This window comes from Trinickia sp. (assembly GCF_035492435.1).
GTDB lineage: Bacteria > Pseudomonadota > Gammaproteobacteria > Burkholderiales > Burkholderiaceae > Trinickia.
This window is the reverse complement of record NZ_DATJJF010000107.1, coordinates 1-57,470: the sequence shown is the minus strand read 5'-3', so window position 1 is coordinate 57,470 and position 57,470 is coordinate 1. Positions and strand designations below refer to the sequence as shown.

General features: G+C 60.2%; 50 protein-coding genes and 2 pseudogenes (1 of these 52 running past the window's edge). 29 read left to right on the top strand and 23 right to left on the bottom strand.

All coding sequences use genetic code 11. The features are described 5' to 3' along the window. Both VL598_RS08220 and VL598_RS08215 read right to left on the bottom strand, forming a co-directional pair. A protein-coding gene (locus tag VL598_RS08220) for an efflux transporter outer membrane subunit (RefSeq protein ID WP_325326209.1) crosses the window boundary here: on the bottom strand, nucleotides 1-859 show its 5' portion. 683 nt of this gene lie to the left of the window's left edge; the window shows 859 of its 1,542 coding nt (coding positions 1-859); it begins with the start codon at nucleotides 857-859; its stop codon lies off the left edge, out of view. Nucleotides 860-1,042: 183 nt separating this feature from the next. Then, the gene (locus tag VL598_RS08215; protein ID WP_325326208.1) at nucleotides 1,043-1,333 is read right to left on the bottom strand and encodes a hypothetical protein; all 291 of its coding nucleotides are present in this window, start codon (nucleotides 1,331-1,333) and stop codon (nucleotides 1,043-1,045) included. A gap of 508 nt (nucleotides 1,334-1,841) precedes the next feature. On the opposite strand from VL598_RS08215, the gene hpf reads away from it, so the two are divergent. Next, nucleotides 1,842-2,192, top strand: a complete 351-nt coding sequence (hpf, locus tag VL598_RS08210; RefSeq protein WP_325326207.1) for a ribosome hibernation-promoting factor, HPF/YfiA family — start codon at nucleotides 1,842-1,844, stop codon at nucleotides 2,190-2,192. Nucleotides 2,193-2,279: 87 nt separating this feature from the next. Here the strand turns inward: hpf and VL598_RS08205 are convergent, their stop codons facing one another. Continuing rightward, nucleotides 2,280-3,455 carry a GGDEF domain-containing protein gene (locus VL598_RS08205; protein WP_325326206.1) on the bottom strand — a complete coding sequence of 392 codons (1,176 nt, stop codon included), beginning with the start codon at nucleotides 3,453-3,455 and terminating at the stop codon, nucleotides 2,280-2,282. A 456-nt stretch (nucleotides 3,456-3,911) separates the two neighbouring features. After that, nucleotides 3,912-4,478, bottom strand: a complete 567-nt coding sequence (locus tag VL598_RS08200; RefSeq protein ID WP_325326205.1) for a TetR/AcrR family transcriptional regulator — start codon at nucleotides 4,476-4,478, stop codon at nucleotides 3,912-3,914. Between the two features lie 218 nt (nucleotides 4,479-4,696). On the opposite strand from VL598_RS08200, the gene VL598_RS08195 reads away from it, so the two are divergent. From VL598_RS08195 to VL598_RS08175, 5 genes are all read left to right on the top strand, one after another. Continuing rightward, nucleotides 4,697-5,932 (top strand): Tm-1-like ATP-binding domain-containing protein, encoded by a 1,236-nt coding sequence (locus tag VL598_RS08195; protein WP_325326204.1) that lies wholly within the window; start codon nucleotides 4,697-4,699, stop codon nucleotides 5,930-5,932. Continuing rightward, on the top strand, nucleotides 5,919-6,749 hold the full coding sequence (locus tag VL598_RS08190) for a phosphoenolpyruvate hydrolase family protein (protein WP_325326203.1): 831 nt from the start codon (nucleotides 5,919-5,921) through the stop codon (nucleotides 6,747-6,749). Before VL598_RS08195 ends, VL598_RS08190 begins: the two co-directional genes overlap by 14 nt. Before the next feature lie 42 nt (nucleotides 6,750-6,791). After that, the gene (locus tag VL598_RS08185) at nucleotides 6,792-7,238 is read left to right on the top strand and encodes an SRPBCC family protein (RefSeq protein WP_325326202.1); all 447 of its coding nucleotides are present in this window, start codon (nucleotides 6,792-6,794) and stop codon (nucleotides 7,236-7,238) included. A 267-nt stretch (nucleotides 7,239-7,505) separates the two neighbouring features. Then, the gene (locus VL598_RS08180) at nucleotides 7,506-8,651 is read left to right on the top strand and encodes an L-dopachrome tautomerase-related protein (RefSeq protein WP_325326201.1); all 1,146 of its coding nucleotides are present in this window, start codon (nucleotides 7,506-7,508) and stop codon (nucleotides 8,649-8,651) included. A gap of 86 nt (nucleotides 8,652-8,737) precedes the next feature. After that, entirely contained in the window at nucleotides 8,738-9,208 is a 471-nt protein-coding gene (locus VL598_RS08175; RefSeq protein WP_325326200.1) for a hypothetical protein, read from the top strand. Between the two features lie 143 nt (nucleotides 9,209-9,351). Here VL598_RS08175 and VL598_RS08170 read toward each other — a convergent pair whose 3' ends face one another. The 3 genes from VL598_RS08170 to VL598_RS08160 all read right to left on the bottom strand — a co-directional run bounded on the left by VL598_RS08170 (nucleotide 9,352) and on the right by VL598_RS08160 (nucleotide 11,395). Continuing rightward, complete coding sequence (locus VL598_RS08170) at nucleotides 9,352-9,537, bottom strand: hypothetical protein (protein ID WP_325326224.1); 186 nt, start codon at nucleotides 9,535-9,537, stop codon at nucleotides 9,352-9,354. A gap of 211 nt (nucleotides 9,538-9,748) precedes the next feature. Next, the gene (locus VL598_RS08165) at nucleotides 9,749-11,011 is read right to left on the bottom strand and encodes an NYN domain-containing protein (RefSeq protein WP_325326199.1); all 1,263 of its coding nucleotides are present in this window, start codon (nucleotides 11,009-11,011) and stop codon (nucleotides 9,749-9,751) included. Between the two features lie 87 nt (nucleotides 11,012-11,098). Then, a complete protein-coding gene (locus VL598_RS08160) occupies nucleotides 11,099-11,395 on the bottom strand; it encodes an acylphosphatase (protein ID WP_325326198.1) in 297 nt (98 codons plus the stop codon). A 211-nt stretch (nucleotides 11,396-11,606) separates the two neighbouring features. Here VL598_RS08160 and hpnA point away from each other — a divergent pair, with 211 nt between their 5' ends. Beyond that, nucleotides 11,607-12,617 (top strand): hopanoid-associated sugar epimerase, encoded by a 1,011-nt coding sequence (hpnA, locus tag VL598_RS08155; protein WP_325326197.1) that lies wholly within the window; start codon nucleotides 11,607-11,609, stop codon nucleotides 12,615-12,617. 134 nt (nucleotides 12,618-12,751) lie between these two features. Then, on the top strand, nucleotides 12,752-13,249 hold the full coding sequence (locus tag VL598_RS08150; RefSeq protein WP_325326196.1) for a hypothetical protein: 498 nt from the start codon (nucleotides 12,752-12,754) through the stop codon (nucleotides 13,247-13,249). A 99-nt stretch (nucleotides 13,250-13,348) separates the two neighbouring features. Here the strand turns inward: VL598_RS08150 and VL598_RS08145 are convergent, their stop codons facing one another. Continuing rightward, on the bottom strand, nucleotides 13,349-14,518 hold the full coding sequence (locus VL598_RS08145) for a glycosyltransferase (RefSeq protein WP_325326195.1): 1,170 nt from the start codon (nucleotides 14,516-14,518) through the stop codon (nucleotides 13,349-13,351). Between the two features lie 461 nt (nucleotides 14,519-14,979). Here VL598_RS08145 and ispH point away from each other — a divergent pair, with 461 nt between their 5' ends. The 4 genes from ispH to VL598_RS08125 all read left to right on the top strand — a co-directional run bounded on the left by ispH (nucleotide 14,980) and on the right by VL598_RS08125 (nucleotide 19,248). Further along, nucleotides 14,980-15,924: a 4-hydroxy-3-methylbut-2-enyl diphosphate reductase gene (gene ispH / locus VL598_RS08140; RefSeq protein ID WP_325326194.1), complete on the top strand. Its 945-nt coding sequence runs from the start codon at nucleotides 14,980-14,982 to the stop codon at nucleotides 15,922-15,924. 10 nt (nucleotides 15,925-15,934) lie between these two features. Next, nucleotides 15,935-17,086 (top strand): adenosyl-hopene transferase HpnH, encoded by a 1,152-nt coding sequence (gene hpnH, locus VL598_RS08135; RefSeq protein WP_325326193.1) that lies wholly within the window; start codon nucleotides 15,935-15,937, stop codon nucleotides 17,084-17,086. Nucleotides 17,087-17,176: 90 nt separating this feature from the next. Continuing rightward, nucleotides 17,177-18,610 (top strand): cache domain-containing protein, encoded by a 1,434-nt coding sequence (locus VL598_RS08130; RefSeq protein WP_325326192.1) that lies wholly within the window; start codon nucleotides 17,177-17,179, stop codon nucleotides 18,608-18,610. Continuing rightward, nucleotides 18,607-19,248 carry a response regulator transcription factor gene (locus VL598_RS08125; RefSeq protein ID WP_325326191.1) on the top strand — a complete coding sequence of 214 codons (642 nt, stop codon included), beginning with the start codon at nucleotides 18,607-18,609 and terminating at the stop codon, nucleotides 19,246-19,248. The genes VL598_RS08130 and VL598_RS08125 overlap by 4 nt, the downstream gene beginning before the upstream one ends. Nucleotides 19,249-19,269: 21 nt before the next feature. Here VL598_RS08125 and VL598_RS08120 read toward each other — a convergent pair whose 3' ends face one another. Next, nucleotides 19,270-19,869 carry an ABC transporter substrate-binding protein gene (locus VL598_RS08120; protein WP_325326190.1) on the bottom strand — a complete coding sequence of 200 codons (600 nt, stop codon included), beginning with the start codon at nucleotides 19,867-19,869 and terminating at the stop codon, nucleotides 19,270-19,272. Between the two features lie 426 nt (nucleotides 19,870-20,295). On the opposite strand from VL598_RS08120, the gene VL598_RS08115 reads away from it, so the two are divergent. Next, nucleotides 20,296-22,932, top strand: a complete 2,637-nt coding sequence (locus tag VL598_RS08115) for an MMPL family transporter (protein WP_325326189.1) — start codon at nucleotides 20,296-20,298, stop codon at nucleotides 22,930-22,932. A gap of 1 nt (nucleotide 22,933) precedes the next feature. Next, nucleotides 22,934-23,851: a VacJ family lipoprotein gene (locus VL598_RS08110; RefSeq protein ID WP_325326188.1), complete on the top strand. Its 918-nt coding sequence runs from the start codon at nucleotides 22,934-22,936 to the stop codon at nucleotides 23,849-23,851. A gap of 86 nt (nucleotides 23,852-23,937) precedes the next feature. Here VL598_RS08110 and VL598_RS08105 read toward each other — a convergent pair whose 3' ends face one another. The 6 genes from VL598_RS08105 to VL598_RS08080 form a co-directional block, all read right to left on the bottom strand. Further along, complete coding sequence (locus VL598_RS08105) at nucleotides 23,938-24,654, bottom strand: phosphorylase (protein ID WP_325326187.1); 717 nt, start codon at nucleotides 24,652-24,654, stop codon at nucleotides 23,938-23,940. A 2-nt stretch (nucleotides 24,655-24,656) separates the two neighbouring features. Beyond that, nucleotides 24,657-26,651 (bottom strand): squalene--hopene cyclase, encoded by a 1,995-nt coding sequence (gene shc, locus VL598_RS08100; protein ID WP_325326186.1) that lies wholly within the window; start codon nucleotides 26,649-26,651, stop codon nucleotides 24,657-24,659. Nucleotides 26,652-26,781: 130 nt separating this feature from the next. Beyond that, nucleotides 26,782-27,630, bottom strand: a complete 849-nt coding sequence (gene hpnD, locus VL598_RS08095) for a presqualene diphosphate synthase HpnD (RefSeq protein ID WP_325326223.1) — start codon at nucleotides 27,628-27,630, stop codon at nucleotides 26,782-26,784. A 242-nt stretch (nucleotides 27,631-27,872) separates the two neighbouring features. Next, nucleotides 27,873-28,814: a diguanylate cyclase gene (locus VL598_RS08090; protein ID WP_325326185.1), complete on the bottom strand. Its 942-nt coding sequence runs from the start codon at nucleotides 28,812-28,814 to the stop codon at nucleotides 27,873-27,875. After that, on the bottom strand, nucleotides 28,811-29,434 hold the full coding sequence (locus VL598_RS08085) for a chemotaxis protein CheC (RefSeq protein WP_325326184.1): 624 nt from the start codon (nucleotides 29,432-29,434) through the stop codon (nucleotides 28,811-28,813). Before VL598_RS08085 ends, VL598_RS08090 begins: the two co-directional genes overlap by 4 nt. Next, nucleotides 29,427-29,795, bottom strand: coding sequence for a response regulator (locus VL598_RS08080; RefSeq protein WP_325326183.1), 369 nt, complete (start codon nucleotides 29,793-29,795; stop codon nucleotides 29,427-29,429). The genes VL598_RS08085 and VL598_RS08080 overlap by 8 nt, the downstream gene beginning before the upstream one ends. A 519-nt stretch (nucleotides 29,796-30,314) precedes the next feature. Here VL598_RS08080 and VL598_RS08075 point away from each other — a divergent pair. Together VL598_RS08075 and VL598_RS08070 are read left to right on the top strand one after the other, a co-directional pair. Beyond that, nucleotides 30,315-32,558 carry a hybrid sensor histidine kinase/response regulator gene (locus VL598_RS08075; RefSeq protein ID WP_325326182.1) on the top strand — a complete coding sequence of 748 codons (2,244 nt, stop codon included), beginning with the start codon at nucleotides 30,315-30,317 and terminating at the stop codon, nucleotides 32,556-32,558. A gap of 61 nt (nucleotides 32,559-32,619) precedes the next feature. Continuing rightward, entirely contained in the window at nucleotides 32,620-33,312 is a 693-nt protein-coding gene (locus VL598_RS08070; RefSeq protein ID WP_325326181.1) for a hypothetical protein, read from the top strand. Nucleotides 33,313-33,345: 33 nt separating this feature from the next. Here the strand turns inward: VL598_RS08070 and VL598_RS08065 are convergent, their stop codons facing one another. Both VL598_RS08065 and arsC read right to left on the bottom strand, forming a co-directional pair. Continuing rightward, entirely contained in the window at nucleotides 33,346-33,903 is a 558-nt protein-coding gene (locus VL598_RS08065; RefSeq protein ID WP_325326180.1) for an NADPH-dependent FMN reductase, read from the bottom strand. A 445-nt stretch (nucleotides 33,904-34,348) separates the two neighbouring features. Further along, the gene (arsC, locus tag VL598_RS08060; protein WP_325326179.1) at nucleotides 34,349-34,708 is read right to left on the bottom strand and encodes an arsenate reductase (glutaredoxin); all 360 of its coding nucleotides are present in this window, start codon (nucleotides 34,706-34,708) and stop codon (nucleotides 34,349-34,351) included. Between the two features lie 1,417 nt (nucleotides 34,709-36,125). Here arsC and parA point away from each other — a divergent pair. From parA to VL598_RS08050, 3 genes and pseudogenes are all read left to right on the top strand, one after another. Continuing rightward, on the top strand, nucleotides 36,126-36,788 hold the full coding sequence (gene parA, locus VL598_RS08055) for a ParA family partition ATPase (protein ID WP_325326178.1): 663 nt from the start codon (nucleotides 36,126-36,128) through the stop codon (nucleotides 36,786-36,788). 23 nt (nucleotides 36,789-36,811) lie between these two features. After that, a pseudogene (locus VL598_RS17005) lies at nucleotides 36,812-36,923 on the top strand (chromosome partitioning protein ParB); the annotation flags it as partial. Nucleotides 36,924-37,000: 77 nt separating this feature from the next. After that, a pseudogene (locus VL598_RS08050) lies at nucleotides 37,001-37,879 on the top strand (ParB/RepB/Spo0J family partition protein); the annotation flags it as partial. Nucleotides 37,880-37,980: 101 nt separating this feature from the next. Here the strand turns inward: VL598_RS08050 and VL598_RS08045 are convergent. Continuing rightward, nucleotides 37,981-39,333, bottom strand: coding sequence for a replication initiation protein (locus tag VL598_RS08045; protein ID WP_325326176.1), 1,353 nt, complete (start codon nucleotides 39,331-39,333; stop codon nucleotides 37,981-37,983). A 1,778-nt stretch (nucleotides 39,334-41,111) separates the two neighbouring features. Between VL598_RS08045 and VL598_RS08040 the strand changes: the two genes are divergently transcribed. Continuing rightward, on the top strand, nucleotides 41,112-42,311 hold the full coding sequence (locus VL598_RS08040) for a DNA-binding protein (RefSeq protein WP_325326175.1): 1,200 nt from the start codon (nucleotides 41,112-41,114) through the stop codon (nucleotides 42,309-42,311). A gap of 196 nt (nucleotides 42,312-42,507) precedes the next feature. On the opposite strand, the gene VL598_RS08035 is transcribed toward VL598_RS08040, so the two are convergent. After that, complete coding sequence (locus VL598_RS08035; protein ID WP_325326174.1) at nucleotides 42,508-43,122, bottom strand: XRE family transcriptional regulator; 615 nt, start codon at nucleotides 43,120-43,122, stop codon at nucleotides 42,508-42,510. A gap of 171 nt (nucleotides 43,123-43,293) precedes the next feature. Between VL598_RS08035 and VL598_RS08030 the strand changes: the two genes are divergently transcribed. Then, entirely contained in the window at nucleotides 43,294-44,493 is a 1,200-nt protein-coding gene (locus VL598_RS08030) for a glycine C-acetyltransferase (RefSeq protein ID WP_325326173.1), read from the top strand. A 16-nt stretch (nucleotides 44,494-44,509) separates the two neighbouring features. Beyond that, nucleotides 44,510-45,541, top strand: a complete 1,032-nt coding sequence (gene tdh, locus VL598_RS08025) for an L-threonine 3-dehydrogenase (RefSeq protein ID WP_325326172.1) — start codon at nucleotides 44,510-44,512, stop codon at nucleotides 45,539-45,541. A gap of 34 nt (nucleotides 45,542-45,575) precedes the next feature. On the opposite strand, the gene VL598_RS08020 is transcribed toward tdh, so the two are convergent. Then, nucleotides 45,576-46,247: a YceI family protein gene (locus tag VL598_RS08020; RefSeq protein ID WP_414718680.1), complete on the bottom strand. Its 672-nt coding sequence runs from the start codon at nucleotides 46,245-46,247 to the stop codon at nucleotides 45,576-45,578. Nucleotides 46,248-46,407: 160 nt separating this feature from the next. On the opposite strand from VL598_RS08020, the gene VL598_RS08015 reads away from it, so the two are divergent. From VL598_RS08015 to epsC, 7 genes are all read left to right on the top strand, one after another. Next, nucleotides 46,408-47,064: a TetR/AcrR family transcriptional regulator gene (locus VL598_RS08015; protein ID WP_325326171.1), complete on the top strand. Its 657-nt coding sequence runs from the start codon at nucleotides 46,408-46,410 to the stop codon at nucleotides 47,062-47,064. Between the two features lie 54 nt (nucleotides 47,065-47,118). Next, entirely contained in the window at nucleotides 47,119-47,607 is a 489-nt protein-coding gene (locus tag VL598_RS08010; RefSeq protein WP_325326170.1) for a nuclear transport factor 2 family protein, read from the top strand. A gap of 174 nt (nucleotides 47,608-47,781) precedes the next feature. After that, entirely contained in the window at nucleotides 47,782-48,321 is a 540-nt protein-coding gene (locus VL598_RS08005; protein ID WP_414718679.1) for a hypothetical protein, read from the top strand. Nucleotides 48,322-49,895: 1,574 nt separating this feature from the next. Next, nucleotides 49,896-50,141: an H-NS family nucleoid-associated regulatory protein gene (locus VL598_RS08000; protein WP_325326169.1), complete on the top strand. Its 246-nt coding sequence runs from the start codon at nucleotides 49,896-49,898 to the stop codon at nucleotides 50,139-50,141. A 991-nt stretch (nucleotides 50,142-51,132) separates the two neighbouring features. Continuing rightward, on the top strand, nucleotides 51,133-52,416 hold the full coding sequence (locus VL598_RS07995) for an Nramp family divalent metal transporter (protein WP_325326168.1): 1,284 nt from the start codon (nucleotides 51,133-51,135) through the stop codon (nucleotides 52,414-52,416). 481 nt (nucleotides 52,417-52,897) lie between these two features. After that, complete coding sequence (locus VL598_RS07990; RefSeq protein WP_325326167.1) at nucleotides 52,898-53,131, top strand: hypothetical protein; 234 nt, start codon at nucleotides 52,898-52,900, stop codon at nucleotides 53,129-53,131. A 193-nt stretch (nucleotides 53,132-53,324) separates the two neighbouring features. Continuing rightward, nucleotides 53,325-54,284: a serine O-acetyltransferase EpsC gene (epsC, locus tag VL598_RS07985; RefSeq protein WP_325326166.1), complete on the top strand. Its 960-nt coding sequence runs from the start codon at nucleotides 53,325-53,327 to the stop codon at nucleotides 54,282-54,284. A gap of 52 nt (nucleotides 54,285-54,336) precedes the next feature. Here epsC and folE read toward each other — a convergent pair whose 3' ends face one another. The 3 genes from folE to VL598_RS07970 form a co-directional block, all read right to left on the bottom strand. Continuing rightward, nucleotides 54,337-55,026 carry a GTP cyclohydrolase I FolE gene (folE, locus tag VL598_RS07980; protein ID WP_325326165.1) on the bottom strand — a complete coding sequence of 230 codons (690 nt, stop codon included), beginning with the start codon at nucleotides 55,024-55,026 and terminating at the stop codon, nucleotides 54,337-54,339. A gap of 593 nt (nucleotides 55,027-55,619) precedes the next feature. After that, nucleotides 55,620-55,868, bottom strand: coding sequence for a hypothetical protein (locus tag VL598_RS07975; protein ID WP_325326164.1), 249 nt, complete (start codon nucleotides 55,866-55,868; stop codon nucleotides 55,620-55,622). 270 nt (nucleotides 55,869-56,138) lie between these two features. Further along, nucleotides 56,139-57,470 (bottom strand): MFS transporter (locus tag VL598_RS07970; protein WP_325326163.1); only part of this gene is annotated, 1,332 nt, incomplete at its 5' end.

Genomic DNA, 57,470 nt, shown 5'->3' with positions numbered 1-57,470 from the left:
AAACAGCCAGCTGACTGCGCGCCATCGCCTGCTGCTGATTCAATGGCGGCAATGTGGCCTGGAGCGACGCAAGGTTGGACTCCGCTTGCAGCACGTCAGCGCGCGCCGCCCCACCGAGCTCGAACTGCTTTTGGGTGAGTTCGACCTGCCGCCGAGCCGATTCAATCAGATCGTTCGTTGCATCGATTTGCGCATGCAGCGAGGCTTCGAGCAGCGCGGTAGTAACAACGTTCGCCGCCAGTGTTTGACAAGTCGCCTCGAGTTCTTCGCGCTGAAAATCGCGCGCCGCCTCCTGCGCCTCAATGCCACGGCGCACGCCGCCAAAAACATCGAAGTTGTACGACAGATTGACGGACGCGTTGAAAAGCGTGAAGAGGAACGTTCCAAATTGGGGAAACCCCTGGCTCGCTCCGCTGATTTTTTGTCGCGACACGCCCGCGGTGCCGTCCAACGACGGAAAAAGTGCACCGCGCTGCGCGATAACCTGCTGCTGCGCGGCGCGCAACGCCGCTTGTGCCGACGCGATCGTCGGACTATTGCCGAGGGCTTCCTCGACAAGTCCATCGAGCTCGCGCGAACCGTATGCGGTCCACCAGCGCGATTCGAGTACCGCATCCGAGCGGAACTGTTGAGCTTCGCCGCCGGTAACGGGGGTCGCCTGAGTCTGCTGCGGCAGCGGCGCAACGGTTAAGGCATGCGCAACGGGCGGCGCGGGCTGCTCGAAGTCCGGCCCCACGGCGCAGGCCGCGAGAACAACGGCGCAGCCCGACGCGAGCCATGTCCGACACGACCGGTTCCGCTGGATGAATTCGCTCGAAAACCGGGATACCACTCGACACTTTTTGTCGTTGTGATCCATGTTCGTCTCGACAGCTATCCATTCCTTTTGTGCCTTCTTTTACGCCGGGGTGAAGACGGCTACCGTGGCGCTGCGATGCGGCAACGAGTATAGCGCCGGCACAGCAGCGCTGGGCTGCCCTTGCATGTATCGATCATGCAAGGGCGTCGACACGATATGAATTTATCTCGACACCGCTCGCACTCAGGCGTCACCGCCCTCTTGGGCGAGCGCTTTCCCTAGCAACTCATCCAATAGGCCCGTCATACCCTCGGGATGTGTCGCGGCGCGTTCCTTCAGCACCCTCACCAACTCGCCGTCGAGCTTGCAGGCAAACGGCACGAGTCCTTTTGCCTGATCCAGCTTGCGCTGCTCGCGCCGGTTGGCTGGCCCCTCGGTTATGCCCTTGCCGAAGCGTTCGGAGTGCGTCTGCTTCATCGAGTGCGTCAACTTGAGTGCCTTGTTCTTTTCCAAGTCGGTTTTCTTCATTGCCATGAGACAGTGTCCTACAGTCGAAATCGGTGAGGAACGCATTGTACGCAGTGCACGCGTGCTTTTCGCATTAGGCGTGGCGGCCGTCAAAGTGTTCGTTTCTCGATCCTCGTACCTCGGGCCATTCTGTGCGGATTGGTTCCGACCCGAATCCCGACACCCAACTCGAAAGCGCGCTTTCTCTATGCGTTCAAGCATCCAAAGGTATGGATGCGCTATGCCCACGGAGGACTGCATCGACCGTTCGTAGCATGGTTTCGTCGATGGCCTCCGTCTATCTTGATTTACATGGTCCTTTCGACTTTGCCCGAACGTCGGTCCCAATGGTTCCCGACAGCCCGACCGCCGCGCACGGATATCGCCGCGAAGGCACAGAGGGTGGAAGCTGTTTCGCCGCGCGCAGCGTAGCGACAAGAGTCGGCAAGAGGCCTCGAGCGGCTGACCGCACGTGGCACAGCTTTGCACGCGGGTGGGTTGCCTGTGGGATGGTTCCTTTTCATTGCAGGAAGTCATGCACCTCAAAATCAGTGGACGCGATCTCGAGCTCACTTCGGGACTGCGTAAATACACGGTCGCGAAACTCGAGCGGGTCTTGCGACGTTTCGATAACGTCACCGAAGTGAAGGTTTTGCTGTCGGTCGACGACTATAGGCAGACCATTCAGTGCGCCGAGGTCTACGTTCAAATGAACGGCCGAGGCGTCTTCGCCGAAAGCTCTAATGAGGACCTTTACGTTGCAATCGATTCGCTGGCCGAGAAGCTCGAAAGGCAGGCTGTACCGCACGATACTCGTGCGCAAGCCTCTCATCGCGACGCTGTCACATTTCGTTCGATGAGTATGGCCTTGTTCGCAAAATTTTAGGATTGCTAAGAAACTGGCTTGGGGGCTTTGGCACAACGCGCGGCTCGGGGAAACAACGCCGCTATTGCTTTGCTCGGATCGCCATCATCAGGCGACTGTGGCGAGTACCGTCGTCTGCGCCAACTCAAGCCGATTACCGCCAAGCGACTTCGCGCTGTATAACGCCTGGTCGGCCGCTGCCAACAGATCGGCAAGCGCGAGCGCTTCGCTTCCTGACTGCGCCAAGCCGATGCTGACGGTGGCACGTATCTCTACGCCGCTCACCCTGTGAGAGACCGTCTCAGCGAAACGTCTAGCGACGGCCTCGCCCAACTCTCTGGCGCGCAGGCTGTCATGGTCATGCAGCAAGGCAGCAAACTCTTCGCCGCCGATGCGAGCAAGAATCGCCGCCGGTCCCACCACGCTTTGGACAATTTTCCCAAAGGATTTAAGGACCTCGTCCCCCGTCTCGTGACCGTATCGATCATTGATCGCCTTGAACTGATCGAGGTCGAAGGCAAGAATTGAAACCGGCCGAGGTACGCCGCCATCGTGGATGACGCGTGCGCCCTCTTCAAAAAACCACCTGCGATTGCCAAGACCGGTCAAAAAATCGGTTTGCGATTCAAGCAAGAGCTGACCATGGGCTTCGTCGCGAATGATTCTCAAGAGAGCCATCGGCAAAACGACGGAATACAAGACACCCTCGTACATCGTGATTTTGCCAACTGCCGACAGCATGCTTGGCCCATACAATGTCACCAACGCAGGCAAAACAGCTGTTCTAAAGACATAAAAGATCGCATGACCGCCCGACACTATCGCAGCGATATACCGCGATTGCACCCACTTCATTCCGTCGATACGAACTAGCTCCCGAGCCGTCATGCCGCAAGCCACCACAATTGGAATCGAACTCACATAGCTCCAAACGGCTTCTTGCCACCGCGCGCCGCCAACCGCCCACGTGAGCGCCATGACGAGAAGCATGCCCACCGAACCGGCTCGGTATTGCCGGCCGCTCAAAGATGCGACACCGTGCAGGATTAACAGGTAGCCGGTGATAAAGAGGAGATTACCTATGGCCGCCCCGATCGCACCCGGCAGATCACGACGCAATAGTGCCGCCACACAGCCCACTGCAAGCGTGGCGTATCCCGCCGCGAGTATCGTCAATTCTCTCCTGCGCCCAGGATAGATTCGACGCTCCCACAACGTCATTCCGCAACTAACAAACAGGGTGCCTACCGCAAGAAGATAAAGAGTAAACAGATCGACATGCATTGCTGACGTGGCCGGTTTACGCTGGTTTACGCCGGCGCATCGCGGCGGCTGTCCCATTTTACGCAGAAAATTACGACGGCATGACGATTGCCACGCTTCGTTGGAACATGCATTTGGTGGAGACTTACGCTTAAGGCCGGTCTAATCAATCGGCACGTCAACATAATGGCACAGGAAAAAAATCGAGGTGATAGGATGTTTTAATTTCCATAATTGGGTGTTGCCCCCCGCCGCCTTGACGTTGTCGACTGGAAAACGCTGATGTAATCGTGCTTGCACTGATCGTCTACTATCTTGTGCTCTACAAGTTTGGTCCACTGCCGGCACGGTGCGAATAGATTTTCGCCCCGCAAAGTCCGCTGCTTTTCCATGAGGAGACGAGGATCGATTTCCCATTCGCGTGTTAAACCCTTTACAGGCGAACAACCTCCGGCTGGACGCACGCGTCGAGCGAATCTAACCGTCGGTGCGCGCGTGTTGCAGTATCGCCTGTGCAGTCCAGCGCACGGTCCGCAGAATTTCTTCGAATTCGAGGTGCCAGATGTCCTTCAGTACGAGAAAGACTTCGGTGCCGTAAATCAGTGACAGCGCTTGCAATAGGCGCTGGAAACGCGCCTCGCCGAGCTCTTCGCGCAATGGACCGGCTGCGGAACTGAGCAGCTCGATGCGATGTCCGCGCACCAGGTGTTCGTCGTTGCCGCTTTGGGCCGCACGAGCCTGCGCACCTTGCTGCAGCGATACCAGTATCGCCGCACGCAGTTGCACCTCGTACTGCTCCATGCGGGGAAAAGCATGGAGCAGCAGTTCGTCGACACGGCTGACTGCATCTTTCGATTCGGAATTCCATTCGAGGATCGGCCCGAGGCTCTCATCGACAACGGCTGCAACAAGCGCGCTTTGAGTCGGGAAGTAACGATATGCAGTGGCGCGCGATACTTCTGCGGCCTCGGCAAGCTCGGCCACCGACGGCGTCAGGCCGCGCGCCATCATTTCCATCGCCTTGGCAAGCAGCATGCGCCGCATACGAGCCCGTGGTCCTCGCTGGGCCACGCCGGGATTTTCGTTCGCGACCGGACGTATCGACTGGACGGCGGCGCGTCGGGCTCTAGTCAATTGTTTACCCTGAATTTTCGACAAAAAGAGACGTGAGTCTCATCCTAATCCTATAGACTCTTCTTGTATCTTATGTCTTCGGGCTGAGAATTGCGACCATCAACAAGCCACTGTCGGACGCAAACAATATGACGCGCGATAAACAGATCTACTTGATCGGTACGTTTGACACCAAGGCCGCAGAGGCGCTTTATCTGCGCGATCAGATACGGCTCGCCGGTGCGCCGGTTATCACTGTGGATGTCTCGACAACCCCGGTTGGCGAAAGTGCGGACATTCCCGCGCGTGTTGTCGCCGAGGCGCATGCGGGTGGCCCCGCTGCCGTGTTCACGGGAGACCGGGGCACCGCGATAACGGCGATGATCGAGGCCTTCAAGCGCTTTCTGGCGAACCGCGACGATGTCGGCGCTGTGATCGGCCTTGGCGGCTCTGGCGGTACCGCACTCATTACCCCGGCGATGCGATCGCTGCCCGTAGGTCTGCCAAAGCTCATGGTGTCGACCATGGCGTCCGGCGACGTGTCTGCCTACGTCGGCCCGACCGACATCACGATGATGCATTCCGTCACCGACATCGCAGGGCTGAACCGTATCTCTCGCCGGGTGTTAGCGAACGCGGCCGGCGCGATTGTCGGCGCATTTCACCTGTCGCAGCGCTACGAAGAACCACCCGAATCGCGCGCGGCGGTGGGCCTCACTATGTTCGGCGTTACAACGGCGTGTATCCGCGACGCGTGTACAAACCTCGAGCCGGACTACGATTGCCTCGTGTTTCACGCTACGGGCGTAGGCGGCGCATCGATGGAGAAGCTCCTCGACGCCGGACTCTTGATCGGCCTGCTTGATCTCACGACGACTGAAGTCTGCGATCACTTGCTCGGCGGCATCCTGGCTTGTACCGATGACCGCTTTGGCGCTGTCTCACGAACGCGAGCGCCTTACGTCGGATCCTGTGGGGCGCTCGACATGGTGAACTTCGGTGCGCCCGACACGCTCCCGTCACAGTATCGCGGCCGCACGTTGTACGCGCATAACCCGCAGGTCACGCTCATGCGCACGAGCGCGGACGAAAATTCACGCATCGGCGCCTGGATAGGCGAGCGGCTGAACCGATGCCAAGGCGAAGTGCGCTTCCTTTTGCCGGAGGGCGGCGTGTCGGCATTGGATGCGCCGGGTCAGCCCTTTCACGATCCCGACGCCGACGCTGCACTGTTCGAGGCACTCGAACGCACCGTCTTGCAGAACGCGCATCGCCAGTTGTTGCGCGTGCCCTATCACATCAACGACCCACAGTTCGCCGCGCTGGCTGCCCGGCACTTCCGCGAACTGACCCAACTCGAGGATCGAAACCTTGCCACGTTTTGAACGAAAAGAACTACTGCAGAAATTCCAGTCGATGGTATCCGCTCGGCAGCCGATCGTAGGCGGTGGCGCCGGAACCGGCTTATCCGCCAAATGCGAGGAAGCGGGGGGAATAGACCTGATCGTGATATATAACTCGGGCCGCTATCGGATGGCGGGGCGCGGGTCGCTGGCCGGCCTGCTGGCTTATGGCAACGCGAACGAGATCGTGATGGATATGGCCCGCGAGGTACTGCCGGTGGTCCGCAATACGCCCGTGCTGGCAGGCGTGAACGGGACCGATCCATTTTGCAACTTTGACGCTTTTCTCGACGATGTACGGCGTGTGGGCTTTTCCGGCGTGCAGAACTTCCCCACGGTGGGCCTGATCGACGGGGTCTTTCGCGCCAATCTGGAAGAGACCGGCATGGGCTACGCGCTGGAGGTGGAGATGATCCGGCTCGCGCATGCCAAGGGACTGCTGACCACGCCCTATGTATTTGACCCGGATCAAGCGATCGCGATGGCGAAGGCCGGCGCCGATATCCTCGTTGCTCACATGGGACTGACGACAGGGGGCACGGTCGGCGCTGAAACAGCGATGACACTGGATGACTGCGTCAGCGCGATCGATCGTATCGCCGAAGCCGCGCTTCAGGTTCGCGACGACATGATCATCCTGTGCCATGGCGGCCCTATCGCGACCCCGCAGGACGCGCAGTACGTACTGCGCGCCTGTAAGGTCTGCCATGGCTTCTACGGTGCCAGTTCCATGGAGCGCCTGCCTACCGAAGTCGCACTGACAGCGCAGACGCAGGCGTTCAAGCAGTTGAGCTTTTAAAACCGGTTTTTGTCCGGCCTAACCACTTTTGCGAGGTCAACCGTGCCTAACACCATTTATATCAGTGACGTCATCAATGCTCCCATCGACGCCGTGTGGTCGATCATGCGCGACTTCAACGGAATGCCTGCCTATCACCCGGGGATCATCGGTAGCGAGATGGAAGCCGGCGCACGAGGCGACACCGTCGGCGGCGTGCGGCGCCTGGCCCTCGGGCCCGATGCGTACGTGCGCGAGCAGTTGCTGATGCTCGACGACTTTAATCATGCATTCACCTACAAGATCATCGAAGGCACGTTACCGGTACGTCACTATGTGGCCGGCGTGCGGCTGTCGCGTGTGACGGCCGGCGAGCGCACCTTCGCCGAATGGTGGGCGGATTTCGAAGTGACCGGCGGCGCCGACCGCACGCACTGGATCGAACATATCGGCAACAATGTGTTCGGCGCCGGCTTTGCCGGCGTCGCGGCCAAGCTAAGCGCGGCGTAACTGCCGCCCTGCTCGTCATTGCGGCGCTCAAGGGAGCCGACCCAAGCCGTGCTTTTTCGGCGCGGCTTTTCAACGACTTTCGAGCGGCGGCGCGAGGACAACATGGGGCATGGGTGCGCTATTTAGTGGGCGCCTGTATCGCCCCAAATGGGCGACACCAACATGCTGCTTTTCGAGGGCTTTGGGGCCTGTGGCCGCCGCTAAACCCCACATTGCCTACCGATTTGCAGTCTCAACCAGGAAGCTATCTAACAACGGAGACACGAAGTGAAAATATCGAAGCTTTCAAGAATCGCTCTGCTCTGTGCTGTCGTTGGCGCCAGTATCTCGCCGGTTTTATCGGCCCAGTCGCAAAGCGACTACGGCCCCCCTCTTGAAACCGTCAAGACATTCGACACGTTCAAGCTCGTTGGCATTGGTGTGTCTCATGAAGGCCGCGTCTTCGCCAGCGCACCCGCAGCCCAGTCCGGGGACAGGCTCGTCGAAGTCAATGCGCAAACCGGCGCCACCACCCCGTATCCCGATCAGGCCTGGAACACTCCCGGCACGGATACAGAGCATGAGTGGGCGGTCCCGCAAGCGATGTGGGTAGATAAAGCTGATCATCTGTGGGTGCTCGATTCCGGGCGCGTGGTGCTGGCGGGCGCGGGTTCGGGCGCCAAGCCCAAACTGGTTGAATTCGACCTCAGCAACAATAAGGTAATCCGCACCTATGGCTTCGACGGCATCGTTGCCCCTACTGACTCCCTCAACGATCTGCGCATTGACCTCGGTCATGGGTACGCGTACCTGACCAACGTCGGCAATCGCGGTAGCCTCGTCGTGCTGAACCTTAAGACCGGCCAATCGCAGCAGGTTCTGGTCGGCGAGCGCTCGACCTTTGCCGATCCCCACGAGCATCTGATGATCGGTGATCAACCTGCGCAAACAAACGATGGTAAGCAGGTCGCGATCCACGCCGACGGCATCGCGCTCTCTCCGGATGCCAAATGGCTCTATTACCGGCCGCTAACCGATCACAACTACTGGCGCGTGCCGACCAGCGCCTTGATCGACGCAAAGCTGTCCCCCGCTCAACTGTCGCGCCAAGTGCAGTATCTCGGCTCGGCCGAACTGACCGGCGGTTTGATCATGGACCAACATGGGACGCTCTACGGCGGCGATCTCGAACACAGCACCGTCGTTGCGCTCGACATCAATCCTGCAACACACAAGGTTAAATCGCACCTCTTCGTACGCGCTCCCGGGCGACTTTCGTGGGCGGATGGCTTCGCTATCAGCCAAGGTTATCTCTACATCGCAGATTCGCACCTCTGGGAGGTGGCATTCAAGAATCATCTGCCGCGTTCAGGACCGTTCACCATATTCAGGGTAAAGCTGCCCGCAAGCTCTGGTCTTAATGGGCTTGGCTGAAGGGAGAGCCGACGTCAACCGCTGCTCGTGTAATCCGTTAGGGATCTTTCGCATGCTGTTTCAATTGCCTACGAGAAGATCCCTACATGGCTCACAAAGTATTTCTTTTTTCTCTTCTCGCATGCCTGAGTGCGCCGGGTTGGGCGGCCGATCTGCCCAACCCGTCATTGACACCGGGCGCCGTCAACGGCGCAGTAACGCAAGCGAATATCGAGCAGACCATCTGCGTTCGAGGCTATACCAAAGGCATTCGCCCTCCAGCCCACTACACCAATCGGCTCAAGAAGGAGCAACTAGCCGAGTACGGCTACCCCGACGTAAATCCCAAGCATTACGAAGAAGATCATTTGATTCCGTTGGAAATCGGCGGTAATCCCACCGATCCTCGCAACCTATGGCCAGAGCCGCGACTGTCGCAGTACAGCGCGAAAGTAAAGGATGCGTTGGAAAACCGGCTTCATCGGCTGGTTTGCAGCGGTCAAGTCCCTCTTCTGCAAGCGCAAGAAGAAATTGCGACCAATTGGATAACGGCCTACAAGAAATACGTCAATCGATAGGCCCTTACCTTCCAGGCGTGGCCTGGCCGCCAACCCGTCATCGATCGAAACACGAAAGGCATCGTGGCGCGCGAGGGGTCTTCCAACGAAATAGCAACCCGGCTCCTCGCTTCAGGCATCACCGGGAGTCGTTCTCATCAGTCTCAGTTGAACGGACGGCCGGCAATTTGCTCGTAGACGATCGTGCCGTCGTCGGCATCGAACCGCTCGACATAGTTGCGCGCACCACACATCGCGCAACGGAATAGCAATCCTTGGCCTTCGTCCTTGATGACAACGTCGGCCAGTTCCCATTGCGTGCCGCAGCTTTGATTTCTACAAGTAAACACGGTCATGTTCTCACTCCATGGTGTTTCGCACCCTCGCTGACACAAGCGAAGCTGATGCGTTGCGCGAGCCACCCCACGTGTCGCACGAATCATGGACGCGATGTGGCGGTTCGCTGGTTATTGCGTCACTGCAGCAGGCCAGAGAAAACATCTCGCGCGAGCAAGCGCGAAATGTCATGGCCATGTAGCAGCGCTTTGCACGCGCATTACCTCATCGTCCGGAGCCTTCAGCCGCAGTCTTGCTTGAGCGGCGAGCCCGCGGTGCCGATTTGCGCGGCACCTTCGCGGCCTTGGTGCTGGCCGCCGAATCTGCCGATGGTTCGGCCACGGGCGACACCTCTTCGGGCCGCGGCTGTGTAATGAGCGCGTCGACTTTTTTCGCGGCGGTTTTGCGTCCGCGGCGAGGCGCCGACGCCTTCTCAATCGGTGCTTCGATTGCCGTCTCGCGTTCGGTCCCCGATTCAACGACGACGGGCACAGGCGCTTCCAACGCCACCACCTCCGCAACCCCGCTCGGCTGCGGGGAGACCTGCTTGCGCGCGTTGCGGCTCGTGCGGCGGCCTCGATTGCCGGTGGATTCTGCGGTGGGTCCTGTATCTTTGCTGACTGAGGCTTGTGATTCCGCTTGCTTAACCGACTCCGCGGTTGAGGCTTGGACGGCGCGGTAGACAAACGCGCCGGATTTGTCGTCGCGGCCCACTTCCAGCAGACCACGCGATTGGGCTTCGTCAAGCACGTTACCGAACGCGCGAAAGCCGAAGTAAGACTCGTTGAAGTCGGGCTTGCGCCGCTTGATTGCGCTTTTCAGCACCGACGCCCATATCTTTCCGCTTTCGCCACGCTCGGCGGCAAGTGCCTCGAACGTTTCGACGGCGATCGCAACGGCTCGCGTCCTGCGTGCTTCAAGCTCTTCTTTCGGCTGCTTGTCTTCATCGGCCGAACGCTTCGGACTGACGTTCGCGTCACGCGACTCGCGTTTTGCGATCGTGCGCTGCTGCTCGCGTACGAGGTCATCGTAGAAAATGAATTCGTCGCAGTTGGCAACCAAAAGATCGGACGTCGACTTTTTCACGCCCACGCCGATGACTTTCTTCGCGTTTTCGCGCAGCTTCGAAACCAGGGGTGAAAAATCGGAGTCCCCGCTGATAATGACGAAAGTATCGACGTGCGATTTCGTGTAGCAGAGGTCGAGCGCGTCGACGACGAGCCGGATATCCGCCGAGTTCTTGCCCGACTGGCGCACGTGCGGGATCTCGATCAGTTCGAAACTCGCCTCGTGCATCGCCGACTTGAAACCTTTGTACCGGTCCCAGTCGCAATAGGCTTTCTTGACAACAATACTGCCCTTCAGCAGGAGCCGTTCGAGAACCGGCTTGATGTCGAACTTCTCGAACTTCGCATCGCGAACGCCGAGCGCGACGTTTTCAAAGTCGCAAAAGAGCGCCATGCTGACGCTATCTTGAGGTGAGGCCATACATTCTCCAGCCGATGTGGCGCAACGTGTTGTGTATTTGAAAGCGCACAGAATCCAGATGCCCCCGCGAGCTGCGGTCAGCCAAGCTCAATGCTGCTCGAAACGGGCGAAGCGCTTCTCGATAGCGCGTTCCTCGCTAGCGCAATCGGTGACGCGTGCAGCGGGCGGCCCTCGGCGCATCCACTCGAGCATCCGGTCGACCTGATTGGCCGCACCTTGCAGCATGGCTTCGACCGAACCGTCAGGCAGGTTCGCGACCCAACCCGTTACGCCTAGCTCATGCGCGCGTCGCACCGTTGCGTGGCGGAACCCGACGCCTTGCACCATGCCGCGTACTTGCACGTAGTACGTCTCGATCCTCGTATTCAAATCAGGGTCCGTCATTGCTCTTCTCCCGCCCAACGCATTTTCGCCAAGCCGGCATTGTAGTCGTCCTTCGCTCAAGGGCGAGACGACATGCCAACAGTGCGTATGAAGAAAAAGCCGCAGCGCCGGCTATCGTTTCCCTGGCGTTTTCCACCGGGCGTTTAGAATCGCGTCACTCGATGCGGCACAGTGCGCCGCATCGCTTTGCAACGGATAAGGAAACCCACTGATGACCGCCACATCACGCGATCTCGTGCTCGTTACGGGCGCATCGGGATTCGTCGGCTCGGCCGTCGCGCGTATAGCGCTCGAACGCGGCTTCGCCGTGCGCGTACTCGTTCGAGCGACGAGCCCGCGCAAGAACGTCGAATCGCTCGACGCGCAAGTCGTCGTCGGCGACATGCGCGACGAAGCATCGATGCGCAACGCTTTGCGCGGCGTACGCTATCTCTTTCACGTCGCGGCCGACTATCGCTTGTGGGCCCCCAACCCAGACGAAATTGAGCGCGCCAATCTCGAAGGCGCCGAGGCAACGATGCGCGCCGCCCTTGCCGAGGGTGTGGAGCGCATTGTCTACACGAGCAGCGTCGCCACGCTGAAGGTAACGAGCGAGGGACGGGTCGCCGACGAAACGATGCCGCTTGCGCCCGGCGAGGCCATCGGCGTTTACAAGCGCAGCAAAGTGCTTGCCGAGCGCGCCGTGGAACGCATGATCGCGCAGGACCGCCTGCCGGCCGTCATCGTCAATCCTTCGACACCGATCGGCCCGCGCGATGTGCGCCCGACGCCGACGGGCCGCATCATCGTCGAAGCGGCGCTCGGCAAGATTCCGGCATTTGTCGATACGGGACTGAACCTCGTGCATGTGGACGATGTGGCCATGGGGCACTTGCTCGCGCTGGAACGCGGACGCATCGGCGAGCGTTACATTCTTGGAGGCGAAAACCTGCCACTGCAACAAATGCTTGCCGACATTGCCGCGCGCACTGGCCGCAAGCCGCCGACGATCAGCCTTCCGCGCTGGCCGCTTTACCCGATCGCTTTCGGCGCCGAGTGCGTCGCCAAAATAACGAAACGCGAACCGTTCGTCACCGTCGACGGGCTGAAAATGGCGAAGAACAAGATGTATTTCAGCTCCGCCAAGGCCGAGCGCGAGTTAGGCTACCGCGCCCGCCCGTACCGGGAAGGTTTGCATGACGCGCTCGACTGGTTCCAAGAGGCTGGTTATTTGAAGGCGTAAATCGACGTTGGACCGAACGTGGAGCGCAACGCGATGAAGGGTCCCGTGCCAATTTGTTACAACCTCGATCGGCACGGCAGCGAGATAAATCCCGCGCACCGGTAAAATCGCGGAATCTTCAGGAAAGAACGCGCATGAACCTTCAAGAACAAATCGGGGCACTCGAAGCCAGCATCGACGAGCTCAATGAGCTTAACCAGCTCGCGCAGACCGCTCTTGCCACGACAGTTGAACGAGAGCCGGCTGAACCCGACGCAGCCCCTGATTCGGCCCCTGCCGCGGTTGAGACGCCTGAACCGCACGACGAAACCCCCACGCTGCGCGTGGGCCGTCCCTCCCAAAACGAGCTGACGTTTTCCATCGGCTCGCAGACCGTCACGCTGCACCCACAGCAGCTCGGCCAGCTGATCGAGGAGCTTGCCCATGCGCGCGCGTCCATGTTGCCGGAACCGCCAACCACGATCACGCCCGGCTGGCGCTTTGCGTCCACGAAAAACCCCGTGATGGCTGTGCAAAAGCAGGGCAATGGCGACCGGCTGCTCCTCGTCCGCCATACCGGGCACGGCTGGGTGCCTTTCACGTTTTCGCCAGACATGGTCATCCAGCTTTACATGATGTTGTCGCAGGCATAACAGCGGCTCGCGCTTGATCTTGCGCCACCGCCACCCGTTGCGCTTGGGGTTGCGCTCGGTTGCTTGATGGCGCCACATCAAGCGCCATCAAGCCGATTTTCAGCGATCCTGCACAGGTGCCTGCACACGCGCCTTCCATTGGCCGCCTTTGCCGCGCCAATACCGGATGGCTGACGCCCACGTGGCGCCGACATAAAAAAGCGCAACGAGCGGCAATACGGGGGCCCAATAAAGCGAGCGGCCGTAATAGCGAAGCATCGGTGCGTAGGCACAGCACATTGCAGCCCAGGCAAGCCAGGCCGGCCAGCCTGGCGCTCCGAGGGCGAGCGCGACGACGGGCGGCACGAGGTAGATGACGGTCATACCAGCGAGCGTGCCTGCCAGCAGCAACGGCGAATAGTGCAGCTGCGTAAAGGCGGTGCGCGCGATCATGTTCCAAATCTCGCTCGCGCTGTCATAGGGACGCAGCGAAACGCTACGCTCGGCGACATCGAGGCGAATCCGATGACCGCCCACTCCGCGGTGTTTGATGCGTGCGGCCAAGCTGCAGTCGTCAATGAGCGCCGCGCGGATCGATTCGATGCCGCCTGCTTCCTCGAGCGCCGAACGCGCAACTAGCATGCATCCGCCAGCCGCAGCAGCCGTCTTGTTGCGCGGATTGTTCACCCAGGCGAACGGATACAGCTTGGCGAAGAAGAACACAAAGGCCGGGATCAGCGCTTTCTCCCAAAACGAGTCGCAGCGCAGACGCACCATCAACGAAACCAGATCGCGTTGCTCTTCGCTAGCGCGCGCAACAAGCTGGGTGACGGCATCAGCGGGATGCCCGATATCGGCGTCGGTGAGGAGCAGGTACTCCGCACTGAGACCGAGCGTTGACACTGCGGCGATTCCCTGCGATTGCGCCCACACCTTGCCCGACCAGCCCGCAGGCAGCGGCTTGGCGGAGATGACGCTGAGGCGCTCGGCGCAACCGAGAGCGAGCGCCGCGCTCCGAGCGGCATCGGCCGTGCCATCGGTACTGTGGTCGTCCACCAGTATCACGTGAAAATCGCCGCGGTAATCCTGCGAAAGCAGTGAGCTGAGCGCCTCGCCGATCACGTCGGCTTCGTTGCGCGCAGGCACGACCGCAACGACGGCCGGCCACTGCCGCGGCTCGACGGCAACGGGCGCTGCCGGCCGCGTACGCCAGAAGCCGCCGCGTGCCACGAGAAGAACGCACCAGATCGCCAGCGAAATCAGCGACAACCAGAAAAGCACCGCCGTCATGTCCGCTCCTGCGCCGCGTGGTGACTCATCGCCTGCCGGCAGTCGGGTGTGCCATGCGACAAGGGCCGCGGCATCGACGATGCGATTGCCACGCAAAATGGATCGGAGCGGTCGTTGCGCATCTCGCGCGCTCGGTAATGAGACGGGGGCATCGGCAAAGGAAATGAAAGGGTTGCGGCGAAACCGCTTAGTTTACTGGGTCGGCGACGATTACGCCGCGCTGTCTCGCGCGCAGCGCTCGGCGGCGCGCGCCCGCTCTGTAGGCAAGAGCGCAACACTGAACACAGCATTTGCTGCGTGCGCAAAGCGCTTGCGTCCCGATCGCGTTAGAATGCGCGTCTGGATTCAGATTTACCAGCTTTCACGCCCGCTTTTAATAATAGTTATGGTTGGGTCAGGGCGATCAACGAGCCGTCTCTCGTCGGCTCCGATACCCCGATTCAGTCGGAGTTCGACAGAACATGCGAGTCATCCTTGCTCAACCCCGTGGTTTCTGTGCGGGGGTCGTCCGTGCGATCGAGATCGTCGATCGTGCGTTGCAGCGCCACGGCGCGCCCGTTTATGTGCGCCATGAGATTGTGCATAACCGGCACGTGGTCGAAAACCTGCGCAGCAAGGGTGCGCAATTCGTCGAAGAACTCGATGAAGTTCCGCACGGCGCCGTCACGGTGTTCAGCGCGCACGGCGTTGCGCAAAGCGTCGAGCACGACGCGCAGACACGCGGGCTCGATGTGCTCGATGCCACGTGCCCGCTTGTCACGAAGGTTCACGTCCAGGGACGTCAGTATGTGGCCGCTGGCCGCACGCTGATCCTGATCGGTCATGCAGGGCATCCCGAGGTGGAAGGCACGATTGGGCAGATTCCCGGCAAGGTGCTGCTCGTTCAGAGTGAAGCCGAAGTCGCCGCGCTCGATTTGCCCCTGGACACGCCGCTCGCCTACGTGACGCAAACCACCCTGTCGGTCGACGATACGCGCGGCATCATCGATGCGCTCGTGCGCCGCTTCACCGACATCGTCGGCCCCGATACCCGCGACATCTGCTATGCGACGCAAAACCGTCAGGCGGCGGTTCGCGAGCTCAGCGAGCACGTCGACGTTCTGCTGGTTGTCGGGGCAACAAACAGTTCCAACTCGAACCGACTGCGCGAGATCGGCGCCGAAAGTGGCGTCCCCAGCTATCTCGTTGCGGACGGCACCGAGGTCAAGTCCGAATGGTTCGCCAACGCGCAGACGGTTGGCATTACGGCGGGTGCATCGGCACCCGAGGAAATGGTCGAGCACGTAATCAGCGCACTGCGTGCGCTCGGCCCTGTCGAGGTGACAACGATGGCCGGACGCGAAGAGAAGGTCGAGTTCAAATTGCCGTCGAAGCTCGCCGAGCCCGCCGCTGCACGCCAAGTATAAGGAGGTCGCTTTGTCGATTCCGCTTTTGCAGAAATTCCGTGTCGGCGCGTATATCGCGCGACAACACCTGTTCGGTAATAAACGCTACCCGCTCGCGCTCATGCTCGAGCCGCTCTTCCGCTGCAATCTCGCATGCAACGGCTGCGGCAAAATCGATTACCCGGACCCGATCCTGAATCAGCGGCTTTCTGTCGAGGAATGCCTTGGCGCCGTCGATGAGTGCGGGGCGCCAGTCGTCTCCATCGCAGGCGGTGAGCCGCTCCTGCACCGAGACATGCCAGAAATTGTGCGCGGCATCATCGCGCGCAAGCGCTTCGTCTATCTCTGTACGAATGCGCTGTTGCTGGAAAAGAAGATGGACGACTACAAGCCGAGTCCGTATTTCGTCTGGTCCGTTCATCTGGATGGTGACAAGGCGGCGCACGATCACTCGGTGTCGCAAGAAGGCGTCTATGACAAGGCCGTGGCAGCGATTCGCGAAGCGAAGCGCCGCGGCTTCCGCGTCAACATCAACTGCACGCTCTTCAACGATGCAGAGCCCGCACGCGTGGCAGCTTTCTTCGATACACTCGGCCCGCTGGGTGTGGACGGCATCACCGTCTCGCCCGGCTATGCCTACGAGCGTGCGCCGGACCAACAACACTTCCTCAACCGCGACAAGACCAAGCAGCTCTTCCGCGAAATCTTCAAGCGCGGCAGCCGCGGCAAGAATTGGTCGTTCAGCCAATCGGGGCTCTTCCTCGATTTCCTCGCGGGCAATCAAACCTACCACTGCACGCCGTGGGGCAACCCCGCGCGGACGGTGTTTGGCTGGCAGCGTCCCTGCTATCTCGTCGGCGAAGGCTATGTGAAGACCTTCAAAGAGCTGATGGAGGAAACCGATTGGGACGCCTACGGTACGGGCAACTACGAAAAGTGCGCCGACTGCATGGTGCATAGCGGCTTCGAAGCAACGGCCGTGATGGATACGGTCGCGCATCCGCTCAAGGCGCTGCGCGTCAGCCTGAGCGGTCCGAAGGTCGAAGGCGCATTTGCGAAGGATATTCCGCTCGACAAGCAGCGCCCTGCCGAGTACGTGTTTTCACGACACGTCGAGATCAAGCTCGAGGAAATTCAGCGTACGTCCAGCACCAAGAAGGCGCAGCCGGCCGCAGCGCATTGACGCGCCGCGAGGTGAAAGCGGTCAGGAAAAGCGCGGCGAAGCATTCGCCGCGCTTTTTGTTTTGGGGTGTCTCACACCGGTCGGTCGACGATGAAAGTCAAGACGAAAATCTTTCTACTCTCGGTCGTGCCGTTCTTGATTGCCATCGCAGGCATCGGCATCGGTGTTCGCCTTCAGGCAACGGCGCTTGCCAAGGCACAGCATGGGACCGTCGAAGCGGCCTACGTGTCGAGCAAGGAGCTCGAACTCAAACACTACGTCGAGCTAGCGACGAGCGCCATCGCACCGCTTTATGAGGCAAGCGCGGATCGCACGCGCGACGATGCGGCGCTGCGCCGCCAAGCACTTGCCGTGCTGCAAAAGATGAATTTCGGCCGCGACGGCTACTTCTTTGTCTACGACATGCAGGGCAAGTCGCTCATGCACCCGCGCGAGCCCGAGCTGGTCGGCCGCAATCTGTGGTCGATGCGTGCTCCCGACGGTGCACTGCCGATTCAGGAGCTCATCGAGGCCGCCGCGAAGGGCGGTGGCTATGTCCGCTACCTCTGGCATCGGCCATCGACCAACCAGCTTGAAGCAAAGCTTAGCTACGTGGTGCCCTTGCCGCGCTGGGGCTGGATGCTTGGCACCGGCATCTATCTCGACGACGTCAATGCGGCGCTCGCCCACATCGACGACAGTGCATCAGCCCATATCGGCCGGACGATGACCTGGATCGGCGCCATGGCGCTGACCGGTTTCGTCGTCATTCTGGCATTCGCACTCGTCGTCAATGTCACCGAACATCGCAGCGCGGACGCGAAGCTCAAGCACCTAGCTCAGCAAGTCGTCGAATCGCAAGAAGAAGAACGCGCGAGGCTTTCGAGAGAGCTGCACGACGGAATCAGCCAAATCATGGTGTCGGTCAAGCTCCTACTCGAATCGGCGCTGGCGCGCCTGGAGGCAGCCGGTCAGCCGCATGCGCGCGTGCCCGAGGCGGAAGCCGCGCTGGCGACGGGACTCGCCCGTCTCTCCGATGCCTTGCGCGAGGTGCGTCGGATCTCGCATGCGCTGCGACCCGCAATGCTTGACGATTTGGGCCTTGCCGCTGCGCTCGAGCAGCTGAGCCGCGAGCTCGGCGAACAATCGGGCATCGACATCACGTTCACGCGTGCGGCACATGTGACGACGCGAACGCTTGCCGACGCCCTCAACACGGCGCTCTTCAGAATCGCCCAGGAAGCCCTGACAAACGTGGTACGTCACGCACACGCCACGCAGGCGACGCTCGATCTTCGGCTCTCCGAGGACGCCGTAACGCTTGTAATCGCCGATGACGGCCACGGCTTCGACATCGAGCGCGTACAGGCCGATGCGCGCCGCGGCATTGGTTTGCGCAACATGCGAGAGCGGCTTGATCCGCTCGGCGGAACGCTCTCGATTACTTCCGAACCGGGCCGCACCGTCGTGACCGCATACGTGCCGCTGCCACTGGCGGCAGGCGACTCCACCCACCGACTCGCACACGTTGCGAGCAGCTCATGAACACGATTGCAGCACGCCAAGCAAAGATCATTCTTGTCGACGATCATCCGCTTGTACGCGACGGCCTGCGGATGCGCCTCGAAGGCGTGCCTGGGTTTCAGGTCGCCGGCGAAGCAGGCAATGCCGGCGACGCGCTGGCGCTCGCCGAGGCGCTCAACCCCGATCTCGCGCTCATGGACGTCGGCATGAACGGCATGAATGGCATTGCCCTGGCGGCCCTCTTCCACGAGCGATTTCCGGCGGTGCGCGTGCTCATGCTCTCGATGCACGACAACATCGAGTACGTCACGCAGGCGGTGCGCGCAGGCGCAATCGGATATCTGCTCAAGGACTCCCCGGCGAGCGAGATCGTCCACGCCATTGCGGCCGTTCTCGATAACCGGACGTTTTTCAGCGCCGGCATCGCGGCGCGAATGATTCAGGCAAGCACGCTGCAAACGCCGGTGGAACGGCTCACACCGCGTGAACTCGAAATTCTTGATGCGCTCGGCGACGGCTTATCAAGCAAGCAAATCGCGGAGCGCTACGGGCTCTCGGTGCGCACCGTCGAGACGCACCGGCTCAACCTGAAACGCAAGCTCGAGATCGAAGGTCAAGCGGAGCTGATCAAGTTCGCCGTCGAGCGCCGACGGCGGTAACGAGCGCTCGCCCGGACGACGTCACTGCGGCCGTGCGTTATGCGCCTTGAGAAAGTCGATCAGCGCCGGCACGCCGCCTTGGTCCAGCCGTGACTTGAATTGGCCTCGGTAGACCTCGATCAACCAGGCACCTGACATATCGATGTCATAGATCTTCCAATCGTTACCCACCTTGCCGAGCCGATAGCCGACCGACTGGCTGTCACCCGGCGTGGTGACGGTCGACATCACGAGCGCATCGTTCGCCGTGGCGGCACCCGGCTTGAACGCGAACCTGGCGTCCTGTGTGCCGAGTTGCGCGAGGGACGCAGCATAAGTGCGTGTCATCAACGTGCTGAACTGGTCGCTCAGCTCCTTTTGCTGGTCGGGCGTCGCCTGATCGAAGACCGTCGGGCCAACAGCAATGCGAATCGTGCGCTGGAAGTTCGCCGACGGGATGAAGTGTTCCTGTACGATCTGCGTAATCTTCGTCATGTCGCCGCCGCGCGCAGCCGGGTCTTTCTTCATTGCATCGACCGTATCAACGACCGCCTGCCGGACCACATCGACAGGGGCCGTTTGCGCATGAGCGGCTGCACCGACGAATGCGGCGACGAGAAAACCAAATAGATAACGTTTCATAGAAATCGGCCCCTAACGGAAAAATTGCCGGCCGTCGATCCCGCCGGTCTGGCGCCAAGTCGAGCGCCCGGCCCGAGTTTCGACCGCAAGCGGCCGCACGCTGGCACAAAGCGCAAGTACGAAGCATAAGCACGAAGTATACCGAGCCTACGCCAGATGGCGCTTCGTTTGATACGCCTGATTCGAGCGATACAGCCGCACGAAGGTGTACGGGGCGTGGATGCTGGCACAAGCGTGCATTGTTCTTGCTCCGGCACCGAGCCGGGCAGAACGCTTTTCGAGGCGCGGAAGGTCACTCGCAAGCCGACATCCGTGGCCGCTGTTAGCCGAGCTTTGTCTTGTTCATGTCTCAGCATTACGGGCCTTGTGCGGTGCAACCGGTATACTTAGACACTTTTCGCTTTCCATTCCTGTCGCCTTCCCCCAATGCTGACGTCCTTCATCGTTCGACTCGTCGACTGGTCGGTGCGCCGCCCGATATGGGTGATTGCGCTTGCGTTGGCGTTGACCACATTAAGCGGCGTCTACGTAGCGCAGCACTTCCGCATCAACACGGACGTGAGCCAGCTCGTCGAAAACGAGCCACAATGGGCCGCGCTCGGTCGGGCACTCGATCGCGCCTTCCCACAGCGGGATCAGACGATCCTCGCCGTCATCGAGGCGCCGGCGCCCGAGCTCGCCGATGCCGCCGCCGATGCGCTCGCTGCTGGCCTGAAATCCCCCGCCTATGCCGCCAGCATCGGCGACGTCTTCGAGCCGGGCGGCGGGCCGCTGTTCGATCATGACGGACTGCTCTTTGTGTCTACCAGAGAGGTAGCGGGCACGACGTCGCAGCTCGTGAGCGCGCGGCCCCTCATCAACACGCTCGCACATGATCCAAGCTTGACGGGACTCGCGACGACACTCTCGACGATGCTTGGCCTGCCGCTTCAATCCGGCCAAGTGACGTTGCCGGGCCTCGCCACGCTTTTCGAACGCAGCGCTGACACGGTGGACGCCGTACTGGCCGGCAAGCCGGCCGCCTTCTCGTGGCGCGCGCTCGTCGACGCCGACGCGGCTCGACAGCCTGCTCGCGCATTTGTCACCGTCCAGCCCGTCGTCAACTATGCGGCGTTGCAGGCCGGTGCGGAGGCTTCCGACACGATTCGCGCGGCAGCCGTTGCGCTCGATTTGGAGAAGCGCTACGGCGCAGTGGTGCGGCTGACGGGCGAGCAGCCACTCGCCGATGAAGAATTTGCCTCGGTCGAAGATGGTGCCGCGTTGAACGGCATCATCACGCTCGTCGTCGTGCTCGTCATTCTCTGGCTTGCGCTGCGCTCCATGCGCATGATCGTCGCAGTGTTCCTGACGCTCGCGGTGGGGCTGCCGATTACGACTGCGCTCGGACTCATGATGGTCGGCTCGCTCAACATGATTTCCGTGGCCTTCATGGTGCTGTTCATTGGACTCGGCGCAGACTTCGCGATCCAGTACGGCGTGAAGTACCGGGAGGAGCACTTTCGCGATTCGCGGCTCGATCATGCGCTCGTCGGCGCCGCGCATTCCATGGGCATGCCGCTCACACTCGCCTCCGCGGCCGTCGCGACGAGCTTCTTTTCGTTCATGCCGACGGCCTATCGCGGCGTCTCGGAACTCGGGCTGATTGCAGGCGTCGGCATGATGGTCGCCTACTTGAGCACGCTGACTGTACTGCCGGCGCTGCTGAAATGCCTCGCGCCCCCCGGCGAAGCCTCGAGCCCTGGGTTTCCGCGCCTAACACCGATCGACGACTACCTACAAGCGCACCGCAAGCCGATATTGATCGGCACGCTCGTCGTCGTGGTCGGCGCTCTGCCTCTGCTGGCGCATCTCGAGTTCGATTTCAACCCGTTGCACCTCAAGGATCCAACGACGGAATCGATGTCCACGCTGCTGTCGCTCAAGGATTCACCCGAAGCCGGGATCAACGATGTCTCCGTGCTCGCACCGTCGCTTGGGGGCGCCGACGCCACCGCTCAGCGCTTGGGACGTTTACCGGAGGTCGGTCGCGTCACGACGCTCTCCAGCTTTATTCCGGGCGATCAGCCAGCCAAACTCGCCTCTATCGCACAGGCTGCCGGCGCGCTGCTGCCCGCTCTGACACAACAGACGGCCTCACCGTCGACTGACACACAGCGCGTCGCGGCCCTCAAGCGCGCTTCCGGCCTGCTGCAATACGCCGCTGAAGACTATCCGGGCCCGGGCGCGGCGCAGGCCAAGCGTCTTGCCGCATCGCTGGCCGCGCTGGCTGCAGCGGACGCCGCTTCTCGAGATCGAGCCGAAGCGGCGTTTTCGACACCGCTGCGGCTCGCGCTGGGCCAACTCACGATGTTGTTGCAACCGTCCGCCATTACACTCGATACGCTGCCACGTGAACTCGTACGGCAGTGGCTCGCGCCAAACGGCCAAGCGCTCGTTCAAGTGTCGCCGCACGTAGCGCCAGGTGCCGATCCGAACGACGACGCCATGCTGCGCCGCTTCGCCAACGCGGTAAAACAAGCGGAACCGGCCGCGATCGGCGGACCGATTTCGATCCTGTACTCGGCTCACGTGATCATCAAGGCGTTTGTGCAGGCGGCCATACTCGCCGTGGTGTCGATCACCGCTTTGCTGTGGCTCACGCTTGGCCGCTTTGGCGACGTACTGCGAACGATGATTCCGCTGCTCGTCTCGGCCCTTGTCACGCTCGAGCTTTGCGTGGTTTTCCGTATGCCGCTCAACTTCGCCAATATCATCGCGTTACCGCTGATGCTGGGCGTCGGCGTGGCATTCAAGGTTTATTTCGTCATGGCATGGCGGGCAGGAAAAACGAGCCTGCTGTCATCCAGTCTCACCCATGCTGTGCTGTTTAGCGCAGCGACAACGGCGACGGCTTTCGGTAGCCTTTGGCTGTCGCACCACCCAGGCACGGCCAGCATGGGCCGCCTGCTTGCCCTTGCGCTTTTGTGCACGTTGGTGGGCGCCGTTGTGTTTCAGCCGATATTGATGGGCAAGCCACGCAAGGCGATTGCCCAGCAACAAGAACTAGATGGAATCGATGGATAAAATGCGAACCCTCGCCGCGACGATCGCCGCGACGGCTTTTCTTTCTGGGTGCGCTAGCGCCCCCCACCGTACCCCTGGAGACCCGTTCGAACCGGTGAACCGCGTGATCTTCCGGTTCAACGATGCCGTGGACAACACGGTGGCCGTACCGATTGCAAAGGGCTACCAGAAGGTAACGCCGAATCCCCTGCGCACGGCCGTCAGCAACTTCTTTTCGAACATCGCCGATTTGAGCAACATCGCGAATGAGTTGCTGCAGTTGAAGATCACCGATGCGACGTCGGACGTCATGCGCGTCGCGATGAACACGACCTTCGGCATCGGGGGGCTCATCGATTTCGCGTCGCTTGCGAAGCTGCCCAAGCACCATCAGGATTTCGGGCTCACGCTCGGACACTGGGGCGTACCTTCGGGACCGTATCTCGTATTGCCAGTTTTCGGACCCAGCACTATCCGCGACGGCGTCGGGCTTGCCGTGGATGTTCGGTTCAATTTGCTCAATTACATTGAGCCCGCAACACGCACACCGCTTTACATCCTGCAGTTCGTGAGCACGCGCTCGGACCTTTTGGGAGCGACGAACATCCTGCAGCAAGCGGCGCTCGACAAATACTCGTTCGTGCGCGACGCCTACTTGCAGCAACGTCGCTCGCGCCTGGGTACTGCGGCAGGGGAGGCTGCGCTGCCGGATTACGGCGATGATGAGGGCTCGAGCAAAGCGCCGGCTGCGCCGGCACCTGCGAGCGAAAGCGCGCCGGCCGTCCCAGCTACACCGGCCGCGCCGGCAAACACCGCGCCTAGTGCGCCTGCCGTGCCTGAATCTGCGCCGGCGCACGGGGCCAACACCGCACCCGGAACGACGCCCGCGCCTCAACCCGCCGCGCCCGAGGCACCGGCCAGTTCACCGACAGGCCAGTAGACGAACGGCTCAACCGACTCGTCTTGCGGGCTGGGACGGGGGCAGGCGCTGCAACGCGCGCCCCTGTCCTCTTATCGCGTTGCTGCTCAGGAACCGCTCACACCCGTGGCGGCTCCCACTCCGAAAGCGCGTCCCAATACCCGCCGTGCATCGACGAGCGAGGCGCGAGCGGCGCGGGCATCTGCCGCGAGCCGAATCATCGCGCTCAGTTGCCGAGGCGCCTTCGCAAGCTCCATGAGAATCGGCATGAGTGCCGTCGTGCCGTCGTCGCGCAACCCCGCCGTTGCCGCGGGGGGCAACGATCGCCACGCCGGATCGACGATCACCCGACACACGGCAAACGGCAGACCACGCGCATTGGCCATGGCAGCGGCGGTATGCGATTCCATATCGACTGCCAGTGCGCCACTCGTGCGATAGAGCGCCGCCTTTTGCGCGACGGTGACGAGCGGAGCCGTGACGGCCGCCAATGTCCCGCGCCGCACGCGCGGAGCCAATGACGAAGCCGCGAGGCTCGCAGCGATTTGCGCCGTCCACGCCGCATCGGTACTCATGCGTCCGAAGGGACCGTCGACGGCATCAGCGACGATGACCGTACCAGGCTCCAGATCGCCGCCCAGCCCGCCCGCCGTCCCAAAACTGATCACGCCCGACGCGCCGCGCGCCAGGGCCTCGGCAAGCGCGCGCTCCAACAGATCAGCCCGAGCGGCGAACACGGCTTCCACATCCGCGCCACGGGCGATGCGCGCTTCGAACGCCATGCCCGTGACCACCACCACAGGCGCTACTGAACTACCTGCCATCGTCACATTCCAACAGAGACGCGCACTTGCCCGTCGCGCGTCATGTTGCGGTAGCGAGCAAGCGCCCATAACGGGAAGAACTTGCGATAGCCGTGATAGCGCAGATAAAAGACGCGCGGAAACCCAGTGGCCGTAAATCGCGTCTCGTCCCACAGCCCGTGCTCGCGCTGATGGCGCATCAAGTAGTCGATTCCGCGCGCCACGGCAGGCTGTTCCACGGCGCCAACCGCCAGCAGGCCAAGCACTGCCCACGCCGTTTGTGACGCAGTGCTCGGCGCGCGTTCGTATCCCCGGTATTCGAGCTTGTAGCTCGTACCGTCCTCACCCCAGCCACCGTCATCGTTCTGGATTGAGATCAGCCATTGTGCCGCGCGCTGGATGCGCGGATCGTCATGCGGCATGCCGGCGGCATTCAACGCGCAAAGCGCCGACCATGTGCCGTAGATGTAGTTCATGCCCCAGCGCCCGTACCAGCTGCCGTCGCTCTCCTGCTCGTTGAGCAGGTAGGAGAAGGCCAGGCGCGCGGGCTCGCTGTTGCCGGGAAGCTCGCCAAACTGCGCCAGCATCGACAAGCACCGGGCCGAAACGTCCGCAGTCGGCGGATCGAGCAACGCGCCATGATCGGAGAACGGGATATTGTTCAGGTACTCGTGTGTGTTTTCCGGTTCGAACGCGCCCCATCCGCCATCGCTGCTTTGCATGCCGACCACCCACTCTCTGGCGCGCGCAATCGCTTCCCGATCGACGTTAGAGCGCGTCAGCGCCGCTGCGCGGTCCATCGCCAACGCGACAACGGCAGTGTCGTCGACATCCGGATAGTGCGGGTTCGCGTACTGGAACGCCCATCCGCCAGGACGCACGTGCGGGCGTCGAGAGATCCAGTCGCCCCGCACATTGAGGATTTGCAGCGGCCGCAACCATTGCAGCCCCCGCACAGCGGCATGCTGCGCGCGCGGCAGTTCCGTTTCGAGCAAGGCATGCGCCGCGAGCGATGTATCCCATACCGGCGACAGGCACGGCTGGCAGTACGCCTCCTCGTCGCCGATCACCAGGAGCTTGTCGATGGATGCACGCGCAATGGCCCGATTCGGGTGGTCGGGCGCATAGCCCAGCGTTTCGTACATCATGACGGCGTTGGCCATCGCCGGAAAAATCGCACCGAGCCCGTCTTCTCCGTTCAAACGCTCGTCGACGAACGCGACAGCCGCATCGATCGCGCGCTGGCGCGTCGCTTTGGGGAAAAGTCCGTCGATGGCACGCAGTACCATATCGACCGCCCGAAAAGCCGCGAACCAGCCGCGGCTTTGATGCGGCGAGCGCGGCAGCAATCCCGACTCTCTTGGGTTTGCATGAAAGAGTTCGTCGATGCGCACGCCACGCGGATTCTTGGCTACCGGACGTCGCGCGTTCAGAACCAAGAGCGGGACAAGGACCGTACGGGCCCAATACGACACCTTCGAAAGATGGAACGGAAACCATCCCGGCAGCAGCATGATCTCGACAGGCATCATCGGCACCGTGCGCCACGGCATGACACCGTACAGGGCGAGCAGATTGCGCGTGAACACGTTCACGGCTTCAGCACCGCCCGCATCGAGGATGGCGCGGCGAGCGCGCTGCATATGCTCGGCATCTTCGCGATCGCCAATCATTTTGAGCGCGAAATAGGCCTTCACACTTGCGCTCATATCGAGCGCACCATCCGCAAAGAGCGGCCATCCCCCATCCGGCAGCTGGATGCGGCGCAAATAGCGTGCGATCTTGTGCTCGAGCTCAGCATCCGGCGCTTCGCCGAGGTAATGGACGAGCAAGATGTATTCAGCCGGGATGGTCGCATCCGCCTCGAGCTCGTAGACCCAATGCCCGTCGGGTTGCTGCGCGGCGAGAATGGCATCGGTGGCACGCGCAACCGATGCCTCGAGCGCGGCGCCCGGCACCCTGTCCCATTGAGCGTCAAAGGCCGCCAAAGGGGCCGATACAGCGGAAAAATCGTTCATCGACATTTCATACTTTGATTAACGAGCGGGAGTCCCATACGTGGCGACCTCCACAGGCAACACCGCGCACGCAAGACGCCATCGAGTGCACCCGCGCTCGACAACACGGCCCGCCTTCGCTCGGTCCGGCTCAGAACAATACGTGGCGCGCAACGATCCACAAAAGCCGCGCCCGCGGCTTGCGAATCGGTGTACGCGGCAAATCGAACCCGCGCTCCAACGTGCGCTCGAGCAGACAGCGATAGACGCCGGACATGATGCGTGGCGCGCGCACTGTCCTTCTCGGCGAGTCATTCATGATGGCGTCGGACGCCGCGAAATGCGCGAGCGCGCGCTCGGCAAGCGTCGCGCACACACGCGGCAGTGACGGGTCATCCGCAATCGCCTTCGGATCGGCCGCCGCGATTCCCTCTCTCGCAAGAAGTTCGCGCGGCAAATAGCATCGGTTGATCGCAGCGTCCTCGTCGATGTCGCGCAAGATGTTCGTCAGCTGCAGCGCACGACCGAGGTGATGCGACAGTTGTCGGCCCGGCTCCTCCGGCATCCCGAAAATCCTCACCGATAGCCGGCCCGCTGCGCTCGCGACGCGATCGCAATAGAGGTCGAGCATCGCCTCATCCGGCGCGCAGATGTCCTCCGCGACGTCCATTGCCATACCGTCGATCATGGCGTGGAAGTCTTCCCGCTGCAGATTGAACGACCGAATATGGCGCGTCAGCGCCGTCAGCGCGGGCCGTGGGCTGCCGGCATAACAGGCGTCGATGTCTTCGCTCCATTGCGCGAGCGCTGCACTGCGATCAGCGCGCGGCGCATCGCTATCGGCGACGTCGTCCACAGCTCTGCAAAACGCATAGATTTGGTACATCGCGTCGCGTTGCACAGCCGGCAGGATACGCATCGCCAGATAAAACGAGCTGCCGGACGTGACGGCGGCAGCGTCGATTTCGGGTTCGTCTGCGACGACATTTGAAACGGCCAAGTGGAACTCCGCTGTGGCGCCCATGTGGGCGAGTGTAAATCGATCCTCTCCAGGCGGCGTGCCGCTCGGGCGTTGCGTCGACGCGCCTCACCCGCTAAGAGCCGCGATTGCGCCGGCGACGCCGAAAACGGGCAAAAGTATAGCAACCTTTTTTTCAGCGCCACAGCAAGGCGAGCCCGCCAGTCGATAGACGCGGGGCCGGCGCGGCAAATGACAGCAGCAGAAATCGTGCTAGAGACCGCTCAGGTGAGCGCGACGCAGCGGTTGCGACCTTGGCGTTTCGCGCTATAGAGGGCGGCATCGGCTTCGTTGATCAATGCCTGGTAGGTAGGCAGACCCGGCCGGGCAGCGGCACAACCGACGCTTGCAGTCACGGGTACGCGGACCCCTTCAGCTTCGACTGGCGTGTCGCTTATCGTCGTGCGAATCTTTTCGGCGACGATCATGGCATCGGCAAGCGGGGTACACGGCAATATCAGCGCAAACTCCTCGCCGCCGAAACGGCCGAACACGTCTTGCGCACGTACCGCTTCGGCCACTCGCTGCGCCATCACGCGCAGCACCGTATCGCCCACCGCATGGCCAAAACGGTCATTGATGTTCTTGAAGTGATCGAGGTCGAAGAGCAGCACCGAAAACTCGCCGCCATAGCGCTGCCAGCGCAAGAATTCGTCGCGCAGACGGGATTCGAAATACCGCCGATTCGCAATGCCCGTGAGACCGTCGCAATTCGCGTACTCCCGCAGCTTGACGACAGCCTCCTCGCGCTCACGCTGCACGACGCTTACGTGCGTCACATCGGAAATGGTCACGCAAACCGCGATGACGTCCCGTCCGCGCGTAAGCGGCATGAAGGTGCAGTCTTGCTGCATGAAGTCGACACCCCCCGTGATGGGCCGGTCATGATCGAACCGGAACAGGTACGGCCGCTGCTCCCAGGAACTGAAGGCAAAGCTGCCAAGTTGAAAGACGCTCTCAACCTTGCGAGTCAGCCAAACCCGGGGCAGTTCCGGAAAGCTGAAAAAGATGGACTTGCCGACCACCTGCTCAGCAGTGAGACCGCTGTGATCCTGCATGAAGCGGTTCCACATAAGGACATTCATCGAACGGTCGAGCACGAAAATGCCGAAACCGACTCGTTCGAGGACAAGATCGCTGAGACACTGTTCGTTTGACGGATTCATAAGCTAGACAGCAATGCGTTGAGCGCCTCGTGTATGCGGCGGATCGAGTCCTCGGCCATCAGCATGACAAGATGCGCCCGGAAAGGCCGGTCTTCCACCGAAAAATTCACCTCGAGCAAAAGCGCGATTTCCCACCCGAGGACTTTCGGCTGAAAGACATCATCCAGAGCGAGCTTTTCGCCAATCAGGCCCGGCGCGGAGAAGATCGGCGTCCGGTCGAGCTGGTGCAGGATGGACGACACACATGCGCCCGTCAGCACATTCGCCACGTCGAACATCAGCTCGGTCTGGCTGACGGATTCATAAGCCGAGTGAATGTATGGATCGTTGACGAGCGCACACAGATTTGCTGCCCCGCTGCTGCGGCAAATGACGAGTGCCTCGCCCTTGATATCCGAGCGAAAGCCTTGGCGCACAGCCATGACGCTTTCGTCGATGCCAGTCATGTCCCGCAGCGTGCGTGCAGCTTCATCGACCCTTACGACGCGCACGCGCGGCACGGAGAGTTCGATGAATGTGTCGAGCAGACCGGCAAGCCTTGCCGCGGCCTGGCCCATCGCCATGTTGGCGATCTCCTGCAATGCATCGCGCTGTTCTTCGGTCAGGACCTGGTCACGCATACAACCCGTACTCCTTGAGGATAGGCAGCAATGCCTCGGTGGTCACAGGTTTAGCGATAAACGCAGCGGCGCCGAGTGCGCGCACGCGGTCTTGCGCGAGAGGTTGGATGTCGGCCGACACAACGATAACGAACGTATTGAGATCCTCGTGTTGCAATGCCTCGAGAACTTGATAACCGTTCATATCGGGCATGGTGAGATCGAGAAACATCACCGCGGCCTTGCCGGCGCGATAAAGTGCAAGCGCCTCTCGCCCGTTCGATGCGTATGCGATGCTGACGTCCCAGTCATCCGGCAAGGCTTTAGTCACGATTTTGCGGGCGAGTAAAGAGTCGTCTGCGATCACAATCGGCAAAGGCATGGCAGCGTAACGAAAGGCGAAAAATCCATTGCCGACCTAACGGTGCCCCGGAACATTTCTACTCACGAGGTCCGAGTAATGCCGACGGGATGCGGCGATGATTCAGGAAAATGACAGTAACTTGCAATACGCGCGGCGCATGGGGTGAGCAACACTCGTTGCATAACTGCGAACGTGAAACTCGTCTCGCCGGTGCATTCCAGCTTCTTCTTCTCGACGCGCAACTGGCCGCGTATGAGCGTGGAATGAAATTCTGTTTGCAAATAGCGGGAAAATCAACCTTTCAATTTTCCTGTATCGACCGGTACGTACTTGTTTTTTTATGTACGAAGAAATAACTCGTTGGAATTCGCGTAAGAATAAGAAAATCGTTCTTTCGTGTACGTTTGCGCTTCTTCATTTGTGGCTGTTTTCGGCTGGCCTAAGTGCGTGTGCAAGCCAGGGCGTTTAGGTCATGAGATCGCGCATCTCCCTTATGATGGTGGCTGCGACCGTACCCTCATTGGATTCACTATTACCATGACGCGCCACCGGGTCGACGCGCCCGCAGCCCATGACTCACCCGCCAGTTGGCATGAAGATGCGTCGTATCCGGCCGTCCCGGAACCGGATTTCGCTGTGCGACGCACGACGCTGATCGCATTGCTGGCCGTATCGATTCTGCTGCCCTTTTTGTATGCGGCAACGACGGTGTATCAGGACTTCCGCTCGCACGTGGCCGCCGCGACCGACGAGACAATGCGAACGGTACGCATAGCGGACGAGCACGCGCTCAAGGTCTTCGATTTGAACGAGACACTCAACGCGCGCATCGACGACCTTGTACGAGGGCTGGACGACAACCAGATTCGCGCCAAGGAAGCCGACATCCACGAGAAGTTGCAACAGATTGGCGGCGGTTATCCCCAAGTCGGCTCAATATCCATCTTTGGACCGGGCGGTATGCTTCTCGCGAACAGCCGGTATTACCCGGCCCCGCATGCGTCGATTGCCGAGCGGGAGGACTTCATGGGAATTCGCGGCGGCCGGATTCTCGAGCATGTTTCGAAAACGATGATCTCGCACGCGGGCGCCGGCGAGGCCGTATTCAATATGGGGATCGCACGGCGAAATGTTGACGGGTCTTTTGGAGGTCTCGTCTCAGTCGCGCTGCGCCGCTCATATTTCGAATCTTTCTATCGCGACTTGCTGGGCAATGATAGTCGCGCCTTGACCATCTCGCTGCTGCGTGCGGACGGTGCCGTATTGGCCTCGTATCCCGGAAGCCCTGAAGGAGCCACGCCTGCGACATTGGCCTCGGCACTCCGAACCAACGCGAAGGCGGGCGTATTGCGCATCGGGCCATCGTTGGAAACAGGCAGCAGTGAAATCCTCGCCTACCGGCGCGTCGGCTCGTATCCGGTCTATGTATCGTGTACGCACAGTGGCACCGTCATATGGGAAGACTGGTATCGGCGCGCGGCCGTGTTCGCGGCCTCTATTTTTACGCCTTCCATCGTGCTCTGGATCGTGCTCGGACTTTCGCTAAAGCGTTTGGCGGCGGAAGAGCAGGCGTGGTCGCGCTGGCGGGCCGAAGCCTCGATGCGCCGCTCGATCGAAACAGCGTACCGCCAATCGCGCAAGATGGAAGCGCTCGGCAATCTGGTCGGAAGCGTCGCCCACGACTTCAACAATCTATTGATGATCGTCGCCACCAATGTTCAAGTCGCCCGCCGGCGCGGTGCGGCGAATGTCGAGAGCGAACTGACCGCGATCGACCGCGCACTCAAGAGCGGGCAGTCGCTTACCCGCCAACTGCTTGGGGTCGCACGCAAGCAACCTTTGCGCAATGAAATTATCGACATTGCGCGCTGGATTGCGACCGGCAGGGAATTGGTGAGCGCCTCGCTCGGTGCCAAGGTCAGCCTCGCCATCGACCTCGCACGGGATGTATGGCCCATCGAAGTCGACATCGCCGAGCTCGAGCTTGCGCTTATCAACATTGCCGTTAACGCGCGCGACGCGATGCCCAATGGCGGGCGATTCACAATTCGCGCGAACAATGTACGCCTCGAGCGTCAAAATGGCTTCGCTTTCGCCGGAGAGTTCGTTCAGCTCTCGCTGGAAGACACTGGCGTAGGGATGACACCAGACGTGCTCGCGCATGCATTCGAGCCGCTTTATACGACTAAGCCGAACGGCATGGGTACGGGGCTCGGACTCCCGCAGGTGTACGCCTTTTGCGAACGCTCGGGCGGATTGGCGACGATAGAAAGCAAGCTCGGCAACGGTACCGCGGTGCGGCTTTACCTGCCGAGGGCAAAAACTGCACCGGCCGAGGCGCCGATGCCCGCTCCCACACGCGACGAGGTCGAGCCAGCCGTAGGCTTGCGCGTGCTGCTCGTCGAGGACAACGACGAGGTGGCGGCGGGCACGGAGGCGCTTTTGCGCATGATGGGTCACGAAGTCACCAGCGTGTTCAATGCCGATGCGGCATTACCGCTGATTGCCGACCTATCGCCGGTGCCGTTCGACGTCATCATTTCGGACATTCATATGCCCGGTACAAAAAACGGCATCGATCTGGCCGAGGTAGCTCAATCGCTCGGTTGTCCGCTGCCGGTGATCTTGGTCACCGGATACGCCCAGGAACTCGAACGTGCGCGGAATGTGAGGGTTCGTGTGCTGTCTAAACCCTTTGACATCGCACTGCTCGAAACGATGTTACAAGGCATACTGCGTGAACGGGAGCAGCGTGCGCAAGCAACGGGCAAAACGGATTGATTCTATTGGCGCGAGCGTTGCCCTGCGCCGATAAACAACCCGGGGCGGGAGGGATGGCATCATGCGACACACGGTTATCGCGTTCTTCGACACCTATGTGGGGGCGGACGAAGCACGCAAAGCGCTTTTGGCCGCTGGCATTGCAGACGAATCCATGGCAATGCATGCTCGCAGCGAGCCGACGTATGCAACGGATGCGACCACCGTCGCGCAGCCGGCGCCGGTGGACGAGGGGCTCTTTGCAAACATCGAACATTTCTTTGAATCGCTTTTCGCGACGCAGCCGCCTCAGCCGGAAAAATCACAATACAGCGAAGCCGTACGGCGCGGCGCGGTCATGCTGAGCGTGGACGCGGCGACGGATGACGAAGGCGTATTGGCAAGAGAAACGTTAGAACACATGCACCCCATTGACATCGAGGAACGAGCGGCGACATGGTCAGCGCCCAGCGACGAAGCGTTGCGCGAGCGTTCTCCGCTAGAGGAACTGGGTTTTCGCCGCGGCGGCAAGCCGCGGCAACGTGGGAGGGTGCACAGCTACGCTCGGCAGACGACCGAACAAGCGGAGGTCGATTCGGGCACCGCGCGTTCAACGAGCGGTGCTGTGACCCCACATGCCGAGCAGCCTTCCGGTGGCGCAGCCGCGCCGGAAAATGGAGCGGAAGGGGACAGAGCCACGCTTTCCCCCGGCGTCCCCGACGAGTACCTGCAGAACGAAGAGGATTCCTCCGACAAAGGCCACGGTCAGCGATAGGTCAGCACTCCGACAGCGGCATAAACGGGACCGTTACTTGTTGCCTGCTAGCCGCTTGATCCACGCCTCATAGCGGTCGACGCATGATCGGAGAAACTTGCGAGTGTCTTCGTTCGCAATGCCGCCGGCCTCGTCAAAAAAGCCCTCTGTGTATCGTAGAAAGACCTCGGGCTGACCGAGTGTGGGGACATCCAGGTAAGCCAGCGTGTTGCGCAGGTGCTGCTGCGCAAGCGCGGTACCCGTGGCACCTGGCGAAATCCCGCAGATGGCAGCAGGCTTGTCCTTCCACGAATTCGTGCCCCATGGGCGGGAACCCCAGTCGATCGCATTCTTGAGCACACCGGGCATGGACCGGTTGTACTCGGGCGTTACAAACAGCAATCCATCTGCACTCTCAATTTGCTTTTTGAAGTCTCGCGCAACCTGGGGGAAGTCGGAATCGTAGTCCTGGCTGTAAAGCGGGAGCGCGCCGATGTCGACAAAGTCGAACTGTAGCTCAGCGCTAGCAAGCTTCGTCAGTGCGTGTGCCAGGCGCTTGTTGAAGGAATCCCGACGCAAACTACCGACGATGACTTGGATGGTGTAGGCCATTGCTGTCGCTCCTTTGCGAGATTCACCAGTAGTCACGCACATGCAATCTTTGTCACGACTGCACGTCGCTAGAGCCATTATTGTGCATAACCCACTGTGGGGTACGCCAGCAGTGGGTTTGCATCTGCCTCTCCACAAGTTTTTCCACAGAAATTGTGGATAACCTCGGACCATTGAAGAGCAGTTACAGACTGGTCATATCGACGACGATAGTATGAAGATCGGGAGTCTGTGCTGCATATTAGGCTGTACATCCTGCGTGATCGCTGCTCGAGCGAATCCGGGGTCATCTGCGTTGCAGTAGCACTGCTGCGAAGCCCAAAGACGCAGGGCTATAGATATTTTCGATTTGGCGCCGCCTCTCGATAGCGGCGACCGCTGCTTGCGTTCGCTCGTTCCCCGCACTCAAGTGCTTCTAAAGGGCGGGGTTTGCCGCGCATCGTGGTCAGTCAAATAGCGTCCGGACGTTCTCTGTAGGGCGCCCAATCACGGCTCGCCCGTTGCGCGTGACGATAGGCCGTTGCAACAAGATCGGATGCTGGACAATTGCTTCCAGCAATGCGCTGTCCGTCAATGCGGTGTTGCCGAGCCCCAGTTCCTGGTATACGGGCTCGTTCTCGCGAATCATGTCCCGCACCGAGACGCCAATCCTCTGATGCAATTCCTTCAGCTCATCCACATTTGGAGGCTGCTTCAAATATTCGACGATGCGAACCGGCTCGCCCATTACATTGAGTGTATTGACGATCAGCTCGCAGGCAGCTCGCGATTTCGAGCACCGGGGGTTGTGGTAGATGGTGATCATGGCTCAATAGCACGTTCAAGTGCTTTCTGTTGTGCGCGCTCATTGTACGGGAGCTTCTATCGCATTCTCAGCGCTGGCGTCGGTCAGCGAAGGATCTCGCCGTAAGCTAACCGGGCATACCGCCTAACAGCTGTGGAGAGGTACAGAAAATAACGCTTTTCTCCATATTGTTGCGCGGTCTCGATTTTTACCTTCGCTCAGACGGCGCAGCTCGACACACGCGAGTCGTGATTTAACTCCAGCTTGAGCCGACACGATTGCAATCGGCGAACTGACGCCGCGTCCAGACCGATGGATGTCTTAGCAGGATTTTAAAATTTCCCACTAAAGACGTTTTAACATTTAGCACCACGAAAAGTGTTATCGCTCCAATAAATTTAGAAGATCAAATACACCTCGGCTCTTTTTGTGCGCCTTAGCCAGCTTTCTTGGTTCGACGCGCTGGTTAGGCAGGCGGGCGAATCTGTGGCGGATGACGCGCATCCTGTTCCTGCTCTCAGGTTTGCTTACCGGCTGCAAATGAGCGGGCAGCCGAGCGAGACAACTACACGCGGCTCGGCCAAATGGCAAATTTGCCGGATTGCAGAAGCGAAGCTTCCCAAGCGGGATAGGGGAGTGTCCGTAGCGCATCAGCGTGCCGCTCGTACCTGTCCTTTATGCGCATAAACCAATGAACGGAACCAACGACGGCAACAACAAGCTAGCGGAAACCAAGTGGAAACGATGACTACCGCGGGGACGTATTGCCGGCGACCATCCACTAATGACCATTGCCACACGGCACGGCGGCGCCTGATGTCAAAGTCGCTGCCAAGCAGCGGCCACCCGTTGGGCACAATATTCCACACGCACGGCTAAACGCGCTGGTATCTCGTCCGGGCTGATTGGCCAGAAACAACACAACACATAAGCCCGACACGAGCGAGCACCCGACTCTTTATGCGCATAAACGGAGAACGCAGGCCGGGTATGGCCGCGTCGAGGGAACTGGTAGGTCTCGCTACGAGCGAAGCCGAAAAGGGACTTCCTATCAACAGAAGGGGGGCCAACCGAAGCAGCCTCATCAACTAGCCGATATAAGTTCCGATGGTGACAGCTATCGCCGCCTCAGATCGCCAAACCCAACCACGTTTCAATTCAAAGATCCATGTCGCACGAGCTGGCAGCAACGGCCCGGCGTGCCGAAATGATCACTCTGTCGGCCCATGCTCCGACTCGTCATGGTCAATAGCGCGTGAAGGGGAGGGCGCATTCTCGATTGCGCCGTCGCCTTGCGAGTCGGTGCCTCACGCACGAATGCATCCTTTATGCGCATAAACCTGTCCGAAGGGCCAGCTGTCGTCGATGCGCCACAGAAATTCATTGAAATAACAGTTATTCGCGGTAAAATTCCGCGACCTGTTAAGGAGTAAAAAAATTGGCAGCGGAAATCGTCGCGGTAACTCAACAAAAAGGCGGAGTCGGAAAAAGCACGATCGCAATGCATCTGGGTGCGGCTTTCTATGAAAAAGGCAAGCGGGTCCTCGTCGTTGATGCCGATGGCCAGAACACCCTGATCCATTGGGCAAGTGCTTCCGGCGACGTAGACGGGGGTATTCCATTTCCTGTCGTCAATCTCGCTGAAGCTGGCGGCCAGATTCATCGTGAGATCAAAAAATTCATCGCGGACTATGACGTTATCGTCGTAGATTGCCCGCCGTCCATCACCGAGAAGGTGTCCGGTGTCGTTCTATTGGCCGCATCCATCGCAGTCATTCCGACCTCGTCGTCACCGGCGGACTACTGGTCGAGCGTTGGCCTGGTCAAATTGATCCAGCAAGCGCAAGTCATGAACGAAGACCTCCGCGCGGTGTTCCTTCTCAACAAGACGGAAGAGAAGAGGATGTTGACGCGTGAGCTCAAGCGAGCCCTCGAAGACCTCGGATTCCCGTTGCTGAAGACTCAGATTCCAACTCGAGAAGCCTACAAGCAGGCGATGGCATTGGGGCAAACGGTGTTGCAAATGAACGACCGTGGCGCCAAATTGGCCGCCGCCGAAATACGCGCATGCGCCGACGAGATCGTCGCTTTGCTCCCGTGACTTTATGCGCATAAAGGACTGCAATGAAACCGTCTCAGCTCGCCAAAGGCTTTCAGGCACGCCCCGATATCACTAGCAGTGAAAAGCGAACGGCACTCGATCGGCTCAATGCCATCGACAACCTGGTCAAAGATAATCCGGTTGACCCCGTCAACCCTCCACTGTCCCACCCCGAAGCACCGACTCCTGCACTGGCACTGGTTGACGACCACGACGCCTCAAGTGAATCACATGAATACCGCGCGTGGCGCCAAATTCATGGGTATTCGCCCGGCCAAGTCATTGAACTTGACCTCAAGGCAATCAAACCAAGTCCCTTCAATCCTCGACATTTCTATCTGAAGACATCGATCGCTGAACTAGCCGTCAACCTTGCGAAGCAGGGTCAGCAGCAGGCGATTCATGTCATTCCCGACTATGCGAACCCGGGAACCTACTTCGTCAGCGACGGTGGACGGCGCGTCCGCGCCCTGAAAGAAGCGAATAAAGAGACGGTCAAAGCGGTCGTCGTGGATCTGCCGATCGGCATCGAGAGCTATAAGCTCGGGTATGACCTCAACGTTCAGCGCGATTCGCAGACGGTATTTGACAACGCAGTTGTCTGGAGACGTTTTCTCGACGAAACGTACTTTCAGAGTCAAAAGGAATTGGCCGAACACTTGGGCCTCGACGAGTCGACGGTAGCGGTGGCGCTGTCGCTGTCAAAGCTACCGGAATCGATCATGCAGGAAATGGTTGCAAGACCGGACCGCTTCGGCTCAAACATGGCCTACCAAGTCGGTCGATATCACACCGCGCGGGGCGTCGAAGCGACGTTACGGCTTATCAACAAGATTCTTTCCGAAGATCTGAGCACGCGCCAAGTTGCCGATATCGTCAAGGGCCGGACAAGCCCGCAAGAAAGTCCGAAACCCGCGGGCCGGCAACGTTACGCTCAGCGGATGGAAATCAAGCTTGAGGGCCTCGCAGTTGGCGATTTGAAATCGTACGGCGACGATCGGCTGGAACTGCGGCTACGCGGATTGTCACGAGAAACGCGCGACGATATCCTTCGGCAAATTGAACACATCTTGCTACCGAAGCAAAAATAACGACGGCCCCGCCCGCGATACACCTCGCTGGCGCGAAATGACGATTGACGCCGGCGGGGCGGATGACGCACGTGCGTATCCGCCGCCGTAAGACCTCGGAATCAAGCCACGCGGGGCTGGCTCAGCGTAAAAGCAAGCAGCTCGCCGTCGGTGGGCTCGCCCCACGTCCTGCGTGCCAGCCAATCGAAGAACGCCGCTTCGATGAGCTTTGAATTCAGTCCGCGTCGGCGCCAGTCGTCGCGCAGATGCGGCCCCAGCTCGGACAAGGCCTCCTCTTCAAATGAACTCCGTGCCACTTCCTGCTCCGACTCACCTTGCTCCTCGTAAAGCGACTTGGCATCCCTTCGGCGATGAGCGCCATACTCCTCGAGCAGGCGCGCTTTCAAATCATCGGCAGGGGCCGCTGCGGGTGCTTTGGCAGTGCCACTCGTCGGCTGCACGACGTCGATGGCGGGGGCATAGCCTTTCTTCAGCGCGTCCTTGAAGAGGGCGGCTGCGCTACGTACCGGTGGCAGGGTGGTGCTGCGCATCCGCTGCTCGGTCATCTGAAGCGCAGCTCGAATCCGATTTTCCTCGCTATCCGCATAGATGGTCTGCGCCTCCTTTTGCGAAATGCCGAGCTTCACCATCCGATCGACGAGGGTACTGTCGAATACGTTCGGGTGCTCATCGAGCGCGAGCATAGGCTGCTTACGCTCGCTGACCCGAAACTGAATTTCGGCGACACGCCGACCTTCCCGATGTTCAATCAGCTCGACGAAGATGTTTGTGACCGCATTCACTTCCGCTATCGCAGGACGCAGATAATCGCGCTTGAAATACTTGTATTCGCGCTTTGCCTCGTCCCCAGCCTCGGTGTCCGGGGTACCCGATAGGATAGGGCGCCACCAGGCCCATGACTCGCGCATCGTCAGTCGGCTGGGATTGGTCAGGTAGCGGACGCAGATTTCATATAGCGCGAGGCCCGCGCTGCTTCGCAGCTGGCTCTGAAACTGAAGGCTCAACCGCGCATACTGCACGGGGTCCAGCAGCTTCTTTTTGATTTTTGGCGCGAACGAAAATTCAACCCAAACGCGACGCGTTGCAGGGTCTTCGAGAATTTCCGCATCGGCGATCAGCGTCGAAATGCCCCATTTGCGCCCGGGCTTCTGGCTCGATGTACCCTGGCTCCACTCAACCTGCACAGACACCATCCGACGCAAATGTTCTTTGACCAGCGCGGTGTCGTTCGAATCGAACGCTGAGTTGGCCACGATATCCGAAAGCAGTGCGCGGTAGGTATCGCCGGATTCATCCGCGTGCTGAGCAACCGCCAGCAGCACGTTGAATAACTTGCGAGTGAGCAGTGTGATCTTGCCGCTCTTCGGCTGGATCGCAATTGCTTCGACGGCCTTGCGCAGTTCCGCGGAGCTAGGGCTCACCACATCGGTTTTTTTCGCGCGCTTCGTTGCCATGCATCGGGTCCGGAGGGATTTTGGAACAGGATACTACCGAGTGTGGTGAACTACGTCTACAGATGGCCTCTCACCGTTTCGCGGTGAACGCCACTTCTTGACCACACCTCACCTGCTACTTTCCCGTAAAGACTCACCTTGATCGACACTGCCGTCGGTCCGCATCCGTTGCCCGTCGCGGCGCGTGCATTGAATCCCACGTAAAGGCCATCCCGAAAGTTCCATCAAGGTGTCCCGAATTGGCTCACCTTAGGTGCTGTCGCAATTTTGCGACGAAAGCGAGACGCGTTCTGGCATCTGGGTGCGCCTCGCGCCGATCGATCGAAACAATGCTACCGAGCGAAGACGGGCGGGCGCTTGTTCAGCCTGCCACAACACTCACCCCTCCAAGGGCCGCGGCACATACTCCCGAAGAAGCTCACCTTTGTCGCGGCGCCGAGCGACAGCTGGCAAGCCGTCGCGGCAAAGGGCCGTAAATATGTGCGCCGGAAGCTCCCCCGCAAACTCTCACCTTTGTGTCACGCGCCCTAGTCACCGTCGCTCTTTGGCCCAACCATCAAGCCTCCCGAAAACCCTCACCATAGGACTGAGATTCCAAGAAAACTGTTGCCGGACCAAGCACTTACCGTCGAAAGTTCGCTCGGCCCGTGCGCGTAGATCAACTCCCGAAAATCCTCACCTCGGTTGATTGCGTGAGCACCATGGGCGAGCGGATCATCACCATCGCCCATTCCCTGTAAAACCTCACCTAATGAACGAACGTGCGATGTCCACCTCGACTCACCTCATAGCTACCTCGCGGTATTCAACGAGAGTGATGACTAACTTCACCGGTGCGACAAACTTCGCCAACGTAGGGCACCTCCCGAATGAACTCACCCTGGCAACCCCGCCGAACGACCTTGGACCCGATCGTTTGCATAAGTTTGGCGTCCCGAATAGGCTCACCTTTTGTATTCCGGTTCATCTTTGAGCCTTCCGCCACCGTTCACACGGCGATCGCCTGCGACGCCACGCGCGTATTTCCCGCAAAAGCTCACCTTTCATTCCCCGCGGGCCCACCGAGACGTCCTCCAGTCCTGAAAAGCCTCACCTCCAAATGGGTTTACGTCCCGCATAAGCTCACCACAGCGTTTTTTGACGTCCAATCGGCGTCTCGGACAGCCTTCATAGAACCTCCCGCAAAGGCTCACCCACCTAAATTCGAACGGTTAACCTCGATCCATATATGCCATGGCTTATATGGCGCACCATTCCCGAAGGCACTCACCGCGGCAAACGCCGTCATAGACGTCGAGCCCTGAATCCCCTCACTTCCTGTCCTGTGAAGGCTCACCAGCCTCCCCGAATCCCATCACTGAAGTGTCCCGCAAAGCCTCACGATCTATCCCGTATAGCTTCACCTCATCGGCCGGAAAGCCTTATCCAGAAAGGGTTTGCGAGAGCGTTAACGTTCTTTAAGAATATATAAGGGTGTTTACTTCAATGACTCTCAAAGGCACCCGTGCGCTTCCGCAGCCGCGGAAAGCATCCACCCCAATCCCGTGAAACAACGAAAGCACTTCACGAAAGCCACGAAATTCCTGAAAAAACATAGGCTTGCGCGATTTCTCCAGTTTTGTTTCACGGCTTTCCCGCCTTGCTGGCGTGGAACTCCCCGATAACGGGGCCTCCAGTACGCTTCGCTCGTCCCAAAGTACCCACCGCTCAGCTGTCTGTATCAATTGATACGTAATTCGTTATTATTACTACTGCATTAGATCATCGAGGAGGTCAGTGTGACCCTAGACGACGAGCGCCGAGCTATTCGAGCCGAGCTTGAATCACTAAAGACAGGCGGCATGCATCGTCGCGAGCTGTCGCTGTATGCCTGCAAGCGGTTATTTTTTGATCTGGGCATCCGCCCTTCCATGGCTGCTGTCCGCGAGCTGACCCAGACCGGCAGTGCTAGTGACATCCCAAAGGATATCGATCACTTTTGGGAACGAATTCGCGATACCGCGAAGGGTCGAATCGGATCCGGCGCCATCCCACCCGCTGTCGAGGAAAAGGCAGGCGAACTCATTTCCGAGCTTTTCCAATATGCACTCGTGAAAGCTCGAGAATCGCTGGAAGACGAGAAACGTGAAGCACAAGCAGCCGTCGAGGACAGCGAAAGCCGTCTTCGAGAAGCCGAGATTCTTCGCTACGCGTCGGCCGAGACCTTACAGCGCAGCGACGCACGCGCAGATGCCGCCTGGGCCCGCGTGCGGGAACTAGAAGCGGAGTTAGCTGGCTCGAACGCACGGCACGCGTCGAGTCATGTCACGCTGGAGGCCACGGCGAAGCGGCTAGAGGCCGAAAACGCGAAGGTCGCCGGCCGCCTTGAAACCGAGGTCGAAGCCAACGCCGGACTACGGGAACGCATTGATGTGCTCCACGCCGAGATGCGGCAGAACGCCGAGCGCTATGCGGTACAGATCAAAGACGCAATGGCGGAGGCCGAGCGGCGGGTCAAGCCGATGCTTGTCGAGCTCGATTCGCTCCGCAGCATGGCCACGACCTATCAAACGGGCATCCGCGATGCAGGCCGCAAGGAATTCGACTTCATTCAACAATTAAGTGCGGCAAAAAGCCGATCGGACCGCCTGGAGGCTCAGGTTCACGAACAGTCCAATGAGATCGATGCGCTCTCTCTCGAAATCAGCGCATTGCGTGAGCGCAGTGCTGTCCCGCCAGAGCTTGCTGCTGTCATCTGGGCCTTAGCCAAGGCAGGACGGTTGAACAACAGCGATTTCGATACGCTGGGCACGTTGGTCGACGCCTATGTGACGCTTCCCGGGCATTGCCCGAAGTGCGTGGACGGCGAGCCCGAACTCGCTCAGGTCGATGGCGGCTTTGAAATGCTGTGCCCCGAGTGCGATCATTGCTCGGGCGTCGCGCGCTCTCGCCTAAAAGCCGTTGCGCGGTTCATGGAGGCAGAAGGTGGCCGCCAATGAGGGGGCAGCAGACGCTCTAATTGCCTCGCACCGAAATGGTGAGGTTTTTCGGGATTCTATCGGTGAGACTTTTCGGGGACAGCGCAAAAGGGTCGAGGGCCGCAGCGTCAAGCCGCTGCGGCACAGTTGCCAGCATGTCTTGTGCGGTCGTGCCTGCGGCACGGGCCGACGGTTTTCCGACGGCGCGTAGACCTATTTAGCCATGAATCACGATCAGCAACGCCTTTGCGTCGGTTTTGCCGGCGTTGCGTATCGCGTGAGGAACGTCTGCGGCATACCGTGCCGTTTCAGTCGACCGAAGGCGTCTCACGGTACCATTTACTTCGACCTCCACCGCCCCTTGGAGCACCGTTAAGTGCTCGCGCGTGCCCGGCTCGTGGGGATTGGAAATTAGTGCGCCGCCAACTTTCAGTGTCAGTTCGTACCACTCGAATCTGCCGGCGAGTTCAATCGGCCCCCAAACGCGCAACTGGTATTTCGCCTCGTGTCCGTCGAGCGTCGGGATATCGTGTGGTCCTACGACGCTGATCGTTTCTGGCGTCCTTGGAGAGGCGAACAACTGATCGAGACTGATGCCAAGTGCGTTCGTCAGCCGCCATGCAACGGCGATTGTTGGATTCGCCTTGTCGCGCTCGATGTCCGACAGCATCGATTTCGATACGCCCGCCGCACGAGACAGATCGTCGAGCGTCATGTGGCGCTCCGCGCGTAGCCGTTGGATCTGCTCGCCGACCCGCGGCGGAGCAGCAAGCGTCGATGCTGGGAGTGCTGAAGGTGCGCGTTGGCCGCGCGTCTTGCCGGTGCTTGCCATTTCATCCCCAATCGCTTACAGTTTTTCGATATATCGAACTATAGTTCGAAAAAACGAATTTGTACGCTGGTAGCTGAGGGCGAGTATTCAAGCCCCCCGCGACAAGCCCCGCCTCGCGCCGGAGACCCCGGCAGCGTGCGGTGAAAAAACGACTCTTACAGGGAGCCTTCGATGCGCGATACCTATCTCGCCCATCTGCGCAGCACGATTGACCGCATTCGCGCAGACGGCTTTTATAAGTCCGAACGTGTGATTGCTAGTCCGCAGTCGTCCGCCGTGCATTTGACGACTGGCTCGGAAGTGCTGAACTTCTGTGCCAACAACTACCTTGGACTCGCCAACGACGCACGACTCGTCGCGGCGGCGAAAGACGGACTCGACAGGGACGGTTTTGGCGTGGCCTCAGTTCGCTTCATCTGCGGCACGCAAACCGTTCACAAGGATCTCGAGCACGCTCTGGCCGCATTCCTTGGCACCGAGGATTCCATCCTTTACTCAAGCTGCTTTGATGCGAACGGTGGCCTGTTCGAAACGCTCACCGATGAAAATGACGCCATCATCAGCGACGAGCTGAACCATGCCAGCATCATCGACGGTGTGCGGCTGTCGAAAGCGAAGCGCTATCGCTACAAGAACAACGATCTTGCTGACCTCGAAGCAAAGCTGCGCGAAGCGGACGCCGCCGGCGCGCGCTTTAAGCTTATTGCGACCGATGGTGTCTTCTCGATGGACGGGATCATCGCCAATCTCGCCGGCATTTGCGATCTCGCGGACCGATACGGCGCGCTCGTGATGGTCGACGATTCGCACGCTGTGGGCTTCATGGGCGAGCATGGGCGAGGCACGATCGAACATTGCGGTGTCGAGGGTCGTGTCGACATCATCACCGGCACACTCGGCAAAGCATTGGGCGGAGCATCGGGCGGCTATGTCGCGGCGCGTCGAGAGATCGTGGAGCTGCTGAGGCAGCGCTCGCGCCCCTATCTCTTTTCCAATTCGCTGGCACCGAGCATTGCGGCCGCGTCATTGAAAGTACTCGAGCTATTGCAAAGCGAGGAAGGCGCGCAGTTGCGCCGCCGTGTGCGCGCGAACGGTGAGCGTTTTCGGGAGGCAATGACGGAGGCGGGATTCACGCTCGTGCCGGGCGAACATCCGATCATTCCCGTCATGCTCGGCGATGCACTGATTGCGTCGCGTATGTCGGACGCCTTGTTGCAAGAGGGCGTTTATGTCATTGGTTTTTCCTACCCGGTCGTGCCGAAGGGGCGTGCGCGCATTCGCACGCAAATGAGCGCGGTGCACACCGCGCAGCAGATCGACCTCGCCGTCGACGCGTTCAAGCGCGTTGCTGCCGCTATTGGCGTCATCTAATTCGAGAAATTGCACCATGAAGGCACTGGCTAAGCTCCAACGCGGTCCCGGTCTCACCTTGACCGACGTGGCGAAACCTGAAGTCGGTCATAACGACATCATGATCCGTATCAAACGCACGGCGATTTGCGGCACGGATATCCATATCTGGAAGTGGGACGAGTGGGCGCAAAAGACGATTCCCGTGCCGATGCATGTCGGTCACGAGTATGTCGGCGAGATCGTCGAGATGGGGCAGGAGGTACGCGGCTTTGCGATCGGCGATCGCGTGTCCGGCGAAGGCCACATTACTTGCGGCTTCTGCCGCAACTGCCGCGCTGGGCGGCGTCATCTGTGCCGCAACACGGTGGGTGTCGGCGTCAACCGTGAAGGCGCTTTCGCCGAGTATCTGGTCATTCCCGCTTTCAATGCGTTCAAGATACCGGACGACATCTCCGACGACCTCGCCGCAATCTTCGACCCGTTCGGCAACGCGACCCACACCGCGCTGTCGTTCAATCTGGTCGGCGAGGACGTTCTCATCACGGGCGCGGGGCCCATCGGCATTATGGCGGTAGCTATTGCCAAGCATGTCGGCGCCCGCAATATCGTGATTACCGATGTGAACGATTATCGGCTCGAACTTGCGCGAAAGATGGGCGCGACGCGTGCAGTCAATGTACAAAGCGAATCGCTGCGCGATGTGATGAGCGACCTCCGTATGACGGAGGGCTTCGACGTCGGTCTTGAAATGTCGGGCGTGCCCAGCGCTTTCACGAGCATGCTCGAGGTGATGAACCACGGCGGCAAGGTCGCGCTGCTCGGCATACCGCCCGCACAAACGGCGATCGATTGGAATCAGGTGATCTTCAAAGGACTCGAAATCAAGGGCATTTACGGGCGCGAGATGTTCGAGACTTGGTACAAGATGGTCGCAATGCTGCAAAGTGGGCTCGACCTGTCGCCAATCCTGACGCATCGCTTCCCGGTTGCCGAATATGAGGCGGCCTTCGCGACCATGCTCTCAGGAGCGAGCGGCAAGGTCGTGCTCGACTGGACCACCGCCTGATCGAACGTTGATCGAATGTTGGACACGCGAGCGGCTATTCAGTCCGGCTGCTCGCTTTCTTCTCGAATTCGGCTTCGATTCTCACGTGCACGTCATCGCCGACAGCCGGATACCAAGTCGCAAGTCCAAACTGCGCTCGGCTGAAAGTGCCTTCAGCCGAAAACCCGAGCGTGTCATCTCTCGTCAGGGGGTTCACTCCGTAGCCATTGAAGGTAACGTTGAGTGAGACGGGGCGGGTGACGTCCCGAATCGTCAACTCGCCTTCGAGTTTGCCTGTGGCTTGGGCGGTACGTACGAAACGCGTACTCACGAAGCGGATCGTCGGGTACTTCTCCGCGTCGAACATATCCGAACCCTTGACCAGTTTATCGAGCATGGGCACTTTTGTGTCGACGCTCGAAGCATCGATCGAAACTTCGACGGCACTGGTCGCAAGCCCTTCGGGCTTCCAGTCGAGCAGCCCTTGCGCTCGATCGAACCGCATCACGAAGTGCGAATACCTCAAGTGCATCACGTCGAACGTAACGCTCCAATGATTCGCATCGAGCGCATAAGGTCCTGGAGGCACACGCGCCTCTTCAGTGCTGACGCCATAGGTCAGGACGCGCACCGGTGTGCAGCCGGGCATCAGCGCCGAGCTGACAGCGATGACTGTCACCAGGATGACACGCGATGTCGATGTACTGATAAAGGTGCGTGGTTTCATTGCAGTCGCCCTGAGTTTCGTCCGCTTCATAGCTTATACGTGTCTACCCGGCCAAAAAAGATAATCAGCCGGCCCTTTCGAAATGACGACCTAGGAGAACAGTCGTTCTACTACATGCTTGCTTGACAGGGGAGAACGATCGTTCTACCCTCGACCTGATATGACGAATCATCGATTACCCCTCGAGCCGGGCGATTCCTCATCCTCCGTTGTCGGCGTACGCGAGCGACTGCTGGACGCGGCGGAAGCATTGGTCTATGCGGGCGGCATTCATGCGACAGGCGTCGATGCGATCGTTCGACAGTCTTCCACGACGCGCAAGAGCTTTTATTCGCACTTCGAATCGAAGGATGCACTCGTCGCCGCGGCCCTCGCGCGGCGTCATGAACGCTGGATGCACTGGTTTATACAAGGCGTGCGCCGGTACGGACGAAAGCCGCGGGTCCAATTGCTTGCCATGTTCGACGTTCTGGCCGAATGGTTTTCGTCGCCAGGCTTTCATGGTTGTGCGTTCTTGAACGCTGCCGGCGAGATCAGTACGCCGGACGATCCCATCCGAGTCGTCGCACGCGAGCATAAGGCCCAGTTGCTCCAGTTCGTTCAGACGCTGTGCGAAGCACACATCACGGAAGCAGGGGGGGAAAGACGCCAGGCAAAGCAGCTTGCACGACAATGGCTAGTTCTGATCGACGGCGCCATCGGTGTCGCTCTGGTCAGCGGCGCGTCTGGCGCAGCCCGTGACGCGCGCACTGCGGCGGCACGTCTGCTGGATACAGTAAGCGCTGCGCCACCGCGCGCTCGCACAAGGAAGCGATGAGCATGAGAGCTTTGCTCATCCGTTGTTACCCCTTAGCTTGAAAGGAGAGCACGCATGTCTACCAACCAACAGTCAAACGAAGCCCGGCCACCACTGCCGCCCTTTACTCGCGAAACCGCCATTCAAAAGGTGCGTGCCGCCGAGGACGGCTGGAATTCCCGCGACCCGGAGCGCGTTGCCCTTGCCTATACGCCGCAGAGCGTCTGGCGTAACCGCGCCGAGTTCATCACCGGGCGTGCCGAGATCGCTGCCTTCCTGCATCGCAAATGGGCGAAGGAGCTCGACTATCGGCTCATCAAGGAGCTGTGGGCACACGACGACAACCGTATCGCCGTTCGTTTCGCCTATGAGTGGCACGACGACTCTGGCAACTGGTTCCGCTCCTACGGTAACGAAAATTGGGAGTTCGACGACCGTGGCCTTATGGCTCGCCGCTTCGCATGCATCAACGATTTGCCGATCCGAGAGAGCGAGCGCCTCTATCGCTGGCCGCTCGGACGCCGCCCGGATGACCATCCAGGCCTGTCTGAGTTGGGGCTATAGTCCGCCAGTTGCATCGGCCTGCTCCGTCTTCGGCGAGCCTTGTGGGCTCGTCGATACCGGAAAATCGCGCGCACAAACCGGCCTATCGGTGCGGACTGCGCGGCGAGCGGCCTAGCGTCGCCTCACGATAAGCTTTCACTGCCGGCCGGCTAGGTGCCGGCGAACGGAGTGAACATGTCTTGTTGGACATCGGCCGTGCAAAGCGCCTTTTCAAATGTGACGCGCGCGGCCTGTATCGGGGGGATACTTGGCGCGCTTGCGATGGGCGCGCCATTGCGCGTACAAGCTGCCGATTGGTGCAGCGGCGGCATCTGGATCGACGCGATGATCGGCTCTTACCATGTGCACCCCAAGCAATCGTTCGAAGACGTCAATCCCGGGCTCGGCGCGGAATGCTGGTTGAACGATCGTTGGGCAGTGACGGCCGGCGGATACCGCAACTCGCTTTCGCGTCCGTCGTGGTATGCCGGCGGCGTATGGTCGCCCGAGTTTCTGCATTGGGGAATCGTGCGGCTCGCTGCGATGGGCGGGATCATTTCCGGCTACAACTATGGCCAATGGGGTATAGGCGCTAACCATACGATCGGGCCTGTCGCAGCGCCCATCCTCATGGTCGAGTACAAGCGTGTAGGCGCTAACTTCATTGTTGTGCCCCCTATTCCGTCCGATAATTTGCCTTTCACGATCGGGTTTCAAGTGAAAGCCAGGTTTTGAAGCCGGTGCGCTTATTTCTGCCTTGCAGCGCATGATTCGTGGGCCGGACTCGTTTCAATCCCAAAGGGTGAGCCCTTACGGGAACCGGTGTTACTTGCTAGCATCCGCGCGGAGTTCCTTATTTGCTCTGAATGCTCCCGAAAAGGCTCACCACAACGGGGCGTCGTCTTTCTATCATGAGCCGGGCCCCAAGACGTCGAATCGGTCGAATTGAACTGAGGAGGCGAGGCGAGCCGGATATCCATTGATAGACGGGTGATCGCCGTTGCATGCCCCCATGCCGATGTTGGATGACCTACGGCCGATGATTGGCTCTAGAGGTGAGCCTTTTCGGGACGTTAGGGACAGCCAATTTTCAGGAATTCTCCGACGGTTTATTCTGCAGCGGTAGGCGCCTGATTCGGGGGCCCATCCGCGCGCCTTGGTCTCCAAGGATGCTCTTTCTGCCCGGTAATCCTCAGCATGCAATCGAGCGCGTGTTCCAAGGTGAGGGTTTTCGGGGGGCGTGTGTCCGATGGGCATATCGCCAAAGGTGAGTCTTTTCAGGACCTTCTTTTTGTGTGCGAATGGGCGCGATGTCAGCCGAAACGTGTAGCGCGACTGTCGTCGCCCGCCTGTCGGATTTGACGCCGCTTGCGATCCGTTTGTTGTCCATGATGCTGTGGACATGTCGACGCATGACCGGGAGACGCTGTCCATGCAGCCGCCAACGAGCTGGCCGCGATGCCGCGCTTGTCCTCGCCACAGCGCGATCGGGGAACTCCGTTATCGCCGACGGTGAGCTTTTTCGGGGGCATTCGGAAAGGTGAGCTTTTGCGGGAGATACGTGGGTTTGCCTCTAATCTGTTTGCCCCACGTCACGAAGGGCGGGCACTGTCTGGATGTCGTGATTGTTGGTGGGCGACTGTTTCAGCACCCCCAGGAATAGGGGGGGGAGTCCTGAATAAGCTCACCATTGCGGCACGCGTCCGCTCTATAGTGAGCTTATTCGGGAGACCTTGCCGGCCACGGACAGGCCCGGGTAGCGATGAATGCCGTGCGGCCAATCGCCGCCCAATCTTTATGTTTGAAACGTTGCCCGTAATAAACCACATGGAATCATTTTGTTGCCGACAATATCGGGTAAGAACACGGGAAAAACCGTAAAAGTTCCGGATAAGGAAGGAAAGCGATATTTCGAGCAATTGACAGTCGGCGCTCCGCGCCAGAGCGAGCGCAGCCCGCCGGGGCTTGCCTGCAAGCTAGGCGGTGCGGTTCGCGGACGTATTGGAACGCACCGTTGGCGCTTGTGTCGAAGAGGACCTAGGAGCGAATTTCGGCAATCGACCTTCGGATCGCATGTTGCCGTGGTAATCGGTATGCGACTCATGCCGCTCTGCTTGTTTATGAGATTTTGCTTTTTCGAATTTTTGTATCGATAATTAACGTCGACTGCATGAAACACGATCTGGCGAGCGTCCATCTGAGCCGCCGCCGGGTCGCTGTTGCCGCTGATCGCCGCGAGTCGAGTATGATTCGGCTCGGGTCAACAGGGGAGCCCGACCTCCCCGCATCAACCACTACCGGAATCATCGATGGAACAGCTTGAAGGAGAGGCTCGCGAACGATTAATTCGCTGGCTCCGGCGTCGCATGGACGAATATGGGATTACGGTCGAAGCCGTGGCCGAATCGATTTCGGCTGATCAGGAGGCCGAGCGGCCCGTGCTCTACCGCGATGCGATGGGTAATTCATGGGATGGCTACGGCGACCTGCCCGATTGGCTGCGTCGGGCCGTAGCCGCCGGGCAACAGATCGATTTTTTCCGCTGCGAGCACTAAGCGGGCGCCGAAGCATCGAGCTTCCCGCGAAATATCAATCCCCGTTGCATTGGGCGGCAGCCAGGGCCGGGGTTGGACGGCCCAGTAACCGTGCAGATACGTCGCGATAATGAAGCGGCTGCGGTATTTCGACGTCCCCGAATATTGGCGCAAACGGTTTTTCAACCCGCGAGAAGTAAAGACAATGGCCGCGCATTGCACCTTTCGTGCGCGCAACTCTTGCGTGCCGATTGCCGCCGTGCGTGTTTGCAGCATTGCCCGTTCGGCAGCGGGCCGAGTATCGGTGTCGCAACACTATGGCTGTTCGCAAGGAGTTCGCATAAATAGGCAAATTATGCGCCGCATAGGCGCGGATCGCAGCGGCTATGCACGTATTGCGGGCAAGCGCCGCCGCGTGCAATTCCACTCTTCGATACCGTTTCGAATTCGACAGCACGGGACCACTGCCAGGGTCGTGTGCGGCGATCAATCCGCAAGGCGCGCGTCAACATTCTCGATTTCGTAGACTGCCCTTCGAGTAAGCAGCCCAAGGGTGCGTGTGACGCGTGGCTGTTTGTCAATGTCCGCATTGCTTAGGACTGCGAAGGAGTCCGCTCATGCCCTGGCCGGGGGGAACGCGGGTACGCTCATTGCGCAACACCAGCCGAGTCAGTGCAGCACTGCGCTGGCTGAGTTCGGTTAGCCGCTGCATGACTCGCACGCCATAAATCGCACGCTTCGGGGACGGTGAGACATGTCGGCAAAAGTCGGCGAAAAGGCTCAAAAGAGTCGCGAAATTTATTGCGAGCCCGTGGCGGTTCGGCACCCAGAAGCTGTGAATGGCGTCACCGGGCCGTGGCGACCGGCGATGTCGGACTCCGCCATCTGGGAACGGTAATTGCGCAGGTCGATCAACTCGCAAAAGGGACGCGCCGCCTGCAACCGATGACGGGCACATGTGCGCGTGGAACCCATGTCATTCGACCGGGATCGAAGCCGTGCCGCAAACGAAATGGCGATACCAGACCGTCGTGCGGGCCTGAGCGCGCGCACGGCCGCGCACGTGCGCGAGGCGCTCGACGGCCGCCGTAGTGGCCTGCGCATTTTGCTTCCTCTCGCCGGCCCAGCCGTCGTAGTGTCGGTGGCTTACATGGATCCGGGTAATATTGCGACGAATTTGCAGGCGGGCGCAGGTTATGGCTACACCTTGATATGGGTAGTGCTGTTTGCCAATCTCGTTGCAATGCTGTTTCAGGCTATGTCGGCGCGCGTCGGTCTTGCGACCGGAGCGAGCCTTGCCAAGTTGTGTGCACGCCATTTTCCGAGGCCGGTCGTCATCGCCATGTGGATGGTCAGCGAGGTCGCCGCGATGGCGACAGACCTCGCTGAATTCCTGGGCGGCGCCATTGCGCTCTCACTGCTTGCGGGCTTGCCGCTGATTGCCGGCATGGGCGTGACAGCCGCGCTCACCTGGATCTTGCTGCTTATGCAGGCGCGTGGATTCCGGCCGCTCGAGCTGGCGATCGGCGCGCTCGTCGGCGTCATCGCGGTGGCTTATCTCGCGCAGCTCTTCATTGTTCCGCTTCAATGGCGGCCGCTGTTGCTGGGTGCCTTCGTGCCGACGATCATCGATAACCAGGCGCTGCTCATTGCCGTCGGCATTGTCGGTGCCACGGTCATGCCGCACGCGCTTTTTCTGCATTCGGGGCTGACTGGCGAACGCGTTACGCCGCTCACGGAAGCTGACCGGCGTAAGCTGATGCGTTATTCGAACGTTGAAGTCGTGATCGCGCTCGGCGTGGCAGGGCTCGTTAACATGACGATGGTTGCGATGGCCGCCGGTGCGTTTCATCGAGGCTATCCTCAGATTGCCGAGATCGAGACTGCCTATCACACACTGACGCCACTGTTCGGTGCAATGGCTGCGGGTCTGTTCCTGACTTCCTTGATGGCGTCGGGCATTTCCAGTTCCGTCGTGGGGACGATGGCTGGTCAGCTGATCATGAGCGACTTTCTGGGCTTCGCCGTGCCACTTTGGGTGCGGCGGCTGGTGACGATGCTGCCGAGCTTTGTCGTCGTAGCCCTGGGCCTCGACGCGACACGCGCACTTATCATTAGCCAAGTGGTGCTGAGTCTTGCTGTTCCGCTGCCGATGATTGCGCTCATTATCTTCGCCTGCCGAACCAAAACGTTGGGGCAGTATCGACTTGGTCGCCTAATGACGGTCCTTGCTGTTGCTTCCGCCCTCGCTGTTATTGGCCTCAATGTCGTACTTGTCTTCAATACCCTTTTCTGAGGTATGGCGCTAAAGCGGTGCGCTTTGCGGCGACAAAATACGAGGTTTCGCTGGCCGGATTGACGAAAGGTGAGACTTTTCGGGATCGTGGCGGCGCCGAAGGCTCGTCCGTCGCTGACGATGTACCGGCTGCCTCGGCAGGGGCGTCCGCCGTTCATACAGGTGGGTGCGCCAGCGCCTTTTCTGCTGGAATCGGCCCGGCGCGGCGTCCGAGCGATTTCGCCTCCACATTGCCGCGCGGCGCGCAAAGGTGAGCGTTTTCGGGGAGCGGGCGAGGGATCAACAAAATCTAGGAATATCGTGTCCGTTATTGCTACGCTTTTTTTGTTTTCTCTAGAATCGGGCTTTTCCAGAGTATGATTTTCGTTCGGCGAGTCACGCGCGCCTGCAAGAACGGCGACTGCCCGTTTTGTTGCTGCGTGTTCCTAAGTTTCAGCGCCGGTCGCTCATGAAAAGAAAGTAACTTAAAGGCAGGCGACTTATGCATTCGGATGCCGCATTCCGCCATCGGGGATATTTGCTCAACTGCGCGCCCGCAAGGTCCGTGGATGGGACTTTTCAGCCGTATGTCGTTATCTCTCGCTCGAGCGACGGGGAGCTCGTTGCGAACCGTTTCTTCCCATCCGATTTGCGGTTTGCCGATGAGGCGGCCGCCGTTGCGCATGCACGCGACTGGGCTGTGCGCTGGATCGACGCGAGCAGCCTGACCGTCTAGCCGGTGAGTCGTCGGTGATGCGTTTGCCGCCCTCGCGGGCCCGGACGATGGCGCCTGAGCGGCGCGACGTGGAACTGCTGGAGCCGCCCGGGCCGCACTCAGGCCTGCCCGTGCGCCGCGCATGTGCGCATGAAACGCGGTAAGCTCTGGCAACATAACGTTTCCCGGCTGCACCACGCAGTTTGTTCAGATCATGCCTAATTCTCCCGCCTCCCTATGGGGACTCGAAGAAATCGTCGCGGAACTGCGGGCTTCCCGAGAGGAACTGCACCGCACTCGCCATCCGCGAGGCATTCGGGAGTTGCCTTCGCGTGAAGCCATCGTCGCTATTGTGAACGGCCTGCGGGCCGCCATGTTCCCGACGCATTACGGCGCCCCCGATCTGACTGACGAGACGGTCGATTATTACGTTGGACATACGCTCGACAGTACGCTGCGGCTCCTGCGTGAGCAGGTACACCGCGCGCTGCGCTTGTTGCCCGAGCATGAGCAAACGTCCAGTGCGGAGCTGGCCGCGCGGGCCTACGAGATCACGCGCGCATTCGGTGTGCAGCTGCCGTCGATCCGTGCAATGCTCGTCAGCGACATCCAGGCGGCTTTTGCAGGGGATCCCGCCGCGCACGACATTACGGAGATTCTGCTTTGCTACCCCGGCGTGCTTGCCATGATGCATCACCGGGTGGCACACGCGTTCTATCGCCAGGGCGTCCCATTGCTTGCACGCTTCGTCAACGAGATCGCTCATTCGGCCACCGGGATCGATATCCATCCCGGTGCGCAGATTGGCCCAAGCTTTTTCATCGACCACGGTACCGGGGTCGTCATTGGCGAAACCGCCGTCATCGGCGAGCGCGTGCGGGTTTATCAGGCTGTGACGCTCGGTGCAAAAAGCTTTCCTGCTGATAGCGACGGCACGCTCGTTAAAGGTCGGCCTCGTCATCCGATTGTCGAGGATGACGTCGTCATCTACGCGGGCGCAACGATCCTCGGGCGCGTGACGATCGGGCGGGGGGCGGTCATCGGGGGCAACGTCTGGCTCACGCATAGTGTCTCGCCCGGTGCCAGCGTCTCGCAGGGCAGCGTGCGGGAGGGCGGTGAAGGTGGCCGTGCCGAGGAGCCCGAGCACGATACGGCGAGGCGTCTGCGCAAATGAAGGGGCGAGCCGGCTGCGGGATGGATTCGGCAGACGGCTAGCGCTTCGGACCTCAGACGTTGGGCATGCCGGTGACGCTTGGTGCACCGACGATCGCGAGGAATTCACGACGCGTGGACGGATCGGTGCGAAACGCGCCCAGCATCCGGGAAGTCACCATCGCCACGCCGGGCTTGTGCACGCCGCGCGTCGTAATGCACTGGTGCGCGGCCTCGAGTATGACGCCTACTCCTCGCGGTTGCAGAATCTCGTTGAGCGTATCGGCAATCTGCACCGTCATCTTTTCTTGAATCTGCAGCCGCTTCGCGAAGGCATCGACGAGCCGAGCCAGCTTTGAGATGCCGACCACGCGATGCTTCGGCAGATAAGCGACATGGGCGCGGCCGATAATCGGCACCATGTGATGCTCGCAGTAGCTTTCGAAGCGGATGTCCTTGAGCACAACCATTTCGTCGTAGCCATCGACCTCTGAGAACGTGCGGGCCAGAATCTCGCGCGGATCGATCCGATAGCCCGCAAAGAACTCTTCGTAGGCGCGTGCGACGCGCGCTGGCGTTTCCAGCAGGCCTTCGCGATCAGGGTCGTCGCCAGCCCAGCGCAGCAGGACGCGAACGGCGTCTTCGGCCTGCTCGCGCGTGGGCCGTGCGACCCACCTGGTGGCCGGATTTACATCGCTCACGGCGCTTACCGCTTTCTTGGCGAGTGGTGCGCTCTTCGTCTTCGATCGGGGGCTGCTCTTCATCGCTGACTGTCCTCCTATGACACCACATGGCACGGTCGCGCGGGTGCGAGGGCACCTCGCGCATGGGCTGCCGATTTCGTAGGTTGTGGGCATTGTTCCATGTTTTGCCACGGATCGCCCATGTCGCCGGCAATGCGCCATTGTCGCAGCACAATAAAATACTTCGTACTGCTAAGGAATTTGGCGATATCCCCTACGCCACGTTGAACGGTCTTGATCTTTATCGCGCGGATGCACAGCGTGCGGGAGTACGAAGCTCCATCGCTCGACTTGTCGCATGCGCTCGGAACCGCTTTGTCGGCGGTGGCCATACCGATCCCGAGGGGTATGCGGCGAATGACGCCGGCGTCACCGAAACCGACTTGATCGGCGAACTCGTGCGTGCCTGCACTCATCGTAAAAGGCACGTACGACGGCTCGATTACGCCCGACGCCCGACCAGCGCCGGGCGCTCGCGGCCGCAATCGGCTGCAATCGATGGCAGCCGTTATGTCGAGAGCTCGACGCAGTCTATTTGCAGAATGTCGAACAGGCCGGCGCGTTTGACCCGGGTGCGCCGACTTGCGGCTCGCACCGCTTTGTGGCCCAAGCGCCTACTCTTCGGCGTCGTGTTCCGCGACAAAGCGGAACAAGTAGGCCCGCAAGGCAGCCTCTAGCGCTCGATGATCGGCCACGCTCTTCGAGCCGGACTCGGCTTCATCGCCGAAAAGCGTGGGTGGCGCATCGTACACGCCGACTTCGAAGTTTTCGCGTAGCACGCGAATCTCGTGCGTTGTTTCGGCGTACTCGGCGACCCAATGTATGCCTTCGATCAGGGCACCAGTCCTAAGCGGGGTTCTCATCAGATTTTGCTCCGGGAAACCTCCGCCTTTTCCCCAAGAGGACTTCCAGCGGGGCGTAGGCTGAGGAGTAAAAGAGCGCCGCCGCAAAGCGGCATTCGGTAAGCAACGAAGAGGTATTCATATAAGGCGTCAACCGATGCCCCTGCCGGCGCCCGGCGTTGGAACGGTATGGCCGCGACCGGTGCCACGAAACCAAGCGTACGCTTCTCGGGCGTTTTGCGCATCTGCTGCGTCCTGGCTCATCGGTTGGACGCAGCATGACGGTGCGCGTTAGTGGTTGATTGCTTCGAGCGCACGTCCTTTCGTCGACGGCCCCAGCACGATCATGATGAGCCCGATGACCATTGAGGCCGCGATAAAGACGGCGACGCCCGGCACGCCGTAGTTGTGCAGCAGAATGCCGATGGCGAGCCCCGCAAAAGCGGCGGCTATGCGGCTCCACGAGTAGACGAAGCCGATCGCGCGCGCACGCACACGCGTCGGATAAAGCTCCGCCTGATAGCCGTGATAGGCATACGACATCACGTTCGATGCAAGCGTGAAGAGAACGCCGAGGGCAATCAGTACGGTGGGTTGCGTGGACTGCGCGAACAGCGCGATCACGATACCCATGACGATGAGCCCACCGCAGATTTGGGTCTTGCGCTCGAGCTTGTCGGCGAAGAACGTGCCGATGAGCGGTCCAAATGGATTGGCGATCGCGATGACGAACGCATAGCCGAGGCTCGCGGTTACGTGAATGCCCCGGTGGATGAGCAGTGTCGGCACCCAGGCGGCAAAGCCATAAAACCCGATGACCTGAGCCATGTTGAAGACTGAAAGAAGAATTGTGCGTTTCAGATAGACAGGCCCGAAGATCTCGAGGAAGGCGCCGCGTCCCTCAATCTCTGGCGAGACAGCCTGCGGAATCGGCAGCGCGGTCCCTTTCTCCGCGGCCACGCGGCGTTCAATATCGGCGACGATGCTTTCGGCCTCCTCGATGCGCCCGTGGCGTGCGAGCCAGCGGGGGCTTTCGGGGATGTTGCGGCGGACGATCCATACGACGGCCGCGCCAAGCGTGCCGATCAGGATTACGACGCGCCAGTCATCGAGGCCGAACGGCCGCGTGTCTTTGAGGATATAAGCGAGAAACGCGACGACAGGCACTGCGCAGAAGGAAATGAACTGATTGACCGCGTAGGCGCGACCACGCTCGCCGCTCGGTATCAGCTCGGAGATGTACGAATCGATCGTCACTAGCTCGACACCGATGCCGATGCCGGCGGCAAAGCGCCAAAGATTGATAGCGAAGCCCGTGTGCTGAAAGGCCATCGCTGCAGTGCAGGCGACGTACCAGATGAGCGACCAGGTGAAAATGAAGCGGCGGCCGAATCGATCCGCAACAGATCCGAAAACGAGCGCGCCGACCCAAAGTCCGGCGAAGGTCGAAAAGACGAAGGTGCCAAAGCCGGCAACGGCGAGTGGCGCCAAGCCGGCGAAGAAGCCGAGCGACTCGGGCTTGAAGAGGCCCGACTGGCTCATGCCCGGCGCTACGTAACCAGTGAAGAAAAGGTCGTAGTACTCGAAGACCCCGCCGAGCGAGATCAGGATCACCATGGTCCA

What these genes read in the sequence shown, in the direction of transcription:
- VL598_RS08215 (WP_325326208.1), bottom strand. Translation starts at nt 1,333, where the DNA reads ATGGCAATGAAGAAAACCGACTTGGAAAAGAACAAGGCACTCAAGTTG.
- hpf (WP_325326207.1), top strand. Translation starts at nt 1,842, where the DNA reads ATGCACCTCAAAATCAGTGGACGCGATCTCGAGCTCACTTCGGGACTG.
- VL598_RS08205 (WP_325326206.1), bottom strand. Translation starts at nt 3,455, where the DNA reads ATGCATGTCGATCTGTTTACTCTTTATCTTCTTGCGGTAGGCACCCTG.
- VL598_RS08200 (WP_325326205.1), bottom strand. Translation starts at nt 4,478, where the DNA reads ATGCGGCGCATGCTGCTTGCCAAGGCGATGGAAATGATGGCGCGCGGC.
- VL598_RS08195 (WP_325326204.1), top strand. Translation starts at nt 4,697, where the DNA reads ATGACGCGCGATAAACAGATCTACTTGATCGGTACGTTTGACACCAAG.
- VL598_RS08175 (WP_325326200.1), top strand. Translation starts at nt 8,738, where the DNA reads ATGGCTCACAAAGTATTTCTTTTTTCTCTTCTCGCATGCCTGAGTGCG.
- VL598_RS08165 (WP_325326199.1), bottom strand. Translation starts at nt 11,011, where the DNA reads ATGGCCTCACCTCAAGATAGCGTCAGCATGGCGCTCTTTTGCGACTTT.
- VL598_RS08160 (WP_325326198.1), bottom strand. Translation starts at nt 11,395, where the DNA reads ATGACGGACCCTGATTTGAATACGAGGATCGAGACGTACTACGTGCAA.
- hpnA (WP_325326197.1), top strand. Translation starts at nt 11,607, where the DNA reads ATGACCGCCACATCACGCGATCTCGTGCTCGTTACGGGCGCATCGGGA.
- VL598_RS08150 (WP_325326196.1), top strand. Translation starts at nt 12,752, where the DNA reads ATGAACCTTCAAGAACAAATCGGGGCACTCGAAGCCAGCATCGACGAG.
- VL598_RS08145 (WP_325326195.1), bottom strand. Translation starts at nt 14,518, where the DNA reads ATGACGGCGGTGCTTTTCTGGTTGTCGCTGATTTCGCTGGCGATCTGG.
- ispH (WP_325326194.1), top strand. Translation starts at nt 14,980, where the DNA reads ATGCGAGTCATCCTTGCTCAACCCCGTGGTTTCTGTGCGGGGGTCGTC.
- VL598_RS08130 (WP_325326192.1), top strand. Translation starts at nt 17,177, where the DNA reads ATGAAAGTCAAGACGAAAATCTTTCTACTCTCGGTCGTGCCGTTCTTG.
- VL598_RS08125 (WP_325326191.1), top strand. Translation starts at nt 18,607, where the DNA reads ATGAACACGATTGCAGCACGCCAAGCAAAGATCATTCTTGTCGACGAT.
- VL598_RS08120 (WP_325326190.1), bottom strand. Translation starts at nt 19,869, where the DNA reads ATGAAACGTTATCTATTTGGTTTTCTCGTCGCCGCATTCGTCGGTGCA.
- VL598_RS08115 (WP_325326189.1), top strand. Translation starts at nt 20,296, where the DNA reads ATGCTGACGTCCTTCATCGTTCGACTCGTCGACTGGTCGGTGCGCCGC.
- VL598_RS08110 (WP_325326188.1), top strand. Translation starts at nt 22,934, where the DNA reads ATGCGAACCCTCGCCGCGACGATCGCCGCGACGGCTTTTCTTTCTGGG.
- VL598_RS08105 (WP_325326187.1), bottom strand. Translation starts at nt 24,654, where the DNA reads ATGGCAGGTAGTTCAGTAGCGCCTGTGGTGGTGGTCACGGGCATGGCG.
- shc (WP_325326186.1), bottom strand. Translation starts at nt 26,651, where the DNA reads ATGAACGATTTTTCCGCTGTATCGGCCCCTTTGGCGGCCTTTGACGCT.
- VL598_RS08090 (WP_325326185.1), bottom strand. Translation starts at nt 28,814, where the DNA reads ATGAATCCGTCAAACGAACAGTGTCTCAGCGATCTTGTCCTCGAACGA.
- VL598_RS08085 (WP_325326184.1), bottom strand. Translation starts at nt 29,434, where the DNA reads ATGCGTGACCAGGTCCTGACCGAAGAACAGCGCGATGCATTGCAGGAG.
- VL598_RS08080 (WP_325326183.1), bottom strand. Translation starts at nt 29,795, where the DNA reads ATGCCTTTGCCGATTGTGATCGCAGACGACTCTTTACTCGCCCGCAAA.
- VL598_RS08075 (WP_325326182.1), top strand. Translation starts at nt 30,315, where the DNA reads ATGACGCGCCACCGGGTCGACGCGCCCGCAGCCCATGACTCACCCGCC.
- VL598_RS08070 (WP_325326181.1), top strand. Translation starts at nt 32,620, where the DNA reads ATGCGACACACGGTTATCGCGTTCTTCGACACCTATGTGGGGGCGGAC.
- VL598_RS08065 (WP_325326180.1), bottom strand. Translation starts at nt 33,903, where the DNA reads ATGGCCTACACCATCCAAGTCATCGTCGGTAGTTTGCGTCGGGATTCC.
- arsC (WP_325326179.1), bottom strand. Translation starts at nt 34,708, where the DNA reads ATGATCACCATCTACCACAACCCCCGGTGCTCGAAATCGCGAGCTGCC.
- VL598_RS08045 (WP_325326176.1), bottom strand. Translation starts at nt 39,333, where the DNA reads ATGGCAACGAAGCGCGCGAAAAAAACCGATGTGGTGAGCCCTAGCTCC.
- VL598_RS08035 (WP_325326174.1), bottom strand. Translation starts at nt 43,122, where the DNA reads ATGGCAAGCACCGGCAAGACGCGCGGCCAACGCGCACCTTCAGCACTC.
- VL598_RS08030 (WP_325326173.1), top strand. Translation starts at nt 43,294, where the DNA reads ATGCGCGATACCTATCTCGCCCATCTGCGCAGCACGATTGACCGCATT.
- tdh (WP_325326172.1), top strand. Translation starts at nt 44,510, where the DNA reads ATGAAGGCACTGGCTAAGCTCCAACGCGGTCCCGGTCTCACCTTGACC.
- VL598_RS08020 (WP_414718680.1), bottom strand. Translation starts at nt 46,247, where the DNA reads ATGAAACCACGCACCTTTATCAGTACATCGACATCGCGTGTCATCCTG.
- VL598_RS08015 (WP_325326171.1), top strand. Translation starts at nt 46,408, where the DNA reads ATGACGAATCATCGATTACCCCTCGAGCCGGGCGATTCCTCATCCTCC.
- VL598_RS08010 (WP_325326170.1), top strand. Translation starts at nt 47,119, where the DNA reads ATGTCTACCAACCAACAGTCAAACGAAGCCCGGCCACCACTGCCGCCC.
- VL598_RS08005 (WP_414718679.1), top strand. Translation starts at nt 47,782, where the DNA reads ATGTCTTGTTGGACATCGGCCGTGCAAAGCGCCTTTTCAAATGTGACG.
- VL598_RS08000 (WP_325326169.1), top strand. Translation starts at nt 49,896, where the DNA reads ATGGAACAGCTTGAAGGAGAGGCTCGCGAACGATTAATTCGCTGGCTC.
- VL598_RS07995 (WP_325326168.1), top strand. Translation starts at nt 51,133, where the DNA reads ATGGCGATACCAGACCGTCGTGCGGGCCTGAGCGCGCGCACGGCCGCG.
- VL598_RS07990 (WP_325326167.1), top strand. Translation starts at nt 52,898, where the DNA reads ATGCATTCGGATGCCGCATTCCGCCATCGGGGATATTTGCTCAACTGC.
- epsC (WP_325326166.1), top strand. Translation starts at nt 53,325, where the DNA reads ATGCCTAATTCTCCCGCCTCCCTATGGGGACTCGAAGAAATCGTCGCG.
- folE (WP_325326165.1), bottom strand. Translation starts at nt 55,026, where the DNA reads ATGAAGAGCAGCCCCCGATCGAAGACGAAGAGCGCACCACTCGCCAAG.
- VL598_RS07975 (WP_325326164.1), bottom strand. Translation starts at nt 55,868, where the DNA reads ATGAGAACCCCGCTTAGGACTGGTGCCCTGATCGAAGGCATACATTGG.